The sequence below is a fragment of the Streptomyces sp. BE303 genome (assembly GCF_036290945.1).
In the GTDB taxonomy this organism is placed as follows: Bacteria; Actinomycetota; Actinomycetes; order Streptomycetales; family Streptomycetaceae; genus Kitasatospora.
This window is the reverse complement of sequence record NZ_JAQYWZ010000790.1, coordinates 1-48,757: the sequence shown is the minus strand read 5'-3', so window position 1 is coordinate 48,757 and position 48,757 is coordinate 1. Positions and strand designations below refer to the sequence as shown.

Annotated in this window: 41 protein-coding genes and 3 pseudogenes; 22 read left to right on the top strand and 22 right to left on the bottom strand. The window is 72.5% G+C overall.

What is annotated here, in order from left to right; translation table 11 throughout:
• Positions 1 to 67 precede the first annotated feature (67 nt).
• From PUR56_RS25920 to PUR56_RS25895, 6 genes and pseudogenes are all read left to right on the top strand, one after another.
• Entirely contained in the window at positions 68 to 457 is a 390-nt protein-coding gene (locus PUR56_RS25920; RefSeq protein WP_329950676.1) for a hypothetical protein, read from the top strand.
• Between the two features lie 449 nt (positions 458 to 906).
• Complete coding sequence (locus PUR56_RS25915) at positions 907 to 1,557, top strand: hypothetical protein (protein ID WP_329950678.1); 651 nt, start codon at positions 907 to 909, stop codon at positions 1,555 to 1,557.
• 1 nt (position 1,558) lies between these two features.
• Positions 1,559 to 2,223, top strand: a pseudogene (locus PUR56_RS25910) (IS256 family transposase); the annotation flags it as partial.
• 184 nt (positions 2,224 to 2,407) lie between these two features.
• The gene (locus PUR56_RS25905) at positions 2,408 to 2,887 is read left to right on the top strand and encodes a hypothetical protein (protein ID WP_329950675.1); all 480 of its coding nucleotides are present in this window, start codon (positions 2,408 to 2,410) and stop codon (positions 2,885 to 2,887) included.
• A 1,297-nt stretch (positions 2,888 to 4,184) separates the two neighbouring features.
• A complete protein-coding gene (locus tag PUR56_RS25900) occupies positions 4,185 to 4,571 on the top strand; it encodes a type II toxin-antitoxin system RelE/ParE family toxin (protein ID WP_329950674.1) in 387 nt (128 codons plus the stop codon).
• Positions 4,571 to 5,131 carry a hypothetical protein gene (locus PUR56_RS25895; RefSeq protein ID WP_329950673.1) on the top strand — a complete coding sequence of 187 codons (561 nt, stop codon included), beginning with the start codon at positions 4,571 to 4,573 and terminating at the stop codon, positions 5,129 to 5,131. Before PUR56_RS25900 ends, PUR56_RS25895 begins: the two co-directional genes overlap by 1 nt.
• 113 nt (positions 5,132 to 5,244) lie before the next feature.
• Here the strand turns inward: PUR56_RS25895 and PUR56_RS25890 are convergent, their stop codons facing one another.
• From PUR56_RS25890 to PUR56_RS25875, 4 genes are all read right to left on the bottom strand, one after another.
• The gene (locus tag PUR56_RS25890; RefSeq protein ID WP_329950672.1) at positions 5,245 to 5,763 is read right to left on the bottom strand and encodes a dihydrofolate reductase; all 519 of its coding nucleotides are present in this window, start codon (positions 5,761 to 5,763) and stop codon (positions 5,245 to 5,247) included.
• Positions 5,760 to 6,557: a thymidylate synthase gene (locus PUR56_RS25885; RefSeq protein WP_329950671.1), complete on the bottom strand. Its 798-nt coding sequence runs from the start codon at positions 6,555 to 6,557 to the stop codon at positions 5,760 to 5,762. The genes PUR56_RS25890 and PUR56_RS25885 overlap by 4 nt, the downstream gene beginning before the upstream one ends.
• A gap of 321 nt (positions 6,558 to 6,878) precedes the next feature.
• Positions 6,879 to 7,976, bottom strand: a complete 1,098-nt coding sequence (locus PUR56_RS25880; RefSeq protein WP_329950670.1) for a hypothetical protein — start codon at positions 7,974 to 7,976, stop codon at positions 6,879 to 6,881.
• A gap of 145 nt (positions 7,977 to 8,121) precedes the next feature.
• Positions 8,122 to 9,081, bottom strand: coding sequence for an AsnC family transcriptional regulator (locus PUR56_RS25875; protein ID WP_329950669.1), 960 nt, complete (start codon positions 9,079 to 9,081; stop codon positions 8,122 to 8,124).
• Positions 9,082 to 9,310: 229 nt separating this feature from the next.
• Here PUR56_RS25875 and PUR56_RS25870 point away from each other — a divergent pair, with 229 nt between their 5' ends.
• Both PUR56_RS25870 and PUR56_RS25865 read left to right on the top strand, forming a co-directional pair.
• A complete protein-coding gene (locus PUR56_RS25870) occupies positions 9,311 to 10,258 on the top strand; it encodes an isopenicillin N synthase family dioxygenase (protein WP_329950668.1) in 948 nt (315 codons plus the stop codon).
• A gap of 1,027 nt (positions 10,259 to 11,285) precedes the next feature.
• A complete protein-coding gene (locus PUR56_RS25865) occupies positions 11,286 to 11,633 on the top strand; it encodes a helix-turn-helix domain-containing protein (RefSeq protein ID WP_443034569.1) in 348 nt (115 codons plus the stop codon).
• 235 nt (positions 11,634 to 11,868) lie between these two features.
• Here the strand turns inward: PUR56_RS25865 and PUR56_RS25860 are convergent, their stop codons facing one another.
• The gene (locus tag PUR56_RS25860) at positions 11,869 to 12,747 is read right to left on the bottom strand and encodes an SDR family oxidoreductase (RefSeq protein ID WP_329950667.1); all 879 of its coding nucleotides are present in this window, start codon (positions 12,745 to 12,747) and stop codon (positions 11,869 to 11,871) included.
• Positions 12,748 to 12,810: 63 nt separating this feature from the next.
• Between PUR56_RS25860 and PUR56_RS25855 the strand changes: the two genes are divergently transcribed.
• A complete protein-coding gene (locus tag PUR56_RS25855) occupies positions 12,811 to 13,407 on the top strand; it encodes a TetR/AcrR family transcriptional regulator (protein WP_329950666.1) in 597 nt (198 codons plus the stop codon).
• A gap of 411 nt (positions 13,408 to 13,818) precedes the next feature.
• Here PUR56_RS25855 and PUR56_RS25850 read toward each other — a convergent pair whose 3' ends face one another.
• Positions 13,819 to 15,099, bottom strand: a complete 1,281-nt coding sequence (locus PUR56_RS25850) for a DUF6357 family protein (protein WP_329950665.1) — start codon at positions 15,097 to 15,099, stop codon at positions 13,819 to 13,821.
• 247 nt (positions 15,100 to 15,346) lie between these two features.
• Between PUR56_RS25850 and PUR56_RS25845 the strand changes: the two genes are divergently transcribed.
• Positions 15,347 to 15,724: a VOC family protein gene (locus PUR56_RS25845; RefSeq protein WP_329950664.1), complete on the top strand. Its 378-nt coding sequence runs from the start codon at positions 15,347 to 15,349 to the stop codon at positions 15,722 to 15,724.
• Between the two features lie 172 nt (positions 15,725 to 15,896).
• Here PUR56_RS25845 and PUR56_RS25840 read toward each other — a convergent pair whose 3' ends face one another.
• The 3 genes from PUR56_RS25840 to PUR56_RS25830 all read right to left on the bottom strand — a co-directional run bounded on the left by PUR56_RS25840 (position 15,897) and on the right by PUR56_RS25830 (position 18,949).
• Positions 15,897 to 16,478, bottom strand: coding sequence for a hypothetical protein (locus PUR56_RS25840; RefSeq protein WP_329950663.1), 582 nt, complete (start codon positions 16,476 to 16,478; stop codon positions 15,897 to 15,899).
• Positions 16,479 to 16,820: 342 nt separating this feature from the next.
• Positions 16,821 to 17,021, bottom strand: coding sequence for a hypothetical protein (locus PUR56_RS25835; protein ID WP_329950662.1), 201 nt, complete (start codon positions 17,019 to 17,021; stop codon positions 16,821 to 16,823).
• 497 nt (positions 17,022 to 17,518) lie between these two features.
• A complete protein-coding gene (locus tag PUR56_RS25830; protein ID WP_329950661.1) occupies positions 17,519 to 18,949 on the bottom strand; it encodes a hypothetical protein in 1,431 nt (476 codons plus the stop codon).
• 389 nt (positions 18,950 to 19,338) lie between these two features.
• Between PUR56_RS25830 and PUR56_RS25825 the strand changes: the two genes are divergently transcribed.
• A complete protein-coding gene (locus tag PUR56_RS25825; protein WP_329950660.1) occupies positions 19,339 to 20,883 on the top strand; it encodes an AMP-binding protein in 1,545 nt (514 codons plus the stop codon).
• A gap of 60 nt (positions 20,884 to 20,943) precedes the next feature.
• On the opposite strand, the gene PUR56_RS25820 is transcribed toward PUR56_RS25825, so the two are convergent.
• Complete coding sequence (locus tag PUR56_RS25820; RefSeq protein ID WP_329879554.1) at positions 20,944 to 21,282, bottom strand: nuclear transport factor 2 family protein; 339 nt, start codon at positions 21,280 to 21,282, stop codon at positions 20,944 to 20,946.
• Between the two features lie 428 nt (positions 21,283 to 21,710).
• On the opposite strand from PUR56_RS25820, the gene PUR56_RS25815 reads away from it, so the two are divergent.
• Complete coding sequence (locus PUR56_RS25815) at positions 21,711 to 22,187, top strand: hypothetical protein (protein WP_329879555.1); 477 nt, start codon at positions 21,711 to 21,713, stop codon at positions 22,185 to 22,187.
• A gap of 430 nt (positions 22,188 to 22,617) precedes the next feature.
• The gene (locus tag PUR56_RS25810) at positions 22,618 to 24,024 is read left to right on the top strand and encodes a pyridoxal phosphate-dependent decarboxylase family protein (protein WP_329950659.1); all 1,407 of its coding nucleotides are present in this window, start codon (positions 22,618 to 22,620) and stop codon (positions 24,022 to 24,024) included.
• A 626-nt stretch (positions 24,025 to 24,650) separates the two neighbouring features.
• Here the strand turns inward: PUR56_RS25810 and PUR56_RS25805 are convergent.
• The 6 genes from PUR56_RS25805 to PUR56_RS25780 all read right to left on the bottom strand — a co-directional run bounded on the left by PUR56_RS25805 (position 24,651) and on the right by PUR56_RS25780 (position 30,295).
• Entirely contained in the window at positions 24,651 to 24,938 is a 288-nt protein-coding gene (locus PUR56_RS25805; protein WP_329881578.1) for a winged helix-turn-helix transcriptional regulator, read from the bottom strand.
• Positions 24,939 to 25,495: 557 nt separating this feature from the next.
• Positions 25,496 to 26,176 carry a class I SAM-dependent methyltransferase gene (locus PUR56_RS25800; protein WP_329950658.1) on the bottom strand — a complete coding sequence of 227 codons (681 nt, stop codon included), beginning with the start codon at positions 26,174 to 26,176 and terminating at the stop codon, positions 25,496 to 25,498.
• Position 26,177: 1 nt separating this feature from the next.
• Positions 26,178 to 27,377, bottom strand: a complete 1,200-nt coding sequence (locus tag PUR56_RS25795) for a nitroreductase/quinone reductase family protein (RefSeq protein WP_329950657.1) — start codon at positions 27,375 to 27,377, stop codon at positions 26,178 to 26,180.
• A gap of 95 nt (positions 27,378 to 27,472) precedes the next feature.
• Entirely contained in the window at positions 27,473 to 28,330 is an 858-nt protein-coding gene (locus PUR56_RS25790; RefSeq protein ID WP_329881581.1) for an SDR family oxidoreductase, read from the bottom strand.
• Positions 28,331 to 28,383: 53 nt separating this feature from the next.
• Complete coding sequence (locus PUR56_RS25785; RefSeq protein WP_329950656.1) at positions 28,384 to 29,427, bottom strand: type III polyketide synthase; 1,044 nt, start codon at positions 29,425 to 29,427, stop codon at positions 28,384 to 28,386.
• A gap of 43 nt (positions 29,428 to 29,470) precedes the next feature.
• Positions 29,471 to 30,295 carry a prenyltransferase gene (locus tag PUR56_RS25780; RefSeq protein ID WP_329950655.1) on the bottom strand — a complete coding sequence of 275 codons (825 nt, stop codon included), beginning with the start codon at positions 30,293 to 30,295 and terminating at the stop codon, positions 29,471 to 29,473.
• A gap of 383 nt (positions 30,296 to 30,678) precedes the next feature.
• On the opposite strand from PUR56_RS25780, the gene PUR56_RS25775 reads away from it, so the two are divergent.
• The 5 genes from PUR56_RS25775 (at position 30,679) to PUR56_RS25755 (ending at position 37,676) form a co-directional block, all read left to right on the top strand.
• Entirely contained in the window at positions 30,679 to 31,917 is a 1,239-nt protein-coding gene (locus PUR56_RS25775; protein ID WP_329950654.1) for a cytochrome P450, read from the top strand.
• A 184-nt stretch (positions 31,918 to 32,101) separates the two neighbouring features.
• Positions 32,102 to 34,660 (top strand): methyltransferase domain-containing protein, encoded by a 2,559-nt coding sequence (locus PUR56_RS25770; protein ID WP_329950653.1) that lies wholly within the window; start codon positions 32,102 to 32,104, stop codon positions 34,658 to 34,660.
• A 670-nt stretch (positions 34,661 to 35,330) separates the two neighbouring features.
• A complete protein-coding gene (locus PUR56_RS25765) occupies positions 35,331 to 35,789 on the top strand; it encodes a MarR family winged helix-turn-helix transcriptional regulator (RefSeq protein ID WP_329881587.1) in 459 nt (152 codons plus the stop codon).
• 26 nt (positions 35,790 to 35,815) lie between these two features.
• Positions 35,816 to 37,270, top strand: coding sequence for an MFS transporter (locus PUR56_RS25760; RefSeq protein WP_329950652.1), 1,455 nt, complete (start codon positions 35,816 to 35,818; stop codon positions 37,268 to 37,270).
• A gap of 112 nt (positions 37,271 to 37,382) precedes the next feature.
• The gene (locus tag PUR56_RS25755; protein ID WP_329950651.1) at positions 37,383 to 37,676 is read left to right on the top strand and encodes a DUF1330 domain-containing protein; all 294 of its coding nucleotides are present in this window, start codon (positions 37,383 to 37,385) and stop codon (positions 37,674 to 37,676) included.
• A 267-nt stretch (positions 37,677 to 37,943) separates the two neighbouring features.
• Here PUR56_RS25755 and PUR56_RS25750 read toward each other — a convergent pair.
• Positions 37,944 to 38,105: pseudogene (locus tag PUR56_RS25750) on the bottom strand (metallophosphoesterase family protein); the annotation flags it as partial.
• Between the two features lie 117 nt (positions 38,106 to 38,222).
• On the bottom strand, positions 38,223 to 41,888 hold the full coding sequence (locus tag PUR56_RS25745) for an nSTAND1 domain-containing NTPase (RefSeq protein ID WP_329950650.1): 3,666 nt from the start codon (positions 41,886 to 41,888) through the stop codon (positions 38,223 to 38,225).
• A 490-nt stretch (positions 41,889 to 42,378) separates the two neighbouring features.
• Here PUR56_RS25745 and PUR56_RS25740 point away from each other — a divergent pair, with 490 nt between their 5' ends.
• The 3 genes from PUR56_RS25740 to PUR56_RS25730 are packed head-to-tail and all read left to right on the top strand — an operon-like array spanning position 42,379 to position 44,710.
• Positions 42,379 to 43,497 carry a hypothetical protein gene (locus PUR56_RS25740; protein ID WP_329950649.1) on the top strand — a complete coding sequence of 373 codons (1,119 nt, stop codon included), beginning with the start codon at positions 42,379 to 42,381 and terminating at the stop codon, positions 43,495 to 43,497.
• A 3-nt stretch (positions 43,498 to 43,500) separates the two neighbouring features.
• A complete protein-coding gene (locus tag PUR56_RS25735) occupies positions 43,501 to 44,364 on the top strand; it encodes a DUF3592 domain-containing protein (protein WP_329950648.1) in 864 nt (287 codons plus the stop codon).
• A 25-nt stretch (positions 44,365 to 44,389) separates the two neighbouring features.
• Positions 44,390 to 44,710: a hypothetical protein gene (locus tag PUR56_RS25730; RefSeq protein WP_329950647.1), complete on the top strand. Its 321-nt coding sequence runs from the start codon at positions 44,390 to 44,392 to the stop codon at positions 44,708 to 44,710.
• Positions 44,711 to 44,972: 262 nt separating this feature from the next.
• Here the strand turns inward: PUR56_RS25730 and PUR56_RS25725 are convergent, their stop codons facing one another.
• Positions 44,973 to 46,085 (bottom strand): EcsC family protein, encoded by a 1,113-nt coding sequence (locus PUR56_RS25725; protein ID WP_329877695.1) that lies wholly within the window; start codon positions 46,083 to 46,085, stop codon positions 44,973 to 44,975.
• Between the two features lie 588 nt (positions 46,086 to 46,673).
• Here PUR56_RS25725 and PUR56_RS25720 point away from each other — a divergent pair.
• Positions 46,674 to 47,114, top strand: a complete 441-nt coding sequence (locus tag PUR56_RS25720) for an alpha/beta fold hydrolase (protein WP_329950646.1) — start codon at positions 46,674 to 46,676, stop codon at positions 47,112 to 47,114.
• A gap of 51 nt (positions 47,115 to 47,165) precedes the next feature.
• On the opposite strand, the gene PUR56_RS25715 is transcribed toward PUR56_RS25720, so the two are convergent.
• The 3 genes and pseudogenes from PUR56_RS25715 to PUR56_RS25705 form a co-directional block, all read right to left on the bottom strand.
• Complete coding sequence (locus tag PUR56_RS25715) at positions 47,166 to 47,309, bottom strand: hypothetical protein (RefSeq protein ID WP_329950645.1); 144 nt, start codon at positions 47,307 to 47,309, stop codon at positions 47,166 to 47,168.
• A gap of 66 nt (positions 47,310 to 47,375) precedes the next feature.
• Positions 47,376 to 48,296, bottom strand: coding sequence for a cyclase family protein (locus tag PUR56_RS25710; RefSeq protein ID WP_329950644.1), 921 nt, complete (start codon positions 48,294 to 48,296; stop codon positions 47,376 to 47,378).
• A gap of 56 nt (positions 48,297 to 48,352) precedes the next feature.
• A pseudogene (locus PUR56_RS25705) lies at positions 48,353 to 48,757 on the bottom strand (hypothetical protein); the annotation flags it as partial.

Here is a 48,757-nt window from a genome sequence, read left to right as displayed (position 1 = left end):
GGATACCGTGTTCCTCTACGGGGTGCCATAACGGATGTGACGCCCCCCACCGGAGGTAAGTCAGCGTATGAGTTCAAAGCGCAGCAAGAATCCAGCCCTGCCCGTACTCGACGACGCATTCCGACTCGCGTCGGTCAAGGACGCCGAAGAGTCCACCCGTGACTTGGCCGCGCGGCTGGCCACCACAGAGCTGCGCCGCGTTTCCCACCCGGGCCGGGTCACCTGGGAGCCCATCGATCAGGCCGAGCCCGTACCGGTCCCGCCGACTGTGGTAGACGGTGACGGGGACCTGTGGCTGCGGGACCGGGGCACCGGCACCTGGACCATGCCCGAGTTCAACCCGAAGGATTTCCCGGCCCGCTGCGGCGAGGTTCTGACGTGGAACGAGCTTGCCTGCGAGTACGGCCCGCTGACCGCGTTGGCCGACGACCGCCGCATCGGCGGCGGCCGGCGCTGACCGCGCAGCCCTCCGGGACGACCGCACCCCTGAAGCGCCCGTTGCGGGTAGCCGGGAGCTCCAGCTCACCGCCGAGCCCGACGATGGCGGCCAGCAGGTGAGCGTGGTGGTTCGCGTGCGACGGCCTTGAGCAGCGCGGTGCGAGCCAGGAGCCACCCGACGTCCTCGAGCCACTGCGCGCCCGACCGCTGGCGCCCGCCCGCCGCTCTGGAGACTTCGACAAGCAGAGCCGCGCAGAACGATGGTTGGCACGCTCGCGGGTCTGAGACCCGCCGGAGCGTTCAGTAAGCAACAGGGAGGGGTGTCGGCGTACATCTGTACCTGCCCAGGGCGGTACAGCCGGAGGTGCTCAGTCCCATACCGGTTCAGGGTCGGCGGAGGCGAGGTGCCCTGCGTAATCGGAAGGCGCCGCAGGCGGGCGGTGCGGGACACTTCGCCGGGTGATCGTGATGCAGCCTGTCCTTGAGATCTATGCTCCTGGCGGTTTCGACCTCTGGCCCGTCGCCGAGATCGAGCCGTTTGGCTTCCTGCCCCTGAGCGGTGAGCTCTCGGCCGCCGAGATCGGGACGGCGGTGATGCGCATCGCCAGCTGCAATGACATCGATCCCGATGATGACCTCGGCGGCCCCCGCCGCCCGCCCCGGCCTGCCGACCCACTCGGTTCGTCCCTCCACGGACTGCTGACCTTCGAGACCCTCTTCGCGGCCGGCGGGCTGCGGGTCGCCGACGAGTCCGCCAGCATCACCTTCCTGCCGGGCTGCTGCGACGGGCTGGAGGACTGGCGCGACTGGCACCGGCTCGTCGATGGCGGCGACCTGCTCGGCTTTGGCCACGACCCGGTGTCACCGCTCGCAGAGCGCTTCGGCGACACCGTCCGGCTGACGGTCAACGCCGAGCAGAGCGACAGCCCGATGATCAAACTGTCCGTCACCGAACTCCGCCACCTGCTCGCCGGTGCCGAACGCGACATGGTCGACTTCCTCTCGCTGACCGCCGACTGGGCCCGCCGGAACCTGCCGCCCGGCTACCGCGATCCCGTCACCGCAGCCCTCGCCCGAGTTCTCGACCTTCCTGCTCCAGTTGTACCGCCGGAGCAGTAACGGCGTCCGCCCGGACGGCACGAAGAAGTTGATCGCCCTGGCCGAGGGCCTGCAGAGTTCACCGAGGCGTGGGCCGACCCGCTGCGCGACTGCCGCCGACGTGGCATGCGCGACCCCGAGCTGATGGTCGGCGACGGCGCCATGGGCCTTCGGCAGGCGCTCGCCGAGGCGTTCCCGGCCGCGCGGCCACAGGGGTGCTGGGTTCACAAGGCCCGGAATGTCTCGAACCGTCTGCCGAAAGTCGGCACAGCCCGGCGCGACGAAGGCCATGCAGGAGATCTACAACGCGGAGTCCCGCACCCATGCCGAAAAGGCGATCGAGGTGTTCGAGAGGACCTACGGAGCCAAGTTCCCGAAGGCCGTCGCGAAGATCACCGACGACCGGGACGGACTCCTCGCGTTCTACGACTTCCCCGCCGAGCACTGGATCCACCTGCGGACCACCAACCCCATCGAGTCGACGTTCTCCACCGTCAACCCCGAACCAAGGTCACCCGCGGTGTCGGCAGCCCCATGGCCGCGCTGCTCGCGATGGTGTTCAAGCTGGTCGAGTCGGCTCAGGCCAGATCGCGCGCGATCACCGGCGCCGACCTGGTGTCCCTGGTCCGCACCGGTGCGCGGTTCGAGAACGGGGTCCTGGTCGAGCGCGAGGAGCAGGCCGCGTGACCCTCCACGACATCCTGCAGAACTCAGACGAGCACGTCCGCTTCGCGCCTCCCCTAGGAGCTGCGACAGGTCGCTGAGGCGGACGAGGTCGACGAACGGTGGAAATGCCTGAGCGGCGCCACGAGTCGGCATGTCACCCTGAGGTCGCCCAAGGCGGTCCGCCGGACCATCGCAGGAGTGAGCAATGAAGTATGTCGATCTCGATGCCCGAGTCGGCGAACTGACCGGGGTCCTCGACCCCGGCCCCTACCTTGAGCTTCTGCCTGCGCCGAGCACCAACCTGCCCCCGGGCGCCAGGGCGTTCGCCACCGACCCGAGCCACTACGACTTCGCCGGGCGGCGCTGCGTCAAGGACATGACGCTCCACCAGGCGACCTTCTTCCAGAAGGGTCAAGCCCTCGACCTCCGCCTCCGTCACAACTGTTGGAGGCGCGAGGAGGACCTGGTCATTCGTCATGCGGGGGTGACAGCCGTCCAGATCAGCACTCCGAACGAGCCCTCGACCTGGGACAACCTCGGCACGCTGATCCTGGACGAGATCCTTCCGCACGACCAGGGCTGCACTCACGAGATGGCCTTCAGGCCCGGGTCGGTCATCGTCACCTGCAACGACATCACCGCTACCTGGGTCGCAGCGCACTGCCCCGCAGCCCATGGAGGCTGAACAGGCTCACTGCCTCACCCGTAGGTCTTGACTATTGCTCGTTCTCCTGTCGCCCGGGCACCCGGCCGAAAGTGCCCGGGCCGCCCCGCCCGGGGCCGAGACGGCACCCGCAGACCGGCCTGACGGGGGAGCCGGTTCGGGTGCCCCGTTGGTGGGCCGATCCGGAGGCGCCTGCCAGGCCGTTGGCGCGGAGGGGGTGGGAGGGTGCAGGGTGTCACCATGTCCGAACGCCGCGATCGCCGCCGTCTGCACGCCCGCGCCCGAGCTCTCGGGGTGCCCATCGGGCAGGCCGACCGCCGGGCTTCCCTTCGCCGGCCCGGGCCGCGGGTTGTGGAGCCCGCGTGGCCGCGCACCGCGCTGCCGGACCGGGACGAGACTCCTGCAGTCGTCCGGGCGATGCCTCCGGTACTGGTGGCGTGCTGCACGGTCACGCGCGATCGGCAGGTCACGGACGGCGGGACCGTGATGGTGCTGACACGCCACACGGCCGACTGTCCGGTCTGGTCCGCCCGCTGACCACGGGCCCGGGCGGACCCAACCGCGGGAGCGGTGTTCTGCCGGGTGCTCTGGTCAGGCTCCTGCGTCTGCCGACAGAAGCGGCGGTGCTCGCGGTCCTACTGGTCGCTACCCACCAACGCGCTCGCAGGGAGGACGGGGTGTTTCAGGCCTCCTGCGCCGCGGCCTCCGACCGACCCCCGCAGGCGCGGGGAGCAGCGGCCCGGCCTGGTGGGCGGGCCGTATCGGGTGGATGCCGTTGTACCGGATAGTCGTCTTTCCTGAGGTTCGGCCTGGGGGTCGGGCGGTTCCGGTCGTCTGACGATTCACGTCGCCTGCCCGGCGGGATTCGTCAGACGCGCCCATGGGACCGTCCGGACCCCTCCGCGGGTTGCGGTGGACGCGGGCAGGGTTGCGGGCGGTCGCTGGGGCACCCGGGTCTGACCGTGCGGCCGTTACCCACCGGTGGGCACTGACGCATGGTCAAGTCTCGGGCCAAGCTGAGCCGGTGGGCCCATATGGATATACGAAATTACGCCAGAGGTGTTGCCCCCTCCAGGGGGCGGGCGCCCGTCGAGGCGTCCCTCTCCGGCGGGTTCCTGGCGGGCTCCCGTGGTGCGTGGAGTGTTTCGGGGTGTCGGCGGGGGCGGCCCGCCCGGGAGTGCCGCGCGGGTCGCGCTCGCCCCGGACCGGATCTGTCTGATCGGGAGGGATTCTGACGTTCCGTCATGCGTGAGGTCCGCGCCCCGGTAGGCTGGCGCCAGGCAATGGGTCGTATGTCGGGAAGGCGAAAGAAGACTTGTTGCCGAATGAGCCGTATACATACCGTCTGGTCCTGGAGCCCGAGGTCAGGGAGTGGCTGCACGGGCTGCGGCGCACCGACCGGGTGTCGCTCGACCAGGTCGCCGCCGCGATCACCGCCCTGCGCCGCGTGGGCCCCGCTCTCGGCCGGCCCCTGGTGGACCGGATCCGGCACTCGGGGATTCCCAACCTCAAGGAGCTGCGGCCCGGGTCGTCGGGCGGCACCGAGGTCAGGCTCCTGTTCGTCCTGGACCCGGGGCGCCGTATCGTGGTCCTGGTCGCCGGTGACAAGCGGGGCCGCTGGCAGTCCTGGTACCGCACGGCGATCCCGCTGGCGGAGGAGCGCTACCGCCGGTACCTCCGGCGGACGGAGGAGCGGACGGACTGATGACGGAGCTCGGGAGCTACGGCGACGACGCCGAGTTCCTCGCGGAGTTCCACCCGCGACCGGGCGACGCGGAGCGGGTCGTCCGGGCGGCGGATCGCCTGGTCGCGGAGAACCGCGGTCGGATCCTCGCCGGACTGCGCCGCCTGACCGGCACCGGCGTCCCGGACCTCGCCCGCGCCATGGGCGTGGACGCGCAGGTGGTGGCGGCGTTGGAGGCGGGCCGGGAGACGTCCGCGGGTGCGGTGCTCACCTTCGTGAGGGCGCTGGGAGGGCACTTGGTTCTGGAGGTCGTACTCGCGGGCGGGCGCCGCGCGGGGTTCGACCTGCCCGCCACCGCCTCGCCGGCCACGGCGGAGGACTTCGGGGAGTGGACCGTCCGGCGTCGGGAAGCGGCCGCGGCGGCCGTTGCGCGGGTGGGCGCCGCGCTCCTCTTCCCGGAGGCGCCGGCCGCCGAGGTCCGCAGGTCGCTGGACCAGCCGGGCACGGCGGAGTGCGGGGGAGCGGTCGTCGACGTGCTGCTGGTCGCCGTCGTCGACGGCTGGCGGGCCGAGATCGGCTGACAGGCGCGGGCGGGCACGGGCAGACGCCGGCAGGCATGAGCAGGCATGAACGGGCACGAGCAGGCACGGACGGCGAACCGCCGGGGCGCGCCGCGCGGCCGGCCGCCGGGCGGTCAGCCCGCGGTGCCGCGGCGCGCGTAGGTGCGGATGCGGTAGCGCAGGCCGGACGTCGAGGTCCGCGGGCCGAGGTCCTCGCTGACGGCCCACGCGGGACCGACGGCCGGGGCGTGGGTGTCGCCCTCGACCGACAGGTCGATCTCGGTCACCGAAAGGGTGTCGGCCCGGTCGATGGCCGAGCGGTAGAGCTGCCCGCCGCCGATCACCCAGGCCTCGGCGGCCAGGGCCGCCCCGGCCGTCTCGGCGGCCAGTCGCAGGGCCTCGTCGAGGGAGCCGGCGCGGTCGGCGCCGTCCGAGGTCCACTGCGGGTCGCGGGTGACCACGATGTTGCGCCGGCCGGGGAGCGGGCGGAACCGCGGCGGGAGCGACTCCCAGGTGCGGCGGCCCATCACCACGGGGTGCCCCAGAGTGGTCGCCTTGAAGTGTTCGAGGTCCTCGGGCAGGTGCCAAGGCATCGTGTTGTCCGCGCCGATCACGCCGTCCGGGGTCTGGGCCCAGATCAGTCCGATCCTCATACCGCGACCGGTGCCTTGATGGCCGGGTGGTGCCGGTAGTCGACCACGTCCACGTCGGAGTAGGCGTAGTCGAAGAGCGACTCGGCCTGCCGAAGGCGCAGCGCGGGGAAGTCGAACGGCGTGCGGGTGAGCTGTTCGGTCACCTGCTCCACGTGGTTGTCGTAGATGTGGCAGTCACCGCCGGTCCAGATGAACTCCCCCGGCGCGAGGCCCGCCTGCTGGGCGACCATGTGGGTCAGCAGGGCGTAGCTCGCGATGTTGAACGGAACCCCGAGGAACAGGTCGGCACTGCGCTGGTAGAGCTGGCAGGAGAGCCTGCCGTCGGCCACGTAGAACTGGAACAGCGCGTGGCACGGGGCGAGCGCCATCGCGTCCAGCTCGCCGACGTTCCAGGCCGAGACGATCATCCGGCGGGAGTCCGGGTCGCTGCGCAGGGTGTCGAGGACCCGGCCGATCTGGTCGATGTGCCGACCGTCGGGGCTCGGCCAGCTGCGCCACTGCACGCCGTAGACGGGACCGAGATCACCGTCGCGGTCGGCCCACTCGTCCCAGATGGTCACGCCGTGCTCGCGCAGCCAGCCGACGTTGGAGTCGCCGCGCAGGAACCACAGGAGCTCGTACACCACGGACTTCAGGTGCACCTTCTTGGTGGTGACCAGCGGGAACCCCTGGGTGAGGTCGTAGCGCAGTTGGTGCCCGAAGACGCTCCGGGTACCGGTGCCCGTCCGGTCGGTCTTGGCCGTCCCGGCGGTGAGCACGTGCTTCAACAGGTCTTCGTACTGGGTATCCACCACGAGCGGCAAGTCTACGTGCCCGTCCGATGCCCCGATTGTCCCGGTCCGGTACCCCGCGCGCGGCCGCGCAGCGCCGGCGGGGTCGGGGTTCGTCGCTCCTGCGTCGGGCCCCCGCCGTCGCGTGTCCGGTCGGTGTCGGAGGCTCGCCGCGAACGGGCGCGGAAGGAAGGGGTTCCTCCGGGGACCGGTGCTGATCCTCTCCCCGGACGCGGAGCGGCTGTACGTCCGCTCCGCGAGTTGCTCACCGGCGTCGGGAACGGCAGCGGCCGGGTGGCGGCCGTTCCCGCCGACGTCGACAAGCCCTGACCGCCGGGCCGGGCCTCAGCCGGCCGTCCCCCGGGCGGAGGTGTCGGGGGTGAGGCCGTCCTGCGCCTGCCGGGCGCGTTCGGCGAACAGCTGGGTGAGGAGAGTGAGTCCGGGCGCGGTGAGGCCGGCGCCGGGCCCTTGGCCGCGCACGAGGAGCAGCGTGCTGCCGACCCGGACCAGCGCGACCGCCGTGCCGCTGCCCTGGATGCGGAGGGCGCTCTGGTCGCCGCTCCGGGGGACGGCCGCCGTCGGCTGCTCGCCGGGGGTGCTTTCGAGCATGGCGTCGAAGGCGCGGGCGGCGGTCTCGGGGGAGGTGAAGGCGGTCGCTGTGAACTCGACGGTCTGCGCCGAGACCGAGGCGAACGTTACTGTGGCGTAGGCGAGTTGGAGGTCGCAGGCGTCCGGAGGCAGGCAGGGGAGCGGGCCGGCGGTGCCCACACCCGTCCCGCTCCCGGCACCCGTCCCCGACTCCGGCGCTCGCTGCACCCGCCAGCCGATCGGCATCGCGCCCTCGCCGGGCAGCACCGCTCGGAGCAGCGACGGGTCCCGAAGCGGCTGCGCGGCGTGTGCCAGGCCGGGCCCACCGGGCTTCAGCAGCGGGCGCGAGCTCAGGTGGATGCCGAGCGCCACCAGAGACGTGATCAGGACCAGGGCGAGCGCCACCACGATGCCGGCGCTGCTCCGCCGCCCGGCGAGCAGTCGGGCACGGGCGGCGTCCGGGCCCATCCGCAGCTGAACGGTGGCGGGGCCCTCTGGCCGTGGGCCGGTCCGCAGTTGCACGGTGCGGGGGTTCTTCGCCGGTGGTGCGCCGGCCTTACCCGTCCGCAGCTGGACGGTCTGCGGGCCGGAGGGTGACTCGGAGGGTTTCCCGAGTTCCGTGGTGGCCAGGTACTGCGCGAACGCCACGTCGGAGGCCAGCAGTCGGGCGACGGCCGCGGTCAGCAGCCTTCGCGCCTTCGGGTCCTGCGGGTCCGACGCGGCGGCGGCGAGCGCCTGCGACCCCTCCGGCATCATCCGCAGCCGGGCCCGCACCACGTCCGCCACCGCCTGATGCGCTCCGTCGCCGAGCAGCGCCGCCACCACGGCCGCTTCCGGCCCCAGACCGTCTTCCATGGCAACTTCCCCCGTCGCGCGAGTAGTTGCCTCCACCATCCCGGACCACTGCTCAATTCGTACCCACGCCGAAACGGAACGGAGACGCAACTGCAACCCCACCCGGACGAACCGGGTGGCGGCGCGGACGGCGCGGACGGCGCGCTCAAGTCGGCACGGGAGCGAGGCGCTTGACTTCCCACAAGGTCACGGCGGTCTCGATGTGCCGGACCCCGGGGAGTGGGCTGATGCGCCGGTCGATGTAGTCGTACAGGTCGGCCGGGTCGCGGAAGATGCCGCTGGCAACCAGGTTGGACGTGCCGGTGGTGGCCGCGGCGAAAGCGATCTGCGCATGGGTGGCGAGGGTTTCCCCCACGATGCGTAGGTGCGCCGGCGCGACGTTCAGCCAGATCCGGGTGGCGGTCCGGTAGCCGAGGAGCCGCGGGTCGAAGTCGACCGAGAGGTTCAGGGCGCCCGCGCCGCGGAGGCGGTCGAGGTGGCGTTGGATGCTGGAGGGGGAGCGGCGGGCGGCCGCGGCGAGTTCGGGCAGCGACGCGCGGCCGTCGCGGGCCAGCTCCCTGAACAGGATGTGATCGGTTGTGTCCAGGTCGAGCGGGGTGGCGCAGGGCGCAGGGGAGGGCACCGCGGCCGCGGTGCCCTGTGACCCGAACCGCGTGGCGTGCCAGGTGCTCGTCGCCCCGAGGAAGACGCGCATCATGCAGTGCGCGCTGACGGAGAGCACCCGCGGGGTGCGGGGGAGCTTCTCCACGAGGAGTGCGTTGAGTTCGTCAGCCGAACGGGCGTCGAGCGCGCAGTAGAGCTCGGTGCCGTCCGAGGCGATGGTGACCCAGCTGGTGTCGGAACGGCGGGCGAGGGCTTCGGCGACGGTTCCGGCGGCGTCCGGGGCGCAGTGCAGGCGCAACAGCCAGCGGCTCAGCCCCAGACGGGAGGAGACGGGCCGGCCGATGATGCGCAGGCCGAGGCCGCGTAGTCGCCGGTAGCGGCGGGCAACGGTGCGTTCGGACACCTCGCGGTCTCGCGCGATGCGGCTGAAAGGCGCGCGGCCGTCGAGTTGGAGAGCCCGGAGCAGGTGCTGGTCGAGCTCGTCGACGGTGTCGCGATCCACCGGTACACCTCGGTTCCTCGCCGGATGGTCCCGTTTTCAAGCGTACGGCTTGAGCCGTAGCGGGAGGGACCTGGATGGTGACCGGGTCGCCGTCCGTCCGGTGGGTGGCGGCCTTGGTCGGCGCGTGCGCCGAGGCCCCGGGCCGCACCGGGAACGCCCGCTCCCACCGACCGCCCCCGGCCCCACTGACACCCCTGCCCCGTCCATCGACCTCACGGAGGATCCACCCGTGGCCACCACCCCGATTCCCCTCATCGACCTCAGCCGCTGGACGTCCGACCACAGTGCGGACCGGGAGCGACTCGCCGCCCTGGTCGACCGCTCCCTGCGGTCCAGCGGCTTCCTCCTGGTGACCGGGCACGGCATCGAACCGGAACTCCCGGGCCGCGTACGCGCCGCGGCGAACGACTTCTTCCACTTGCCCCAGCCCGTCAAGAGGCCCTACGACCAGAACCGGCGCGGCTGGATCGGCCGGGAACGGGTGACCACCGCCAGGTCCGAGGGCACCCTCACCCCGCCGGACCTGCTGGAGGTCTGGTCGTGCGCCGTCGACTCCTCCGCACGCCCCGGCGTCCCGCAGCAGACACCCGGCCACTGGCCCGACGAAGTCCCCACCCTGCACCCGCTCGTCACGGCATACACCGCCCGGATGCGTACCCTGGCCGACACGCTCCTCGCCGTCATGGCGACGGCGCTGCGCCGGCCGGCCGACTTCTTCACCCGTCACACCGCCCGCCCGCACTGGGACTTCACCATCAACTGGTACCCGGCGGCCCACGAAACCGGCACCGCCGCACCCGGCCAGTTCCGCGTCGGACCGCACACCGACTTCGGTCTCGTCACCCTTCTGAACCGGCAGCCCGGCAAGGGCGGCCTCCAGGTCCACGACGAGGAGGCGGGCTGGCAGGATGCCCCCTACGAGCCGGGCGCCTACACCGTCAACATCGGTGACCTCATGGCCCGCTGGAGCGGAGACCGCTGGCGCTCCGGCCGCCACCGCGTCCTGCCCCCGCCCCCCGAGGCGCCGCAGGAGGAACTCACCTCACTGGTGTACTTCCACGCCTGCGCGCCCGACACCGGGATCACCTCACTGCCGGCACCACTCGGCCGCAGGCCCCACAGCCGGGTACGCGCCGGAGACTACCTCCAGGACAAGATGCGCGCGATTCTCGACTGACGGCGTCCCTCCCTCCGCCTGATCCCCGAACCGCCGCTGCGATCCGCCTCCCCGCCGTACGGACGGGTCACCGCCTCGGGCGCCCGCCCGTCGGTGCACCGGTCCCACGCCGCCCACACGGCTTCGGCGAGGGCCGCCGGCAGGGACTCCCTCGTGCGCGGGGTGTGAGGGGCGGTCCCGGGGACGGGCACCGCCGGCGGTGTCCCTTCCGTCATCGGGCGTCTTCCCTCCCGCTTCCTGGATCCCCTGCGGCGCCGGGGCGGGGCGTCTGTCCGTCCCTGTTCGGGTCGGAGACTACCTTCCCCTCGGACACGGAAAAATCTGCTCTGGCGGGAGTAGACATTGATGTCGGCTGTGGTTAGTGTTTCTCTCGTAGCAAGCAGTCGAGAGGTACCCGCCAGACACGAACTGGCGGGAAGTGTGACGGAAGTTCGCAGGTCGGCACGGTTGCGGGGCCCTGAAGCCAAGGAAGTGCAGTGCGGCGACAGGACCGGTGGCCGGGCCCGGTGGCCCGCAGTGATCAGGGGCCACCACCGGGCGGTACCGCCGCCGACAGACGCAGTACCCCAGCAAAGGCGCCGGACTGCGGGCGCGCGTGCCGGGGAGGTCCGGACAGCGGGGTTCCACGCCGAGCTCGTGAGCAGGACGGGCGATGGAGCCGGCAGCCGGACCGGGTGGCAGTCCAGGGCTGCCGAAGCAGTGCGCCGTACCAGCAGTACCCGTGTGAAACCGCAGTTCGCAGGAATGTCAGTGACGCAGAGGAAGAACGGAGGGCGCAAGCGCCATCAGGATCGCCCGGCCCGTGAGGCAGCAGTTCAGTCCGGGCGGACACCGCAGACCCCTCAGCTACGAAGGACGGTGGTTTCCGGTCACGCATTCGCGATCCCCGCACGCCCCATCCCCCGGGGCAGTGCGGAAACAGAGGGCCGGCCCAGGCCGGTAGATGGTGTTGTTCCCCTTCGGGGCCCCGGAGCCGCAATGGCGCCGGGGCCCCTCGACGCGTTCCCCAGGAACCAAGAGAGGTGTAGTGACGACGACGACCGACACGCCCCCCACCCCCAGCAGCTTCGACGACGACGACTACCCCGCCTACACCATGGGCCGCGCCGCCGCCATGACCGGAACCACGGCCGGCTTCCTGCGCACGCTCGGCGACCAGGGCCTCATCACCCCGCTACGCTCCGACGGCGGCCACCGCCGCTACTCCCGCTACCAGCTACGCATCGCCATGCGTGCCCGCGACCTCGTCGACCAGGGCACCGCCATCGAGGCCGCCTGCCGCATCATCGTCCTCGAAGACCAACTCGAAGAAGCCCTGCGCATCAACGAACAGCTTCGCCACGACGCCGGACAGCCGCCCACCGCCGACACCTGACCCCGGCGTCACCGCCTGGCCCGGACGGGCCGCCTGCGGCCCGGTGACTTCCACCCCGGTCCGACAGTGCGACAGAACGCGGGAAAGCCGTCACCCACGGGGTGACGGCTTCCGGTGCGTTCAGGCCTTCGCTTTTCCCCAGGTACGGCCAGGTATCGGTTCCCACCTGGCGGCCCCGGAGGCGAGGCCGGTGCGAGGCCGGTCCGAGAACCGCGGTCGGGCGCGGTCGACGAGGCTACGAACCCTGTGTGAAAGCGGTGGCGTGGTCGGCGGCCCACTGGCGAAACGTTCGCGGTGGCGTCCCCAGGATGTCGGCCACCGCGGTGGTGACGTACGCGGGCTGTCCGACTGCCGCGCTCCACGCGGCGAGCAGCATGTCGACGACCGGGCCGGGCGCCGTACCCTTCCACAGGCTTCGGAACTCGTCCGGCGTGATCTCCTCGAAGTCGATCTTTCGCCCGAGGGCGTCGCCGATGAGGCCCACCTGTGCGGCCTGGGTCAGCGATTCGGGGCCCGTCAGGACGTAGTCGCCTCCGACGTGTCCGTCCCGGTGGAGCGTGCGCGCCGCGACGGCTGCGACGTCGCGGTCGTCGACCGGTGCCGACTCGGCGGCGCCGTAAGGCCACCGGACGACGCCGCCGGCCCGGATCGCGGGCGCCCACCAGGCCGGTGCGTTCGATGCGAGCATGCCCGGCCGGATGACCGTCGATTCGAGTCCGGTGGCCGCGATGAGCCGCTCGATGTCGGCGTGCATCGCTGCGATGGGATTGGGCTGCTGGAAGAAGGGGTGCGGTGTCCGGTGCGGGGAGGAGAGGAAGACGACCCGCCGCACGTGGGCCGCCAGCCGCTCGACGACGGCCTCGGTGGTCCGGGGCGGGGCGGTCCAGACGAGGAAGACCGCGCCGGCACCGTTCAACGCCGGGTCGAGTGTCTCGGGCACGGTGAGGTCGCCGGTGAAGACCTCGACCTTCGCCGGTAGCGTCGCCGCGGCCTCGGGGCGGCGGGTGAGGGCGCGGACCGGTACGCCCGCGTCGAGGAGTTGGTCGATGACGACGCGGCCGATCCGGCCCGTCGCCCCGGTGACGAGCACGGGAGGAGTGTCTGTCTGACTCATGCCGCCCATAAAAACGTTACTCGGTTAAAAAAGCAACTTGGTTATGAATGTTACGGTGGTCGGATGAACGAGCCGACGGGACTGCGGGCCCGCAAGAAGGCGCGGACGCGCGATGCCATCGCCGACGCGTCCATCTCGCTGTTCCTGGAGCGCGGCTTCGACCGCGTCTCGGTCAGCGACATCGCCGCGGCAGTCGAGATCTCCAAGCCGACCCTCTTCCGGTACTTCCCCACCAAGGAGGACCTGGTGCTGCACCGGTTCGCGGACCACCAGGGCGAGGCGGCGCGCGTCGTCCGTGACCGCGGGTCCGGCATCGAGCCGGTGCCTGCGCTGCACCGCCACTTCCGGGCCGGCCTCGATCGGTTCGACCCCGTCACCGGCCTCAACGACCACCCCGAGGTGGTGGCGTTCCATCGGCTGGTGTTCACCACACCGAGCCTGGCGGCACGGCTCACGCGCTACCAGCTAGAAGACGAGGAAGCGCTGGCGGACGCACTCGGCGAAGGCATCCGGGCACGCCTGTGCGCTGCCCAGGTACTCGCAGTCCAACGGGTGCTCGCCCGGACCAACTGGCAGAAGATCGCCGACGGTCGAACCGCGCGCGACGTCCACACCGAGGCCCTGGCCGACGCCGACCAGGCATTCGAACACCTGCGGTGACGGGCGGCACGCCCGCCCGACGAAGAGTCCACAGCCCAGTGCACGCATGACCGCGGGCCCGGCCGAGACGCCGACCGCCGCCGCATCGCCGGGCGCGATCCCCGGCATCGTTGACACGTCCTTCGGTCGGGCCGCTATTCGCAGCTACTCCGGCGTCAACCCCCGAAGGACCTCCGGAGCCGACCGTCGTGTCTGCGCCTGCGCCGCCGGGAACGTCCCACTCCCACGCTGCTCGCCGTCCGGGCCGGCCGCCGCACTGCCGCGCCGCAGCCGCGGTCGCCGGGTTCCGGCCACCCCGCGCCTGCCTCCTGCCGCAGACCGGCCCTGCGGCTCCGACCGCCCGGTCGCGGCGCGGTCATCCTCTGCTCCTGAAGGTACTTCCGGCGGCGCGTTCGCGGGCTGCGGCCGGGACTACCGGGCGTCGCGTCGCCGACGCGCGCGCTCGAACTCGGCGACGTCCGACATCCAGGGACCGTGCTGTTCGAGTGCGGCGCAGCCGCCGCGGACGAAGGTGCTCACCAGCTTTCGGTACCCGCCGATCCCGTCGACCAGGCCGTACTCGACCCGGTACTCCGGATCCGACCCGCCTTCCCCCTCGCGCAGCGTCGTGACCCGGGCGACGGAGTCCGCGTAGAAGTGGAGCTGGATCCCTTCGCCCATCTCCTCGTCCTCGATGGTGAACACCTCGTTGTCCGTGGCCGAGCGGTCGCCGACGAACTCCCAGAACTCCGCGGTGGCAGTGCGGGGGCTGTCCTGCCGCCACTTCTTCTCGGCGCCCTTGTCGTCGGTGAACGACAGGACCGTCTTCCTCGCACCCCCGTCCGTCCTCGCACCCCCGTCGAGGTCGGTGCGGTGGTCGGCGCCCTCGTCGTCATCCTCCATGGGGGTGTTCCTGGAGCGGTTCGCGGCCTCCGAGCACATCAGGAAGCTCACGGTGCGCACCGCGTCATCGACCAGTTCAGGATGTGCACGGCGTACGGCCGCTTCGACCGCGGTCTCCATCCGATGCCAGTCGTGCCTGTCCGTGGCGCGGTTTCCCCGTCGCGGATCGCGGCCGATCCGCAGCGCGGCGCACGCCTGCTCCGCGGTGGCGATCACCCGCAGGACCTCGGGCAGCAGCGCGGGTTCGACGGCATCGGGCATCCGTCGGGGAACGGTTCCGCCGTGCAGGTACTGGCCCGTGAACCTCAGGATCGCGGCGTCGAGTGGACCGAGTACCGCTCCGCGCTCGGCGCGACGGCGGTCCGCGTGGTACTCCTGGGCCCGCTTGCCGTTCGACGTCTCTGTCGCCGCGCGCATCGCCGCGCATACCTGACCGCGCTCGAGCAGACCGATGTCGGCCCCGTGGGCGATGAGCCGGCTCCTGTCCCACCGGATGCGCCGGAAGAGTGCGTCGACGTCCGCGGGTGCGCCGAGGAGGATCGGGTCCAGGAGCGCGACGGCGGCGTTCTCGTCGAGCCGGCCCCGGGTTCCGGCGTCGTCGCACAGCGGGAGGATCGCACTCCACAGCAGCAGGTGTCTGGCCAGGTCCTCCCGGATCACGGCAAGATGGGCTTCGCCGATCGAGAACGTGAACGTGCGAGGTTCGTGGTTGGCGTCGGCCCCGGCGCCGAGCGTCAGCTTCAGCTCGCCGTCCTCGCGGACGACGTTCGGGATCCAGCCGCTCCTGCGAGTGAAAACGATGTCTCTCATGGACTCAGTCTTTCCCGGAACGGCACCGGCCGGTACCACGGTGGTGTTGCAGCCCCACCCGCACCATCCCTCGACGTCGACGGCCCGGCCAACTTCCGTGTCCGGCCGCCCGGCAGGCCCTCGGCGTGGAAAAGATCTTTTCCACGCTCGCCTCGTCCGGTACGGTCGCGGAGTTGTTTTCGCTGCTGGGAGGCCATGAGCTGCGCACGTGGCCCCGGGTGCCCGCCGACTGAGAGCAGGTTTCTTCATGGCATGTCGTATCGGTGAGCTGGTGCTCGGTTGCCGCGATCCCGAACTGTTGGCGCAGTTCTGGTGCGAGGTCCTGGGCTACGTCGTGGTCGGCCGCGAGGAGGGCTGCGTGGAGATCGGGACGCCGGAAGGGTTCGGCGGTCCGCAGCCCACGATCTTCTTCAGCGTCCGGGACGAGCCGGAGCCGGGGAAGTCCCGGCTGCACATTGACCTCAACCCCACCGACCGCGACCAGGACGCCGAGCTCGAACGCCTTCTGGAGCTCGGTGCCCGCCGGGCCGACATCGGCCAGACCGGGGACGAGCAGTGGCATGTCCTGACCGACCCTGAAGGCAATGAGTTCTGCCTGCTCAAGGCCCGCATCAAGCCGCTCTGACGCTCGTCCGGGGCTCATCGGTCACGCCGCGGTCGGCGGTGCCCCCGCAGCCGCGGCGTGACCCGGGGTTGTCCGGAACCGGCACGCACCGCCTTGGTGCAGAGAAGCTGTCGCACGACGGCACGAGGCGGTTGACGGAACGACGGGGACGCCCGTGCGGCGGATCCCGCGCTCAGCTGCCGCGAAGCCCGGCGATCTGCTGCGCGAGCTGGGCTGCCTGCGCGTCACGCTCGGCCTTGAGCGCCGCGAACGCCTGTGGCTGCTGGGCGATCGCGGCCGTCTGGTAGTCGGCTTCGACGGCGAACCAGATCCCGACCAGGTTGGTGCGCGCCTTGCACTCCACATCGGTCTGCGCCATGCGGATCTCCGCGGCGTCCGGCTCGGGTTGCTTCACGGACGGCAGATCCCCTCCGGCCTCGACCGGGTTCGGCGCTCTGAACCCGTCGGCGCGCATGCACTCCGACCAGCGCCCGAAGACCTCCTTCACCCGCGGATCGGTCATCGAGCGGGAGAAGCTCTCGGCCTTGGTCTGTGCCGCGAGCTGGGACGCGCCGCTGCCCGAGCCCTGTCCACCGGGCTGGAGCGACTGGAGATCGGTGTTCACCTTGCCCTGACAGCCTCCGGCCGGCACCGCCTGGCCGTTCGAGCTGGTCAGCGGCTTGCCGGTGGCGTCCCGGCCGAGCAGCAGCGCTTTTTCCGCCGGCTCCCACACCCCCGCCACGCGCCCGGCCCCGCGGCGGAAGCGCGGATTCACCGGCCGTTTCCCGGCACCCGCCGGAGCCGGTGACTCCCGGAGGCACGGGTCGGGGCCGGACCGTTCCCTGGGCATGACCGCGGACGGGGCGCTCGGCCCCGGGCCGGGAGATCGGGCCGGCTGGAGTGGTCGCCATGGACCACCGCTCCGGCCCTGGGCCCGTGGTGACGGCCACGTGTCACCCGAGGACCTGCGGGGCTGCCGGGACCGCATCACCGGAGCGGTCCGCCGACCGCGCGAAGTCCCCGCGCGGAGGTACCCGTTCAGCCGGAGCCCGGACGCCATGGTCGTCCGGGTTGCAGGTGCTGCGCGCGAAGCACCCACGACGCCTACTGCCCGTGTCTACGGGAACGGCCGCTGTTCGGCCTGGTCGGCCCGGTCGGCTGCGGCGCGAAGCTCGGCCCGGACACGTTCGGCGTCCCGGTCGCGGACACCTGCGGTGCCGTTCCGCGAGGGGGGCGGGCCGGCCAGGCGTCGGTGGTTGCGCTCCAGCGCCCAGACAACGAGGACGATCCACAGGACGAGTACGGCGAGTCCGGTCATGAGGGCTCCTTGTCGGGTCTTGGCTCAGCGGGATGCTTCACGCGCGCCGTGGGAACGCTGTGGGGGCAACGGATCATGGGCCCACCCTGCTGCCGTCACGGCCCGGCGAACAGGTCCAATACGGAGCAGGTGGACCCTTTGAGCGTGCTGGTCGCGCCGCGCCGCCGACGCCGCGGATCCTTCACCGGGTGCGGCCCGCCGGCGCACCGAGGCCCAGATCGGGGCCTGCGTGACCGGTCGGCCCGACACTCCCTCGACCTGCTCGTCGTCGACGCCGCCACCACCCGGGGCGACCTCACGATCAGCGAGGTCCCGACGGACAGGCACGATCACCCGGCCCGGTTGTCCGGTCGAACCCGGGTCCACCAAGATCGATACGGCAACGGCTCCGTGGCGTGTATCCACCGCGTCTCACCCTGAGGCGGCGGGCTTCTCCGTTCATACGCCGTCCGTTCTGCCCGGAGGTGCCCCAGGACAGTGAGCGGAGGTCGGGCCGCTCACCCCTCCTCGGGCTCCAGGACGACGTCGATCGTCAGAGCGAACCGGGGTCGGGTGGTCCTTCCGGTGCCCTGCGCCGCCTGGAGCGTCCGGTCACTGCTGCTGCCGAGCCACAGGCCCACGACCAGATCGGGAAGGTACTGCTCCATCGGTACCGCTGTGTGCCGGACGGCCGTGTGGCCGACGGTGAACTGCTTGGAGGAGGGGAGTGCTGCGGCGCCCTCGACGGCGGCGAGGAACTTCGCCGGAACCACGAGAACATCACCGGTGCCCCGGATCAGCCAGTAGACGGCGCTGGCGCTGTGCTCCAACAGGTCATGGAGCTGACGGCGTTTGACGGTCCAGGTGTCCTCGCGCCCGGTGCGGCCGCGGCCTGGTGTCAGCGCGGTGGACTTCTTCACCTGGATGAGGTCTCCCGTCCGCAGCTGGAGTCGGCCGGGTACGCGTATGTCGACGACGACGCCGATGTCGGCACCGTTGGTCCGTTCCTCCTTCTTGGTCACGGTGCGGTGCCCGACCCGCAGATGCGGGCCGGGCACCGCGGCGAGCCGTGTGAGGGAGGGCAGGGCCGTGAACTCGCGGACGAGGCCGGCGAGCAGTGTGGCGGTCAGATGCTCCTCCTCGGCGGCACCGAGATCACCGATGGAACCGGCGAAGTCGGCAACCGCGCGGCGGGCGGCACCCCGCACGAGTCCCTCCAGGCCGAGGTCGGCGAGCCAGGTGGACGACGGAGCGCCCAGCGGTCGCGGGAAGTCGCTCCGGCGGTCGTCGACCGAGGCGGAGACGATGTCGAGCAGCCGATCCTCCAGCGGCCGTGCGGACTCCATCGCGGCCTGCAGCCCGCCGGCACGTAGCTGGACGCCGAGGACCGGACTGCGGGAACAGCGGCTGACCGCCTGTCGGACGGTGGGGTGCTCGCCGGCGAGCGCGAGGGTGAATGCCACGTCAAGACTCCTCAACTGCCTCCCCCAGAGCAGGAGCCACTCCAGCGAGCGCGCCCACACCGTCGGGCGAGCCCGCCTGTCCACGCGCGTGCGCAGTCCGGACTCCGCCACCGGGTCCTGTTCGCCGGCCAGGAGTGCCAGATCGCACCACAGCCCGGCGAGCCGCTGGTCCACGTCGGAATCGATGCGCAGCGGCAGACGGGAGATCCACAGCGCATGACCGCGATCGCCCTCGCGCTGCCGATACGCCCGGGTGAGCCCGACGGCGACCGCCGAAGGAACCGGCAGCGCGGCGGCGACCGCCGGGGTGGCCCATACCGCCCAGTGCACGACAAGCGGAGGGCTGTCAGACCGGGACCACGCCGCCATCGGCCGGTGGGCGCACTCGGCCAGCAGGAGATTCTCCACCCAGGCCCGGTGTGAGCCGGCGAATGCGGCGAAGGCGTCCGGGTCGAGCCGAGTGAGCTCTTCGACGTCGGACGGCATGGCACTCAACGCCGCTCGGCAGCAGTCGAAACACGTCGGCACGACAGAGTGATGATCGGGGCAGGACTCCACCCCGCGACTCTACGGCTCCCGCCCCGGGCACCGTGCGGATCCACGTACGGCTCGTCGAACGGTCGGTGAGGAATTCGCTCGACGTCTCGCACGCCCTCGACCCCGGACTCTCCGGAGCTTCAGCAGAGGCAGACGGCTGCCGGTTCTCCCGGCCGGGGGCTACGAGGCGCGACGCCCGCTCCGCGGCAAGGGCCGGGCCGCCACCGCCGCAGATGTGTTTCGGCCCGCTGCCCGGTTCGGGCCCCCGACCCGGTGCTTCGTGCCCAGAATGGAGGGGCCCTGTCGATGCGGTTTCCGACGCATAGGAAGAAGTGCTCATGAGCGACACGGAGTTCATCAGCGCCCCCGCCCTGATTCTGCGGTCCCTGTCCCGGGATCCCGACCGGACGGCCGTCATCACCGCCGACGGCGCCGGGATCACCGCAGGCGAGTTCGCCGCCGCGACCTACCGCCTTGCCCACGAGCTGATCGCCCGCGGCGTCACCCCCGGCTCGACCGTCTCCCTGCTCACCGCCAACACCCCCGAGGCGCTCAGCGCCCGCTACGCCGCCGGGATCGCGGGCGCCCGGGTGGTCGGCCTGTACGACGGCATGAGCGCCCCCGTCCTCGCCCGGATCGTCGCCGGCGTCGACACCGCCGTCCTCCTCGTGGACGGTGAACGGCACGCGGACGCGGCGGAACTGCTCGCCGTGGCGGACGTGCCGACCGTCCTCACCCTGGGCCCGGGCCCGGGCCCGGATCCGAAGACGATCGGCGAGGACGTGATCGCTTCCTGCGCCCACCGCCCCGCGCGGCCCCCGGCCGTGCGGATCGGCCCGGACGACCACCTGGGTGTCCGCCATACCGGCGGCACCACCGGTATCCCGAAGGGCATCCTCAGCCTGCACGGTCCCTACCGCAGGATCTTCGACGTTCCGTTCGGCACGGCCGGTACGGCGCCGCGCTTCCTCGCGGCCACCGCCCTCGCCCACCTCGCCGGCGTGCTGAGCGACCTGACGCTCCACCACGGCGGCACGGTCGTCCTCCAGCGCTCCTTCGACGCGGGCGAGGTGCTGGCCGCCGTCGAGCGCGAGCGCATCACCGACCTGTGGGTCCTGCCGCCGCTGCTCCACCGGCTGCTGGACCACCCGGCGATCACCACGACCGACCTTTCCAGCCTGGAACGACTGATGTACGGGGGATGCGTCGCCTCCCCGACGCGCATCCGCGAGGCGTTCGGGGTGTTCGGGCCGATCCTGACGAGCGGATACGGGATGTCCGAGGCGCAGAACATCGCCGTCCTCACCCCGGAGGACCACGACCGGCCCGGGCACGCCGGCCGGCTTCCCGTCGGCCGCCCGCTGCCGGGCGTCGAGGTGGTGATCCGCTCCGCGGGCGGTACCGAGGTGCCGACCGGAGAGCAGGGCGAGATCCACGTCCGCTCGCACTCCCTCATGGCGGGGTACTGGAAGCGGCCCGACCTCACCGCCGAGGTGATGCGCGACGGCTGGCTGAGGACCGGCGACATCGGCTGCCTCGACCAGGACGGGTTCCTCTACCTGACCGACCGCCTCACGGACAAGATCATCGTGACCGGCGGGCACGTCTACCCCTCCGAGGTCGAGGACCTGCTCCTCACCCACCCGGCCGTCGCCCGGTGCGCCGTCCTCGGCGTGCGCGACGCCCAGCAGACGGAGCACGTCCACGCCGTCGTCGTCCCCGTCCCGGGACGGCTCCCGGAACTCGACGACGTCCGCGCGTTCGTCACCGCCCACAAGGGGCGCATCTTCGCCCCCGAGGCCCTGCACCTGGTGCCGGAGATCCCGCTCACCTCGGCGGGCAAGCCGGACCGCAGGCGCCTGCGCGAGGCCCTCGTGCACTGACCCCGGCCGGTCCGCGCCCCCGGCCCCCGGCCCCGCCCCCGGTCCCGGTCCCGGCCTCGTCTACGCCCTGCCCCCGAAGAAGACCTGCACCTCACGGATCAGGCCACCGCGCACCGTGATCGCCTCCATGTTGCGGTACCGGCCGCCGGCGCTGAGCTCGTACTCGTAGTGGACCAGGACCAGTTCCTCGTCGGCGGGCGTGACGTGCAGCAGTCGCTGCTCCCGGAAGCGGTCGGCGGTGGGGAAACACCGCTCGAAGAAGGCGGCCTTGTCGATGTGGTCGTCCTGCGGGCTGGTGAAGGTGAAGTCGTCGGCGTACAGGGGCAGCGCCGCGTCCCGGTCCTGCGACCGGTAGCAGCGGAAGGCCGCCTCGACGACACGTGCGGGGACGGTGCTCACAAGGACCTCCATGGTCGGTTGTGCCGGTTGTGCCGGTTGTGCCGGGTGCGGCGGGTGCGGCGGTTGTGCAGGGTGCAGCGGGCGCGGCGGGTGTGGCCTTCGAGCCGGGTGGGGCCGGGGGAAGGCCCGGGAAGACCCAGCAGACATACCCCGCCCGCCGCCCGGCACGACCGGAGGCCCGGAATGCGTGGGCGTCACGCGAAATTCACAGACCGGGGTCTACCGCATAGACGGCGGTGGGTCATCCTGATGCCGCACCGTTTCGCACCCAGCTCCCCGTACGCCGAACTTCGCGCGTCCCGCTGCCCGGGCGGTCCCGCCGCCTGCCTGCCGGACCGCTCGCGCGCCGGACCCCGGCCCGGTGCGGGTCCGGTCGGCGGCAGCCGGGGCCCGAATTCGGCGTCCACCACCCTCACCGGGAGACGCAGATGAAACCACGCACCGCAGCCACCGTCGTAGCCCTGGCCCTCGCGGGCCTCGCCGTGTCGGCGCCCACGGCCGGCGCCAGCGGTACCAAGCTGTCGCAGTCGACGGCCGCCGGCCAGTTCAGGAACGCCGGCATCACCTGGAGCTCCAGCGGCGGATGTACCACCCGGTCCAACTCCACCTGCACCTCGTTCGAACAGATCAACTCGGGCACGGTGAGCACGATCATCACCCTCAAGCAGTCCAGCGGCTGCGCCATCAACATCACGGGCGGGACCGAGGTGGGCCACGCCTCCGGAACCTACAGCCATTACAACGGCTACAAGGTCGACATCTCCCGCAGCTCCTGCATCGACGGCTACATCCAGAACAGCTTCACCTACATCGGCCTCCGGGGCGACGGCTACCCGCAGTGGAAGGCCGCCTCGGGCAACCTGTACTGCAACGAGGGCAACCACTGGGACATCCTGGTCTACTGACCCCGGCACCCGCACCCGCACCGGCCCCACGGCGAGTCGGCGCCGACTCGCCGTGGGGCCCGACCCCCGGGGGAGCCGTTCCGGGCCCGAAGTGCGCCACATCGGTCTCGGCGACCTCGTCAGGCTCCTGGTGGGTGCGGTCGATCCGCGGGTGTGCCCCGGGGACGTGCACGGACTCGCCCACCGAGTCGAGCCGGCGCCTGGCGTCCATGTCGACCGGGTTGGCGTTGGACCGGGCGAGGTCACGCTCGGGGCGGTGGGCAACGACCGCGAGGGGGCCTGCAGGACTCACGGGCTTCTACCCGCCTGTGGTTCCTGCGGCCACGGTCCGGCGAGGGTCCTGAGGGGTCCTCGCCTGGTGGGTCGTCAGGGTCCTTCGTGCGGGACGTAGTGCTGGTTGGGGGAGCGGGCCCGGCTCTAGGCTGTGGGTATGCATCCTCGACTCGGTGAAGACCTCGACCGCCTGCGCGAACTCCTCGACGCGGTGAGTGATCGTGCCGCGCACGTGCTCGCCGGCATCGGGGACCGTCCCGTGGTGCGGGCCGGTGACGGGGCGACCGGTGCCCCCGGTGCCGGCTTGCCGCTCCCGGTGGAGGGCAGCGGCGCCGACGGCGCGTTGAAGCTGTTCGCCGAGCGGTGGGAGCCGGGGTTCAGCGGCAGTGCCGGCCCGCGCTACCTCGGCTTCGTCACGGGCGGCGTGACCCCGGCGGCCCTCGCCGGCGACTGGCTGACGTCCGCCTTCGACCAGAACGTCAGCAACCGCATCGGCTCGGCCGCAGCGGACCTGGAGCAGGAGACGCTCGGCTGGCTGCGCAGTCTCTTCGGACTGAGCGAGGCCCACACGGGCGTCTTCGTCAGCGGCGCGACCATGTCGAACCTCGTCGGCCTCGCCGTCGCCCGCGAGTGGGTGGGGGAGCAGCGTGGCGTCAGCGTCACCCGGGACGGCCTTGCCGCTCTCGGGCCGGTCGAGGTCCTGTCGGGCGCCGCGCATTCGAGCATCGGCAAGGCACTGTCCGTGCTCGGGCTCGGCCGGGGCGCACTGCGGCGGGTGCGGACGCTGGAGGGCCGGGAGGCGGTCGACGTGGGGGCCCTCGCCGATGAACTCGCGTCGCTGGAGGGGCGCCCGGCCGTGGTCGTCGCCAACGCGGGCACGGTCAACACCGTCGACTTCGACGACCTGCAGGCCATCGCCGCACTGCGCGAGCAGTACCCGTTCTGGCTGCACGTCGACGCCGCGTTCGGCGCCTTCGCCGCGCTCTCACCGGCCCACGAGCACCTCGTGGCCGCCCTGGACGCGGCCGACTCGGTCTGCGTCGACCTCCACAAGTGGCTGAACGTCCCGTACGACGCCGCCGTGCAGTTCACCCGCCGCCAGGACCTGCAAATCGCCGCCTTCCACAACACCTCGCCCTACCTCGGCGCCCCGACCGCCGACCCCGACCCCGTCCACCTGGCCCCCGAGAACTCCAGACGGCTGCGCGCCCTGCCCACCTGGTTCGCCCTCACCGCCTACGGCCGCACGGGACACCGCGAGATCGTCGAACGCACCTGCACCGAAGCAGCCCGACTCGGCGCGGCCCTCGCCGCGGAACCGGCATTCCGACTGCTGGCACCGGTGCGCCTCAACGTCGTCTGCTTCACCCTCGCCGGCCGACCCGCTCAGGACGACATCGACGCACTGCTGCGCCGCGTCGCGGCCTCCGGGGAGGCGTTCCTGACGCCGACGGTGTTGGACGGGGTGCCGGCCGTGCGCGCGGCCTTCAGCAACTGGCGCACCACCGGCGCGGACACCGACCGCGTCCTCGCGGCGCTGCGCGCGGCGGCCGCCGCGCACTGACCGGCGGCGCCGCAGTACTTCGTGCCGCACGCGCCACCTCCGCCGGCCGGGCAACAGCCACGACCCCTTCCGGGCAGATACGAAAAGCGGACCGCTCGGCATTCAATCAGCGGGCCGCCGGCTCGGTGGGGTGCCGACATGCGAGTCTCCCTTGCGAGGAGCAGCGGCGCGACCGGCGTACCTGTCCGACGGAAAGCGACGCTCTGCGAGACGAGATCCCTGTGATCGTCCGACAATCTCCCGACAGTATTTCTGGTCACCGGGGAGCGCCGACGGGGCCGAGCGGCATACGGGCGGCCGCCGGCGTCTCAATCAGGGCCTGTCCGTGGTGGCGGTCCAGCAAATCGGGGAGAAGCGGACCGGCCGCGTCGTCACGCTCGGCCTGCCGTCGAATCCCGATGGCGGGGCTGTGACGGACCGGATTCGCCCGGAACGGCTGCCGCCCGCCTTGAGCGAGGGTGGCCGATGCGCGGAGAGGTGCTGCGCGGCAGGGCGGGTCCGTTCGGTGCATGCTCTCGTGTCCTCGCCGGGACCACGGCCTCACCGCCGTCGGCGGTGAGGCCGTGGTCCGTCCGGCTGCTGTCGGCCGCCGTGCCGTGCCGGGGCCTGGCGCAGGAGCACGGGCCTCAGCCCTCGGGACGTTCCGTCGCCTGCCACCACCCCGCCAGTTCGTCGATGATCGGCAGTACGGAATGGCCGCGTGGTGTGAGCTGGTAGGACACCCGGGGTGCGGAGCCGCCGGCGTTGTGTACCGTGCGGGCGACCAGGCGCATGTGGAGGAGGCGGCGCAGGGCGCGGTCCAGGGGCTTGTTCTCGGCCATGCCCGTCGAACGCGCCAGGTCGTTGTGGTAGTGCGGCCCTCCGGCGAGCTGGATCAGCACGGCGAAGACCCACTTGCCGGAGAGGATCCGCACGGCCTCGTACGCGTCGTGGAAGTGTCCGTGTTCCTGGGGCGGTGTGGCCGGATCTGCTGCTGCGCCGGGTCTTCTTCCGGCCGGCTCGCCACGCTCCGCCGGCTCCCGTCCGCCGGGAGCCGGAACCCGGTCGGACCGGGGGGCTCCACCGGGTGGTACGGAGGCCCCGGCCGGAGCGCGGTCGGAAATCGGCAAACCCCTCTCGGAGGCGAGGGCTTGTCCCGGCCGTTTCCCGGGGCGCTGCGGTGGGGGGTATCGGCCGCCGTTGCGCCTGTCGTCCTTCGATGTTTGGAGCGTGCGTGCCACGTTCGTCCGATTTGGACCGAACACCGAGTTTCCCCCTCACGGTGGTCCACTTCGGGCCACTCAGGAACGAGTGTGCCCGCACCAGCTCACGTGCGAATACAATGCCGTCTCGACAAGTCCTTACTGACAATTACACGACAAGCATGTCTGCGGCATTGCAGTGGGTCAACGGTTCGGCGGGGCCGGGGGATTGTCCCGCCATGGCGAATGCCGGGCAGCCCTTCCCCGTCGATCACAGGGCTGCGTCCTCTTTATCCCGTTCGCGCCCAGAAGAGCGCCACCGAGCCTGTCACCACGACTTCGTGCTCGGGGAAGACGGCGTCGAGGGCCGCGTCGAGGTCCTCCGGTCGGTCCAGCCGGTTGGACATGATCCCGTGCCGGTTGGCCAGGCCCAGCTGGAGCCGAGCCGATCGGTTGTGGTCGACCCCCGAGCCCGGGATGGTCGCGCCGAACAGCGTGCCGCCCGGCTTCAGCACCCGCCTGGCGTGTTCGAGGACCACGGCCTTGTCCGCGAGCGTCCCCGGCAGGCAGTGCAGCAGGTGGCACATGCCGACGGAGTCCACTGACCCGTGTGGCAGTCCCCACGGCCGCAGCACGTCGGCCCGGTGGAGCCGCGGACGGTAGCGGCGCAGGCGCCGGTCCGCCGCGGCCAGCGACGACGGGTTGAGGTCCATCAGCGTGAGGTCCGGCGCCGGGACGGGGAAGCGGCACTCGTCGAGCAGCACCCCGGAGGCGACGCCGACGTCCAGGTGGTTGCCCGAGACGTGCCGGTCGTAGAGCGCGACGAGGCGCTCCTTCGGACAGCGCCAGGTGAGCGGGGAGTTGACGCGGTAGACGAGGGTGTCGTAGATCCGCAGGAAGGACCGGGTGTACAGCGCCTGGCCCGCGTGAACGGCGAGGGGGGAGGGGGAGGCTTCCTCGGGGGCCGGCACCTCAGCTGTGCTCCGGTCGCGGGGACAGCCGGACCAGGGGGATCTCCCGCGTCGTGCGGCGCTGGTAGTCCGCGTACCCCGCGAAGCCGCGCACGACGCGCGGCCACGCGGCGGCCCGCTCCTCCGCCTCCAGCACCCGCGCCCGCACCGCCTGCACGCGGCCGCCGACGCGCAGGACCGCGTCCGGATCGGCCAGCAGGTTGCGGAACCACCGGGGATCGCCGGACGACCCCCGGTACGACGCGACGACGATGACATCCGCCCCGTCGCGGAAGGTGAACAGGGGGACGGAGTACGGCCCGCCGTCGCGGGGCCGCACGGTGGTCAGGATGCCGACCTGGTTGCCGAGCATCCGCCCGCCCAGCCGCCCGCCGGTCCGCTCGTACAGGGCGATGTGCACCGCGTTGTTCACGCGCTGGGCGAACCGCCCCCACAGGGTCACGGTCCGGCCGGTCCGTCGGCCGGCTGGGGCTGTCGTCATGGCGGGACCCTTCTCGTCGGCGGCGCCGCGGTGGTGCGTGCCGTGGTGGTGCGTGCCGCGGTCCTGCGTGCCGTGGTCGAGCGCGGGCCTGGGTGCGGCGGGACCCCGGGGGGTGCCGTCGGCGCCGCGGGCGCGCTCGGCCAGGAGCGTCGGCACCACCCAGAACGCGTGGACCAGCGCGAGGCGTTCGAGGCTCGCGCCCCGGGCGCGCATCAGCGACAGGCTGCCGCCCAGGCCGGCGGCGGCGCCGGTCACGGCCGCGTTGCCGGTCGGTACGTGGGCCAGGCCGTACAGCAGGGTGGTGGCGGCGGCGGCCCGGCCGGCGCCGAGCCGGCGTGTGAGGCGGCCCTGCACCAGGCCCCGCCAGAAGAGCTCCTCGGCGGGGGCGATCACCAGCAGCAGGTGCGCGCACATCCGCAGCGGGTCCGCGGTGGCGGTGAGCGCCCGCAGGGACTCCGCGTCGGCCGCGATCCTGGGCACGGCGCGTCGCACCACCGCGTCGAGCAGCACGCTCCCCGCGACCATGCCCGCGCCGATGCGCAGGGCCGTCACGACGTCCTCCCGCCCCGCGGACCGGTGCCGGGCGGACGGTTCCACGACCGACGCGGCCAGCCCCAGTGCGCCGTGCGTCAGCGCGAGCGTGCTCCAGTGCGCCCGCCGCGGCCCCCTGAACGCCGCGGCCAGCCCGGCCGCACCGACCAGCACCCCGGCCGCTGCCACGCGGGACCCCGTGTCCGACGGCCGGACGGCGGAACCGGTCCGTGCCAACCCGGCCCCCGGCGCACGGATCCCGCGCCCGGGGTGCGGCGCCGCGGTCATCGGCGGGTCCGGTCGACCGTCGGCGGGTTCACGGGCCGTGGCGCGGGGTGCCGGATCGAGGGGAAGTGGCTGCGCACCCACGCCGACCACAGTCGCGCGGGCACCATCCGGCTGAGGGGCAGCAGGACGCGTGCGTCGGCTCCCACCGGGTAGCGCAGACGCGGACGGCTCTCCGTGAGCGCGCGCATCACCACCGACGACGCGTACTCGACGGAGGCGCCGCGCGGCAGCCGCTCGGCCATCTGCCGCGCCAACTCGGACACCAGGTCGCCGTACGCACCGGAGGCGTACTCGTTCTGCTCCGGGACATTGTCCGCCCAGCGGGAGTTCACGGCGCCCGGCAGTACCAGGCTCACCTCGATGCCGAACCGGTGCACCTCCAGCCAGAGCGCCTCCATCGCGGCCTCCAGGGCGAACTTGCTCGCGTGGTACGCGGCGCCCACGGGCAGCACGATCTTTCCGGCCAGGGAGCTGACGTTCACGATGCGTCCGTACCCGCGCTCCCGCATCCCCGGAAGGACGAGCTGGGTGAGGGCCACCGGACCGAAGACGTTGGTCTGGAACTGCCGGTCCCAGCGATCCAGCGGGACCTCCTCGAAGGGGCCCAACTCGCCGTAGCCGGCGTTGTTGACGAGCGCGTCGACCCCGCCGTGCTTCTCGTCGAGCTCCTCCACCACCCGGTGGCGGGCCTCGGCGTCGGTCACGTCCAGTGCGCGCACCAGGCAGCCCGCGGCTTCGAGTTCGGCCAGCGACTCGGGCTTCCGGGCGGTCGCCACGGTGGTGAATCCCGCGCGCACGGCCCGAAGGGCGACCGCCCGGCCGATGCCGGAGGAGCAGCCGGTGATCAGCACCACCGGCGGCGCGCCCGGCCTCCCGCGTACGGACCCGGCAGGACCTCGACCGCCTTTCACAGGACCACCCCCAGGGAGAAGTCGGCGCTGACCCCGGGGCCGAAGCCCGCGATGACGCCGCGCGCACCCGGCCGGGCAGCCCCGTCGTCCCAGAACCGCGCCAACGAGTCGAAGATCAGGACACTCGCGGTGTTGCCGTGTTCCGAGAGCGCCGCCCGGCTGAACCGGTGGAGCGCCGGATCGATGCCCAGGAACCGGGTGAGGTCGTCCAGGATGCGCGGGCCACCGGCGTGGGCCAGGACGAAGTCCAGCTCTCCGGTGCTCCAGCCCGCCTCCTCCACCACCTTGCCGATGGCCGGAGTGACCGCGCGCATGGTGTGCCGGACCCGGCTGTCCAGACGGAAGTGGAATCCGGTCTCCCGGACGTCGTAGGAGATCCAGTCCGCGGTGCTCGCGATGGTCTCGGACGCCGACCGCTCGATCCTGAGGCCCGAGCGGGCCGTGCCGCGCATCACCGCCGCGGCGAAGCCGTCGCCGAAGAGGCCGGCCGAGAGGAGCGCGCCCACGTCGGTATCGGTCGGCTGGTAGCACAGCGAGCACAGTTCGAAGGCCACGATCAGGACGTTGCGGTCCGGATGGGCCCGGCAGTAGCGGGCGGAGGCGCTGATCGCGCCGCTGCCCGCGGCGCAACCGAGCTGCGCGAGCGGAATCTGGTCGACGTCGGTGGAGAACCCCAACTCGTTGATCATCCAGACGATCGGGGACGGCATGGTGAAGGCCGTGCACGACACGAAGACCACGGCGTGGATCTGGTCGCGGGACATCGCAGCCCGCTCCAGCGCCTCCGTGACCAGGGCCGGCAGGTGGGTGCGCACCGCCTCCCAGTACAGGCCGGTGCGTGCGGCGACGCCGGGGTGGGCGAGGGTGAGGTCCAGGGGCTGGAGGAGACGACGGGTGCGCACCCCGGTGTTCTCGATCAGACGCAGGACGGTGTCCAGGCGTGGATGCCGCGGATGCAGCCGGCGTGCCGTCGCGAGCGTGTCCGCGAGGGTGACCTCGTGCTCGGGGAAGTGCACCGCTGGAGGGCACAGGACAGACATTCGGTGACCACCTCGACCACGGTCGGAGTTATGTGATGATTCGTCATATCCATACGGCCAGGGAGAGCAGGGCGAAGACCGACGCCAGCAGCCGCGGCAGGTGCATCCACGACGGCATCGTTCCTCCCAGTCGGGACCGCGTCACCCCGACGACCAGCCAGACCGCGTAGGGAAGGGTGGCCAGGGGAGCGGCGAATCGCCAGGAGTCGAGCGCATGCGCGACGAGGACGAGGCACGGGTACGGTGCGAGCACGAACACCGCGTAGCAGATCTTGGAGGCGCGCGGTGACAGTGCATGGGCGAGGGTGCGCTTTCCCGCCCTGAGGTCCTCGACACTGTCCCGCAGATCGTTGTGGAACATCGTCGCGGCGAAGAGGAATCCCGCGGCGACCGCCGCCATCACGGCCGCGAAAGGCAGTTGCTGGACATTGACCCAGATCACGACGGCCACGACGTAGAAACCGCAGACGACGAAGTCCATGAGTTCGCCGAGCCCGTGGTGTCCGAGCGGGACCGGCCCGCCGGAATACACCAGCACGGCGAACGAGAGCGGGAGCAGGGCCAACGACCACGGATTCGCCGTGTACAGCAGCCAGCCCAGCGCCAGGATTCCGGCCGTGAAGCAGGCCAGGCCGACCGCCCGTACGCGCTGCATGGAAAGGCCGGTGGCCAGGGCGCTGCCCCGTCGGGCCGTTTCCGGTACGTCCACCCCGCGCTTGAAATCGTCGTAGTCGTTGAGCAGTCGCCGGGAGACGGACTCCGGCACGAACAGGGCCAGCGTGAGCAGGGCCCTGCTCGTGGAGAGGGGGCCGAGGTGGCGGGCCACGGAGAGTGCGAACAGCACCTGGAGCAGCACCACCGCGGTCATTTGCAGCCCCATCGCCGAAACCCACGCCCGCACCCGTGGGAGCGGGCGTGCGGAAGTCGGGGGAGCGGCGGTCGAGGGCTCGGACCTTTCCAACCGGGATTCCGGCATTCTTGATTATTCCCCCTTGGCGGACGGCCCTGGAAAACGGGTCCGAGTGCGACGTCGTCGGGTTCGCAGTGCGCTGGAACGAGCGGTGGCCGCGGTCCCCGGCCGACTTCCGGACACCCGGCAGATTGAAGTCGCGCAATGCGCCTCCGTCCAGAGACACCGATGTCCGGTGGGGACACCGGTGACCCCTGCGAACCCGGCACCGGCCTGTTAGTGTCCGCCGTCATCGGCCCGGTGGAGCCGGGAAACGGACTTCCGGACAATGGGGGTGGGGCATGAGTACCGAGAGCCGCGACGGGGGGCGTGCGGAGAAAGAGGGAACCGGGCAGGAACGGCCCTATCCGTTCACGCCGGTCCATGCGCTCGACCTGCACGAGCTCTACCAGCGGGCGCGGACGAGCGAACCGCTGTGCCCGGTCCGCATGCCGTACGGCGATCCGGGCCTGCTGGTCACCCGCTACGAGGACGTCAGGACGGTGTTCACGGACCCGCGCTTCCGCCGGTCCGTGCCGGAGGGCACCGACCAGCCCCGGGTCACCCCCGACCTGGTGCCGCTGGGCCTGATGGACATGGACCCGCCCGACCACCCCCGCATCCGCCGCCTCATCGCGGCCTCGTTCACCGCCCAGCGCGCGGAACTGATGCGCCCGTCGGCCGAACGGCTGGCCGCCTCACTCGTCGACACGATGGTCCGGACCGGGCCGCCGGCCGACCTCGTCCGGGACTTCGCCGTCCCGTTCCCCATCGGTGTCATCTGCGACCTGCTCGGGGTCCCGTACCGGGACCGCCACCGGTTCCACGGGTGGGTCACGGAGGTCAACCAGCTCGTCGGCGGCGACAACGGACAGGCCCGGATCGAGAGCATGGGCGAACTCCTGGCGTACATGGGCGGGTTGGTCCAGGCTCGGCGTTCAGAGCCGGCCGACGACCTGATCAGCGAGTTGGTCGCGGCCCGTGACCAGGACGACCGGTTGTCCGAGGACGAACTGGTCTTCCTGTGCATGCTGCTGCTCATCGCCGGCTACGAGACCACGGCGAACGAGATCGCCAACTTCGCCTACGTCCTGTTCACCCACCCCGACCAGCTGGCGCTCCTCAAGGCCCGCCCGGAACTGCTCCCCGACGCCGTCGAGGAACTGCTCAGGTTCACCCCGCTCACGGTCTGCGCCGCCTACCCGCGCTACGCCACGACCGACGTCGACCTCGGCGGCGGCACGGTGCCGGCCGGCCGGCCGGTGCTGACCTCGACCAACGCCGCCAACCGGGACCCGGGGATCTTCGACGGGCCCGACCTCCTCGACCTCACCCGTTCCACCGCCCGCCAGCACCTGGCATTCGGTCACGGCCCGCACCGCTGCGTGGGCGCGGCCCTGGCGCGGATGGAGCTCCAGGTCGCGCTGGGCGCACTGCTGGCGCGGATGCCCGACATCGGGCTCGCCGGCGAGCCGGACTCCGTGAAGTGGAAGACCGGTCTGCTCTTCCGGGGACCCGAGACCCTGCCCGTCACATGGTGAACCGCCACCGTCCGCCCGGACGAACAGGAGGCCCGCTGACCTTGGACACCGCACCCGAACTCTCTGCCTTCATGGCGACCGCGCCCCACCTCCCCGCGCCCCAACTCCCGGCGCCCGCAGCCGCCGTGTCCCTCCGCCGCCCCGCCGGCCCGTCGTACGGCGCCCTCGAGGGGAGCGAGGCCCGGTGACCGGGCAGCGCAGCGACCCGCGAGCCGACGGGGCCGGGCGTACGGCGGAAGAGGTCCTCGCGGCCGCACGCGCGGCCCTGGCCGACCGGCAGGACGAGGAGGCCGACGCGAGCGTCGACGGCGCGGCCGGAGACGTCCACGGGGAAGCCGTCGGCCTTCTCGTGCACCGCCTCCTGGACGCCGTCGACCCGGTCCGGGAAGCGAAGCAGCACGAGTGGATCACCGCTCGGCAGAACGCCGACGGAGGTTTCCCCCGACAGGTCGGCGGGCCCTCCGACCTGTCCACGACCGTGCTCACCCACCTCGCCCTCCAGGCCCTCGGCCGTACCGCGGACCACGAGGTCCTCGACCGCGCCGCGCGGTTCACCGGGCGGCACGGCGGCATCCGGGCGCTGGAGCCCGAACCCGCCCACCTCCTGCTGGCGATCACCGGAGCGGTCGGCTGGAACGCTCTCGGGCTCCTGCCCCCGGAACTGCTCGTCCCTTCCCGGGCCCCCGCCGCCGGCGGCTCGAACGGCCCTGCTCGCGCGCTCGCCGCTGCGGTCGGCGTGCTGGGATCCGTCCGCCCGGTACGCGAACTCCCCATCGAAACAGAGCCGTTGCGGGTCGGTCGGCGCGAGCGCGCCGGCCTGCGCCGCGCCGCGGTCACCGCCGTGCTGCGCACCGCCCAGGCCCTCGGTCGGACCGCTCCGCCGCCCCTGCGTCGCGACGCGCTGGGCGAGGCGGAGCGCCTCCTGCTCGACGGGCAGGAGAGCGCCGGGAACTGGGGCGGCGACCGGCCGCACACGGCCGTCTGCGCGCTCGCCCTGTGGGCCCTGGGCCACGGCACCCGGCACCCCGCCGTACGCGCCGCGCTCGACGCCCTGGCCCGGCAGGACGTCCTCGCTCGCCCGGCGGCCGCCGTGGACGCCGCCGTCGTCCTGCGGGCCCTGGCCGCTGCGGGGGAGCGGGCCGGCTCGGACCCGGCGGTGGACCGCGCGCTCGACCGGCTGCTGTCCGGCCGGGACGGCGGCACGGCCGACCGGCCCGTCCTCGCCCCCATGAGCGTGTCCGACGTGGCCGGCACCGCGCTCGTCCTCACCGCCCTGCATGCCGTCGACGCGCCGCGCGCCCGCGAGGTGGACACCGCCGTCGCCGAAGGCGTCCTGTGGCTCCTCGGACGGCAGTCCGCGAACGGTGGCTGGTCGCGCGACGGCATCCACCGCTCCGCTCGGCCCGGCCGGTGGGCCGCGGCCGGCCCGGGCGTCGTCGCACCCCCGGAGCCGGGCGTCACCGCCCACGTCGTCGAGGCGCTGTGCGCCGAGGGATACGGCTGGCATCCGGCCGTGGGCCGCGCCGTCCGCCGCCTGCTGGCGCAGCAGGCCGTCGAAGGGTTCTGGAACGACGGCCGCGGCGGCCGACTCCGCGAAACCTCCGAGGTCCTGCTCGGGCTCGAAGCCGCCGGAATCGGAGCCGGGCACCTCGCGGTGGAGGGCGCGATGGAGTGGATCTACCAGCAGCAGAACCCGGACGGCGGGTGGAGCGAGGACACCGCGGGAGCCCCCGGCACCCCCGGCACCCCCGGACGGCCGAGCGACCCGGGTACGGCGACCCCGGCCACGGCTACGCCGAGCACGGTGGCGCAGACCGCCCGGTGCGTCATCGCCGCCCACACCACCGGGGTCCTCGACGGGCCGCGCACCGACGCCGCCGTCGCCTTCCTGCTGCGTCACCAGCGGCGGAGCGGCGACGGACCTCCCGCGAACGTCCGCGCCGACGCGCTCGCGCTCTGGGCGGTCGCCCTGCACACGCGCCGCTCCCGGAAGTCCTCCGGGACCCCCACGATCACCGGCGGTCCCGCCACGGCGGAGCCGGCCGAGTACGACTCCTGGTCGACGCTGTGGTGGCAGCGCCGGGGCCCGCTCGCCATCCTCCACTGGTGCGCGCGCACCCGGGCCGAGCACATCCCCCCGGCCCGCAGCCCCGGCGCCGTGCTGGTCGACGTGGCCTGCGGCGGAGGTCTGCTGCACCCGCACATCGCGGACAAGGGCTACCGCCACATCGGCGTCGACGTGTCCGTCAGGAGCGCGGAGGTGGCGCTGCGGCACGGCGTCGACGAGGTCCTGATCCACGACATCCACGACATCCCGCTTCCCGACGGCTGCGCGGACGTCGTCGTGGCCGGGTACTGCCTCGAACACGTGGCGCGCCCCTTCGACGTGATCGCCGAGTGCTGCCGGCTGCTCAAGCCCGGCGGCACCCTCGTCATGGACACCATCGCCGAGACCTTCCTGGCCCGGCTCTCGGTCATCACGCTGGGGGAAGGCCTGCCGCTGACCTGGGCCGCGCCCAAGGGCTCCCACGACCACCGGGCGTTCATCGCCCCCCGGCGGATCGTCGAGGCGTGCGCGGCGCACGGCGTTCCCGTCGACGTCTTCGGTGTCGTCCCGGTCGTCCGGGACCTCGTCTCGTGGTCCGTGGGACGCGGCTACGGCGTGCGGATGCGCAGCGGCAAGTCCGAGAGGATCCTCTACGGCGTGGCCGGTGTGAAGCCGCTGCAGGACGCGACTCCGTGAGCGGCACGCCCGGCGTACGGACGCGGACGGAGCTGTGCCTGACCCGGCCTGGCCGGGCCGGTACCGCAGGGCGCCGAACGGCTCCCGATCGCACGGTGCGGAGGTATCCGGTGGCCGTCGCACCGCACGGGCACTGACGACGGTGCACGGCCTGTGTGGGGCAGACCGTGCACCGCCACTCCCGTCTGCCCCACGAGCCACAGGGCATGCCTCCCGCCTGCGGGAAGGGCCGGCGAAACGTGTTCGGGGAGCCCGTCGTACCGCAGGTGCGCGGGCCGTCGACCGTGAGGTCGTGGACGGCCTCGGGCGCGCTGGCGCCGCGTTCGTGGAGCCTTCACCGCGTGCCGTGCGCCGTCCCGGCCGACGATCATCGACGGATCCATCAAGCTGCCGGACGGGATCGAAGAGGCAACACCCGGCGAGAGCACCGACCTGACTGCCACTCTGGACCGTGAGGTTGTCCTGGTGAAGGGCCTGCGCTTCTCAATCCAGCACGGCCCAGGAATCGTGCCTGGTCCTGGCGTGCCGCGAGGCGCGGTGAGGTGGACCTGTCCCTGATCGGTGTGGACTCCACGACTGTCCGGGCCCACCAGGATGCCGCCGGGATGTGTCGCCGAACCCCGGCCGGGAGATGCATAAAGGATTCATATAAACCTGTTATGCTTCAGGCATGAGTCGCCGAGACGCCGCGCACGGCGCTTCCGATGCCATCGGGTCAGCCCTCTACGGTCTGGCCACCAGGGCCGTGAGACGCCTTCCCCGCGACATGAGCCTGACGTCCGCCGCTACCTTGGCCACCCTGGACAGGACCGGCCCGCGACGGATCACCGATCTGGCGGTGGCCGAGGGCGTCACCCAGCCCGCGATGACCGTCCTGGTGCGGGTGATGGAGGAATCCGGGCTGGTCGAGCGGAAGGGCGATCCGTCCGACAAGCGGGTCACGCTGGTGTGCCTGACCGAGGCCGGCGCGTCGTACGTCCGGACGCGACGCCGGGCGGGCGTCGCCGCGTACGCGCGGTTGATCGAGGAACTCACCGGTGACGAGGTCGAGGCCCTGGCAGCAGCCCTTCCGGCGCTGCTGCATCTGGCGGAGCTCGAAAGCCGCACCCGAGAGGACTCGGACCGGTGACCGGGGCCCAGGCTCATGACCGGCCCATGAGCACGGCCCCGATGCGTTCCGAGGCACGTCCGCTGGTCCCCGCCCTGATGTTCATCGCCCTGGTCGTGGCGGCGGTCGCCAGCCTCGGGACGCCGCTCATCACCAGCGTGGCGACCACGTTCCACGTCTCCCTCGACAGCGCGCAGTGGACGCTGACCATCGCCCTGCTCGGCGGCGCCGTCGCCACACCCGTCCTCGGCCGGCTCGGAGCCGGCCCGCACCGGCGGGCCACGATTCTCGCCACGCTGGCGATCGTCGTCGTCGGCAGCGCGCTCACCGTGCTGCCGCTGCCGTTCGCCTGGCTGCTCGTGGGCAGAGCGGCCCAAGGCGCCGGACTCGGTCTCACGGCGCTGATGATGGGCGTGGCCCGCGACCATCTTCCCGAGGATCGCAGCGCGGCCACGATCGCCCTGATCTCCGTGGTCTCCGTCATCGGAGCCGGCGTCGGCTATCCGCTGGCCGCGCTGCTCGCCGAGGTCGGCGGACTGCGGGCCGCCTACGGCCTCGGCGTGCTCGTCACCGCCATCGCCTTCGTGACCGCGTGGCGCTCCGTGCCCGCAGCTCCCGAAGGCCGCTCCGCTCACCTGAACGTGGCCGGTGCGCTCGTTCTGGCGGGTGGACTGTTCCTCGTCCTGTTCCTGGCCGGCGAGAGGAGCCTGTGGAGCCGACACCTCGCCGTGGCGGTGACCCTCGCCGTCGCCGCCGTACTCCTGCTCGGCGGCTGGACCGTTTCCGAACTGCGAACCAAGACACCCCTGGTCGACGTCCGGGCGGTGCGGCACCCGGCGGTCGCCGGGGCGAACATCGCCATGTTCGTCGGCGGGAGCGGCATGTACCTCCTGCTCACGCTCATCACCCGCTACGCGCAGACGCCGCACAGCGCCGGGTACGGCTTCGGACTGACCACCCTCGTGGCGGGGCTGGTCCTCATCCCGTTCTCCGTGCTGGGGTTCGTCGCCGGCAAGCTCACGCCGCGGGTCCGGACGCGGATCGACGGCCCCCTGCTCCTGGCCGGGAGCGCCGCCGTCGTCGGCGGCGGGTTCGTCCTGTTCGCCACCGCCCGGTCCACCCTGGCCGAACTGCTCGCGGCCATGGGCGTGCTGGGCTTCGGCGTGGGCAGCTTCTCGGCCGCCGTGCCCGGCGTCATCCTGGCCGTCACCCCCAAGAGCGAGACGTCGAGCGCCATGAGCTTCAACTACGTCGTCCGCAGCGTCGGGTACTCCCTGGGCAGCGCCGTCGGCGGTCTGGTCCTGGCCGCAGGCACCGCCACGGGTCGCCTCTTCCCGAACGACGACGCCTACACGACCGCGGCGCTGGTCGGCGTCGCCGCGATGGTGATCACGACGACGGTCGGCCTCGCCCTCGCCCGCCGACGCTCACCCGGGACCAATCCGATCACGGCCCCGGTCGATGTGTCGGGCCCGGGCCGGTCGCGTCGAACGGGAAGCTGAGGATCGAAGCCGTCCGACGTCGACGCCGTCTCCGCCGGCTCGCTCGCCCACAGCGCGCCGGCCGTGGACCCGAGCATGTTTCTCAGAATCGATTCCGAACACAGGAGGTACCGTGGTCAAGGGCTATTGGGTCAGTGCCTACCGCACCATTGCGGACCCCGAGAAGCTGGCTGCCTACAACAAGCTGGCTGGTCCAGCCGTCAAGGCCGCGGGCGGGCGGGTGCTCGTCCGCGGTGGCCGGGTCGTTGCACACGACGCCGGAATCGCCGGGCGCACCGTCCTGATCGAGTTCGACAGCTTCGAACAGGCGGTCGCCGCACACGCGAGCGCGGCCTACCAGGAGGCGCTGGCCGCACTTGCCGACGGCGTCGAGCGCGACTTCCGCATCGTCGAAGGCGTCGACTGACGACGGGGCTGCGTCGGCGGCGAACAGGAAGCCGGCTGCGGGGATCACCCCGGCTCGTCGGCGCGCCGGTCCGGCCGGACAGCACGGCGCAGCACCGATCCGGGTCGCCGTGTGAGCCTTTCCCGGATGTCGTGGAGGGGGGCGAGTGTCACGGGTTGTGGTCGCGTTCGTCCCGTGGGGCGAAGGCTGCGAGGGCGTCGGCGTCGGTCGCGCGAGCGTGCAGGAAGTAGTCGGCCCATTCGGTGATGCCGGGATAGGACGAGTCCTGGCCGTCAGGAGGTCGAGAACCTGGGCGGGTTGCGGGCCGGCGGTGATGTCGCCGGTGAGCACGATGTGATCGGCGGTGCTGACGTCCGGTTCGGCGAGTACAGCTTCCAGGGCCGGCAGGACTCCGTGGATGTCGGACAGGACGGCCACTCGGTTCGGCATGGTCACCACTGTGGGACGGAGGCAGCCGAGTGATGTGATCTTTCGCCCAGCGCGTAGCGACGGTGCTGCCCGCCTCGCCCCGGCCGGCGCCGGGGCAGTGGTGCGGACGGCTTTCGCTCAGCGGCAGACGTCGCCCAGGGCCGCTTCAGGGAAGAGCCCGAACCACCGGTTGGTCCGGCTCAGTTCGCAGACGCGGTCGGCGATCCGGTCCGCGTCCGTGGGCCACAGCCGTAACCCGTCCGATCCTACGGTGAGGAGCGAGCTCCGGTCGGGACTGAAGGCGGCCCCGTGCACGCCTCTGGTGTGGCCGTCGAGCCGTGCGGTGATCCGCTGCCCGGCCACGTCCCACAGGCAGACCCTGCCGCTGGCGTCCGTGGTGGCCAGGGTGCGACCGTCGGCGCTGAAGGCGGCGGAGAAGACGGTGTTGATGTGGCCGGTGAGGGTCGCGACGATGCGGCGCTGCGCCAGGTTCCACAGGCGTACGGTGGCGTCGGCGCTGCCGGTGGCGAGGGTGCGGCCGTCGGGGGAGTACGCCAGGGCCGTGAGGGCGGCGGTGTCCTCGGGCAGGACGGCGAACTCCGCCCGCGAGGCCAGGTCCCACAGCCGTACCGTGCGGTCGTAGCTGCTGGTGGCGAGGGTGCGGCCGTCGGGGGAGAAGACGGCCCGGGCAACCATGTTGGTGTGCCCCTGGAGGACAGCCGTCGGCCGGTGGGTGGCCAGGTCCCACAGGCGTACCGTGCGGTCGTAGCTGCTGGTGGCGAGGGTGCGGCCGTCGGGGGAGAACGCGACGCTCGACACGCTGCCGGTGTGGCCTTCGAGTGAGGCGACCGGGCGGCCCGACGCGGCGTCCCACAGCCGCACCGTGTTCCCGGAGCTCACGGTCGCCAGCAGCTGTCCGTCCGGGGAGAACGCCAGGTGCATGATGTCCTGGTCGTGTGCCGTGAAGGTCGCGAGGGGACGGGGCGGGTCGGTGGCCCACAGGGTGACGGAGCCTTCGACGTGGCCGACGGCGAGCGTCCGGCCGTCGGGAGCGTAGGCGGCGACGGTCGTGGTGCCGTCCGCGGTGCCGATGGTGGCGGTGGTTCGGCGGGTCCTGACGTCCCAGGTGTGGACGATGTGGTCGGCGGCGGTGGTGGCCAGCTCGGTGCCGTCGGGGGAGAGGGCCAGCGCGGGGGCGGTGGAGTTGGTCTCGTGGAACCTGTCGGTCATCCGCCGCTCGGCCACGTCCCACCAGGCGAAGGTGCCGTCCTGGCCGATCGTCGCCAGGGTACGGCCGTCGGCGGTGAACGCGACCTGGCTCACCTCCTGCGCATGCCCGTCGAGGACGGCCGTGCCGGTGTACGAGGTCAGACTCCACAGCCGGACGGTGCGGTCGGCGCTGCCCGTGGCCAGGGTGCTGCCGTCGGGGCTGACGGCGACCGTGGTGACGGCGCCCGTGTGGCCGAGAAAGGTGCTCGACATCCGGGGGGTGACGGTGTCCCACAGGTTGACGGTGCGGTCGGCACCGCCGGTGACCAGGGTGTGGCCGTCGGGCAGGTACGCCACCGACCGGACGGAGTCGGTGTGGCCGGTGAGGACGCCCTTCGTACGCCCGGAGGAGACGTCCCACAGCCGGACGGTGCGGTCGGCGCCTGCGCTGGCCAGGGTGCGGCCGTCCGGGCTGAAGGCGACCGTCATGACGGTACTGCCGTGGCCGGTCAGGGTGGCGAGCATGCGGTGGGTGGCGGTGTCCCACAGCTTCACGGTGTGGTCGGCACTGCCGGTGGCCAGGGTGCGGCCGTCAGGTGAGTACGCCACGGCCAGGACGGCGCTACCGTGACCGGCGAACTGCCTGGACGTGTAGGCGCCGTAGGCGCTCAGCAGACTGCCGCGAGCCTCGGTGGTGCGGGCCGCCCGGTAGCCCTCCAGTGCGACCAGGGCAGCGGTTTCGGGCTCCTTCTCCAGGTACTGCCGGGACTGGGCGGCCCGTTCGTGGGAGACCGCGATCCGGCGCTGCGCGTCGGACTGCGTCTTCTGGACGTACGCGGTCGCGGCCAGCACCAGTGAGAGGACCGTCAGCACGGCCAGCGCGACGACCGTCCAGCGCCTGCGGCGGCTGAGCCGGTCGTCCGCAGTGGTGCTGGCCGCCACGAAGGCGGCCTCCAGACGGTTGAGCGTCGAGCCGCCCGACCGCGAGCAGCCCCGGGCACCGGCGAGCTGCGCGCCGCGGTACAACGCCCCCGGGTCGCGGTGGAGCTCGTGCCAGGTCCGGGCGGCCTGGGTGAGCCGGCGGTGCGCGCGCAGGGCCTCGCGGTCGACGTCCAGCCAGTGGCGCAACCGCGGCCAGGAGCGGATGACCGCCTCGTGGGCGACGTCGACGGTCCCGTCGGACAGGACGATCAGCCGCGCGGCGGCGAGCCGGTGCAGCAGGTCGTCGATGGTCCCGGCGTCGGCGAGGCCGTCGAGTTCCGCGCGGGCCAGGCGGCGGCGGGTGTCCTCGGTGCCCTCGCCCGGGGCGGTGAGCCGCAGGAACAGCATCCGCATGGCCTCCTGGTGTCCGGGCGGAAGGCCGGCGTACACCGCCTCGGCGGTCTGGGTGATGGCTCCCCGCATGCCGCCGGTGGCCTGGTAGTCGGCCAGCCGCAGGACATCCCCGCTGCGCCTGGTCCAGGCCTCGCGCATCGCGTGGGCCACCAGCGGCAGGGCGCCGGGCTGGTCGGTGGCCTCGGAGAGGACGGCCTCCAGCAGTTCGGGTTCCACCACGACGCCCGCTCCGGCGGCGGGTTCGGTGACGATGTCCCGCAGCTCGCCCCGGGTGGGGGTGCCGACCGGCAGTTGGGCGCCGCGGCGCAGGGCGCCCGCGAGTTCGGGGTGGGCGAGGCAGCGGTCGTAGAAGTCGGCGCGCACGCTGATGACGAACCGCACCCGGCCCGCGGCGGCCCGGTGGCCTGCCACGGGGTCGCAGGCCGTGCGGTCGTCGGCCGTCAGGGCCAGGCAGGCCAGGACCGCTTCCCGTTCCCCGGCGTCCGGACAGGTGGTGAAGAGTTCCTCGAACTGATCGATGACGAGGACCGCGCGCCGGTCGGCGGGCTGGGTGACCAGCCAGGTGTCCAGCGCGATCCCCAGCGCCTCGGGCTCGCCGGCCAGGACGCGGGCGAGCGCCTCCGTGTCACCGCCCGTCAGCGCGCAGACCGCCGAGGCAAGTGCGCGCAGCGGGCGGTCGCCAGGGGCCAGCAGGGCGGTGTGCCAGGACTCGTCGAGCCGCGGGAGCAGCCCCGCCCGCAGCAGTGAGGACTTGCCGCTGCCTGAGGCGCCGACCACCGCCGTCAGCCGGTGGCGGTCCACGAGCCGCACCAGATCGCCCACCAGCTCCGACCGCCCGAAGTACAGGCCGGCGTCTGCGGTACCGAACGGGGCCAGCCCGAGGTACGGGTCGCGAGCCGGAGCGCTTCCGTCCGCACGGTCCTCGCCGCCCGCCCCCGCTCCCGCCGACGGGCCCCGGAGTGCCCGGGAGGCCGCCTCCCAGCGGGCCTGCCACTCCGCCTGCCCGCCGCCGCACACCCGCGCGTAGGCGAGCACCACGGCCAGCGACGGCAGGCGTTCGCCCTTCGCGGCCTCCGCGAGCGTGCTGGCCGAGTAGTGCGAGGCCTTCGCCAGCGCACGGTAGCTCGGGGCACCGGCCCGGTCGCGCAACTGCCGCAGCTCCCAGGCGAGCCGCTCCACCGGGCCGGCCTGCGGGTCCACGAACCGCTCCGGCCTGCCCAGTCGGGCCTGGCGCCTCGTTCCGTCCGGCCGCGCGTCCATGCCACCACCCCCGGGCGGGCCCGTCCCGCCGCACCCGCATCATTGTCCGAATTGAATGTCCTGCCCAGAGAGCCCTTTCGGACAATGCGAATCCACCGCACGGTTGTTGACACGGGGGACGCCTCGGACGGCCCTGCGGTGCGGAGGCCGGGTCCGAGGCGTGTGCGGAGCGGGACCGGTGGCCGACCGAACGGTCGGCCACCGGTCCCGCTCGTTACGGAAGGTCGGGGCCACGCACCAAGGCCCCGCCCCTCCGGCGAGACACCCTGACCCCCGGTCAGGAGAGAAGCCCCACCGCGACGGACTGCGGCGCACTCGGCGCACTCGGCGTGCCCGGCGTCCTCAAGGCCGCCACCGCCGACCGCTCGCAGCGCCTGCTGCGCCCCGGCGGTCTCGGGGTTGCCGGCACGCGTTGACGTCGTGCCTCGTCGGAGAGCTGGCGAGGGCTGACACCTACCGGAGGTCACCTGCGCCCAGCACAATCGCCCGTATGACGACTACCACGGGCGCCGCGCCGCCGCCCACGCAGAACAGGCGTGTCATGCTCGCTCGGGGGTTCCTCACGGGCGGTGTGACGGGGGTGTCCCTGGCGGCCGTCGTTGTCGGGATCGTCCTGGGGAGTGTGCCGCTGATCGTCGGGGGAGCGTGCCTGCTCGCGGTCTACGTCCTGATCCGCTACCTCGCCGGCATGCCGAGGCGGGCCAGGGAAGCGGCGGTCCCGCCGTGCCTGGCCCTCGCGATGATCGAGAGCCGGGAGGCCGTCGTAGGCGAGGCGAGCGATGTACCGGTGAGGTTCGACCTCACCGTCGCACCGGACGACGCACCCGCGTACCGCGTCGAGTTCACCCAGGACATCAACGTCGCCTACCTGCCCGACTACCGGCCGGGCGGCATCCTGGTCGTCCAGTACCCGCCGGACCGGCCGCTGAAGGTGAGGATCGTCAAGCGCCCGACCCCGGAGTGGGAGGAGCGGGTGGCCGTGGCCCGTCTCGATTCCGCGTCCGGACCGGCCCGGGCGAGCGACCCCGCAGAAGGCGTCGGCGCCACCGCGGTCGGATTCCTCGGTCTGCTGCTCGGCGCGGCCCTGGTCGTCCTGCTGTTCCGCGCGGACCTGTTCCGCGCGGACCTGTTCGGCGAGGACGGCACCAGCACCGCGCGGCCGCCGGTCTCCGCCTCCGGCACCTCCTCGGCGTTCATGGTCACCGTGTCGTCGGTGACCGGCACGGTGGCCCTCGGCTCCGGTCAGTCCTTCCTCGACGAGGGCAGGTTGGGCGGTTCCGTCGCCACGCTCGCCCGAGGCGAGGACCGGCAGCGGGCGCTCACCGTCACCGTCCAGGAGCGCCTGCTGACGGTCGTCTTCGCCCCGAGCAGCACCCCGGCGGCCTCCCGAATCGACCTGGAGTCCCTGCCGTACGATCGTGTCCCCGCCCTGGTGCAGGAGGCCATGACCACGCTGGGCGTCGGCACCCTGAGCACCTGGCAGCTCACCGCCGACCGTCTGACCGGCACGGTCGTCCTCAGGGTCTCCGTGACCGGCTCCGAGGGCGCCGCCTACCTGGAGGCGGACGGGCAGGGCAAGGTTGTTCGGCGCGTTTCGGCGGGAGGCTGACCCATGGGCTGGCATGCGTATGCGGCGCTGTGGTGCGGGGTGTTCGGCGCGTTGGCGCTGGTCGGATACGGGAGGTCGCTGGCCGGGATGACCCGGGCGCAGCGGACGGTCCGGGCGAAGGGGCGGATCGAGCGGGTGGGGGAGCCGCGGCACGGGAGTTCCCCGAAGGACGGGATATCCGTGGTCGTCTCGTTCCAGGACCCTTCCACCGGGCAGGAGTTCACCGTCACCAACGACGGTGAGCGGGGCGAGAGGATCGGTGTGGCGTGGACGGGCCGGGAGATCGGCGTGTCCTACCCGCGCGGCAGACCCCATGCCGTCCGGTTCGCCAGTCAGGTCCCCGAGGGCGGGCGCGGCCTCGGCCGGCCGAACTTCTTGCTCTTCCTCGTCTACGCCGGCCTGGTCGCCGTCGCCGTTGTCGACCGGGGATGGCCGTGGGCTCTGGTCGGCTTCTGCGGGCCCTGGGCCCTCTCCGGCCTCTTCCACCTGCCCGGGAACGTCCGTGACCGGAACCGTCGTATCGACGAACTCGCCGCGATGGCCGTCGTCCCCGGCCGGGTCGTTGCCGTCCTCAGGAGCGTCACCGTCGACTCCGACGACGGCCACGCCTCGACCACCCTGATGCCGGTCGTCACCTTCACCACCCTGGACGGCAGGGAGGTCACGGCCTACTGCGGGTCCGGCATCCCCGACCCCGCCGGATCGCGGGGATCGGACCTCACGGTCCACTACGCCCCCGCAGACCCGGCCGAATTCGTCCTGGACGTCGAGGCCGAACGCCGTTCCTGGAAGCGGGACATGGCCGTCAATGTGGTGGGTGTGCTGGTCGTGGTGGCGGCGGCCGTGGTGGGGGTGGTCGCGCTGTGACCCGGGAGCCGGTTATCGTCCCGCCATGGAGCCGCTGACGTTCGACTACGAGAGCCTGCATCTGCGCGTGGACCGGGGCGTGTTCGAACTGTTCAGCAGGGGCCGATCCGAGTTTCGGGTGCCGCTGCGGTGGCTCGGGGCGCTGGTGTACTACAAGAAGCCCGACCGGCCCGGCCAGTTGTTCATCGGCACTGTACGCGACTCGAGCGCCGCACTCTACGGCACCGACCAGGCCGCCTTCTGGTACAGCACCTCGCCCGAGTTCCGGGTACCGCCCGGCGATGAGCCGTTGTTCCGTGGGTACTTCACCGAGGTGGCCGCGCTCGTCGACCGGAGAGTGGTCTGACGTGGAAGCGGCGGAGCCGCGGGTTTCCGGCACGGGCGTCTGCCCATCCAGGTCGACCGGGGGATCGTCGAGGTGTTCCGGCGCGGCAACGTCATCGGGCCGCACCGCTACCCGCCGGCCCGGGTGACGGTGTACGCCGAGGAGCCCCGAGGCGCGCTGCGCGGCGATCAGCCATGCCCGGGGTATCACCAACAGCGTTGCGCTCGCGTGGTGGGTGGGACGTCGAGACCTGCCGAACAGCACGGCGAGACCGCCTGGTAGATCAGGGAAGGTGGGGTCCGCCTGCCTCGGAGAGTTCGGCGAGGACGCTGATCGGCCTGTCATCGGAGTCCACGCCGTCCTCGTCGGTGTCGAGGAACGAACCGGTCGCCTCCTCGTCGCCGAGGTGCGGGTACTTCTCGATGAGGAAGCGGCGCCGGTAGGCCATGTCAGCGGTGTCGACGATCCGCTCCAGCATGGACCAGTTGAGGGTGCTGCCCACGAGAATCCCGACTCCGGGAACGACCTTGCCGAGGCCCTTCTTGGTGAGGCGTATGCCGAATGCTCTGGCGAACTGCACAGAGACCTTCGTGACCACAGACTCGCTCAGGACATCCCACGCCTTGCCTCGCACGAGTGCCTGGGTGAGCCGGGATATGTCGCCCATCGCGGCGACTTTGGCGGAGGACGACGCCGCCGTGCCGGCGTTGACCACGGACATCACGAACAGCTTCTCGGCGGGCGATTCGGGGTCGTAGCCGTAGAACAGCGACACATGGCCGACCACCCGGGACGCCAGTCCGAGGACGATCGCGGCGTCGCCGGCGAGGGCGCCCACGATCATGCCTCCCGAAGGAGCTGCCGCGGCCCCTGCGGAGGCGGCGACGACCAGCTCCCCGCCCGAGATCACCAACCCCGCGGTCGCTCCCGACAGCGCCGCGGCGGCCGGGTAGTACCAACTGGCCGCGCGCCCCCGCACCGCGTCGATCTGCTCCAGGTCGAGCCGGCGAAGGTCGGCCAGCGACGACACGTCGTGACCGCGCTTCTGATGGCGCTTCACCACCCGAGCGGGGGTCAGTCCCGCTCGCGACAGCCGCCCCACCGTCTGCCGGGTGGACTGGACGACCACGCCGCTCCAGTCGGGCATCGCGTCGGCGGCACTGCGCGCGGCGGTACCCGCCTTCCGGGCTCCCCCGGCGACGATCTCCTGCCCACGCGTCACTGCGGAGAGGGCCCGTGGGTGGCTCTCCAACCGCTTGGCCGCGCGCCTGCCGAGCTTCGCTGCACCGACGGCCAGCTGTTCGCCGGCCTCGCCCATTCTCCGGGACAGCGGGCGGCCTGTGAAACGCTGGATGTCGCGCCATGCTTCAAACTCGTAGTCCGAGGGTTCAGTCACACCGGGATCGTAGGCTCTGGCGCAGGAACCGCGCGGGGGGTTGGGAAGTTGTCCCGGGAATCCGTGGCAGCCGCGGATACCGCGCACGCCGCCCGGCTCGATCAGAGAGAACCGACGGGCCGGGGCATCCTGCGCTTGATGGGATTCCGACGGGAGAGCCCTCACTCGTTCGGGCCGATGCGCTCCGGGACAGCAGACGGGGACACGGCCAGGGCCGCCCGGCTCAGACCTCGACGCCGCCGGCGCCCACTGCACCGAGGTCACCGTCCCCCTCGACTACCGCCTCCCCGACGGACGCACGCTCAGCATCGCCCTTGCCCGGCTGCCCGCCACCGACCCCGCCCACCGGCTGGGCACCCCGTTCTACAACCCCGGCGGCCCCGGCGTCCCCGCCCGCTCTCTCGCCCTCGCCCTGCGGCAGGCCGCCCCCGTCCTCGGCGCCCGTTACGACATCGTCGGCATGGACCCGCGTTTCGTCGGCGCCAGCACCCTCGACTGCGGCTGGCCGACGGCCGGCCCCGGCGCGGCCAGCCCTGACCGGCTGGGCTTCGAGCGGGCCGCCGAGCTCGCCAAGGACCTCGCGGCCCGATGCGCCGCGTCCCCTACCGCGCCGTGCTGCCGCACACCTCCACCCGCAACACCGCCCGGGACCTGGACCTGGTGCGCGCCGTCCTCGGCGAGCCGACGATCGCCTACCTCGGCTTGTCCTACGGGAGCTACCTCGGCGAGGTCTACCTCCACCTGTTCCCCGACCGGGTGGGATGGGCGGTGTTCGACGCCGCCATGGACCCGGACCGCTTCGGGCCCGACCTGACCGCCACCCAGGGCCCCGCGATGGGGGCCGCACTCACCGCCTGGGCCGCCTGGGCGGCCGGCCACGACGACCGCCACCACCTGGGCGCGACCACCGCCGATGTGCTGGCCTCGGTCGAGCGGGTGCGCCTGGCCGCCGAACGCGCCCCGCTGGCGGTCGGCGCCCGCCGGGTCGACGCCCGGGCGCTGCCGCAGGTGCGGTGGACGGTGTCGTGACCAGCGGCTCTGGCAGCGGACCGCCCCGGACCCGGCGGGCCGACCGTGCCGTCAGCAGAGCGCCGCCGGACGGCGGCGGAGTCGGGCCGGAGACGCCAGGCCGATCGCGGTCCAGGCGGTGAGCGCCGCCGCGCCGCCCAGCTTCGTCAGCTGGAAGGCTTCCCCGCTCGCCGCGATCCGCCCGGCGGAGGCCATCGCGTTCGCGGCGAGCAGCAGGGCGCCGCCAGCCCAGCCGCCGCCGCGCCGGGGCTGAGAGCACCCTCACCGCTCCCCGTCCACCAGCGCGTGCGCGCGGACCGGGAAGGTGCCCATGCCCTCGACGGCCGGCGGCGCGGCGAAGAACCGGAAGCCGGACGGCGGCAGCTGCTCCAGGCCGCGCAGGTGCTCCACCACCGGGATGCCGGCCGCCAGCAGCGCGGTGTGCGCGGGGCGGGTGCCGTCGGCGGTGTCGTCGATGTTCACCGAGTCGATGCCGACCAGCGCCGGGCCCTGCTCGGCGAGCCAGGCGGCGGCGTCCGCCGTCACGAAGGGGTGCCCGCTGCCGTAGGCGTCCGTCCCCCAGCGCCGGTCCCAGCCGGTGTGGATCAGGACGGCCCGGCCGGTGACCTCGTGCGGGAGCAGCAGGCTGCGGTCGATCGCGCGCCCCGGCGCGCCGTCGAGCCGGACGACCAGGCCGGGCAGGTCGGTCAGCCGCTCCAGCGGCAGGGCGGCGAGGTCCGGGCCCTCGCTGAAGCGGTGGAACGGGGTGTCCACGTAGGTGCCGGTGTTGGCCACCATCGAGATCCTGGCGATGTTGAACTCGGTACCGGGGGCGTACAGTTCGCGCGAGGCGTGCCGGGAGAGGTGGTCGCTGATCTCCGGGCCGGGCAGGCCGGGGTAGGTCACCATGCCTGGGCGGATCGGGTGGCTGAGGTCCACGATTCGGCGTTCGGTGGCGGTCCCGCCAGCGGCCGTGCCGCGCGAGCCCTTGTGCGGCTCGCGCAGGACCTCCCGGTTCGTGATCCGTACCCCCTCGACCATCAGCAGGCCGAGGTGGCGCACCAGCAGTTCACCGAGCTCGCCGTCCTCGATCTCCGGCCCGGGGACGTCCAGCCGGAACCCCTGGGTCTGCAGGCCGCCGCCGTTGGCGAAGCCCACCTCGGCGTCGAACCGCACCCGCCACTGCTCACTCGTATCGGTCATGCCTCGATGGTCAGTGAAGGACAGCTTGCGGGCAAGCAAGAATTTCTGAAGTACCGCTACAGCTCTGCACCATGATATTCGGCCCCCGGCGTCTGCGCGCCCTGCGCGCCGTGGCCCTGCGCGGCGGCGTCGTGGACGCCACCCGGCTGCTGCACCTCACCACTTCCGCTGTCTCCCAGTAACTCGCCCGACTGGAGGAGGAGATCGACCAGCTGGTCCCGGCGTTGGGCGAGACTGACGTGCAGGTACTCGCGGGCCGGGCCGTCCGGCGGGGCCGGACGGTCGGCCAGGAACGTCCGCGTCCCGCTCGGGACGAGGCTCGCCGCGGCCAGCATGGCCGGCCAGTCCTCCACCGTGGCGACCGAGCCGGGCAGTTCGGCCCGCATGCCGCTGAAGGTGTCCTCGTGGGCGGCGTCCAGCCGGGCCTGGAGGCCCGGGCGGCCGAGCCCGAGGTCGCGGGG

Bases quoted from the DNA above. Each gene is read 5' to 3' on its own strand.
- PUR56_RS25920 (WP_329950676.1), top strand. From the start codon at position 68: ATGAGTTCAAAGCGCAGCAAGAATCCAGCCCTGCCCGTACTCGACGAC.
- PUR56_RS25915 (WP_329950678.1), top strand. From the start codon at position 907: ATGCAGCCTGTCCTTGAGATCTATGCTCCTGGCGGTTTCGACCTCTGG.
- PUR56_RS25905 (WP_329950675.1), top strand. From the start codon at position 2,408: ATGAAGTATGTCGATCTCGATGCCCGAGTCGGCGAACTGACCGGGGTC.
- PUR56_RS25895 (WP_329950673.1), top strand. From the start codon at position 4,571: ATGACGGAGCTCGGGAGCTACGGCGACGACGCCGAGTTCCTCGCGGAG.
- PUR56_RS25890 (WP_329950672.1), bottom strand. From the start codon at position 5,763: ATGAGGATCGGACTGATCTGGGCCCAGACCCCGGACGGCGTGATCGGC.
- PUR56_RS25880 (WP_329950670.1), bottom strand. From the start codon at position 7,976: ATGGAAGACGGTCTGGGGCCGGAAGCGGCCGTGGTGGCGGCGCTGCTC.
- PUR56_RS25860 (WP_329950667.1), bottom strand. From the start codon at position 12,747: ATGAGTCAGACAGACACTCCTCCCGTGCTCGTCACCGGGGCGACGGGC.
- PUR56_RS25855 (WP_329950666.1), top strand. From the start codon at position 12,811: ATGAACGAGCCGACGGGACTGCGGGCCCGCAAGAAGGCGCGGACGCGC.
- PUR56_RS25850 (WP_329950665.1), bottom strand. From the start codon at position 15,099: ATGAGAGACATCGTTTTCACTCGCAGGAGCGGCTGGATCCCGAACGTC.
- PUR56_RS25845 (WP_329950664.1), top strand. From the start codon at position 15,347: ATGGCATGTCGTATCGGTGAGCTGGTGCTCGGTTGCCGCGATCCCGAA.
- PUR56_RS25835 (WP_329950662.1), bottom strand. From the start codon at position 17,021: ATGACCGGACTCGCCGTACTCGTCCTGTGGATCGTCCTCGTTGTCTGG.
- PUR56_RS25830 (WP_329950661.1), bottom strand. From the start codon at position 18,949: ATGCCGTCCGACGTCGAAGAGCTCACTCGGCTCGACCCGGACGCCTTC.
- PUR56_RS25825 (WP_329950660.1), top strand. From the start codon at position 19,339: ATGAGCGACACGGAGTTCATCAGCGCCCCCGCCCTGATTCTGCGGTCC.
- PUR56_RS25815 (WP_329879555.1), top strand. From the start codon at position 21,711: ATGAAACCACGCACCGCAGCCACCGTCGTAGCCCTGGCCCTCGCGGGC.
- PUR56_RS25810 (WP_329950659.1), top strand. From the start codon at position 22,618: ATGCATCCTCGACTCGGTGAAGACCTCGACCGCCTGCGCGAACTCCTC.
- PUR56_RS25785 (WP_329950656.1), bottom strand. From the start codon at position 29,427: ATGTCTGTCCTGTGCCCTCCAGCGGTGCACTTCCCCGAGCACGAGGTC.
- PUR56_RS25780 (WP_329950655.1), bottom strand. From the start codon at position 30,295: ATGACCGCGGTGGTGCTGCTCCAGGTGCTGTTCGCACTCTCCGTGGCC.
- PUR56_RS25775 (WP_329950654.1), top strand. From the start codon at position 30,679: ATGAGTACCGAGAGCCGCGACGGGGGGCGTGCGGAGAAAGAGGGAACC.
- PUR56_RS25765 (WP_329881587.1), top strand. From the start codon at position 35,331: ATGAGTCGCCGAGACGCCGCGCACGGCGCTTCCGATGCCATCGGGTCA.
- PUR56_RS25760 (WP_329950652.1), top strand. From the start codon at position 35,816: ATGAGCACGGCCCCGATGCGTTCCGAGGCACGTCCGCTGGTCCCCGCC.
- PUR56_RS25745 (WP_329950650.1), bottom strand. From the start codon at position 41,888: ATGGACGCGCGGCCGGACGGAACGAGGCGCCAGGCCCGACTGGGCAGG.
- PUR56_RS25740 (WP_329950649.1), top strand. From the start codon at position 42,379: ATGACGACTACCACGGGCGCCGCGCCGCCGCCCACGCAGAACAGGCGT.
- PUR56_RS25735 (WP_329950648.1), top strand. From the start codon at position 43,501: ATGGGCTGGCATGCGTATGCGGCGCTGTGGTGCGGGGTGTTCGGCGCG.
- PUR56_RS25730 (WP_329950647.1), top strand. From the start codon at position 44,390: ATGGAGCCGCTGACGTTCGACTACGAGAGCCTGCATCTGCGCGTGGAC.
- PUR56_RS25720 (WP_329950646.1), top strand. From the start codon at position 46,674: ATGCGCCGCGTCCCCTACCGCGCCGTGCTGCCGCACACCTCCACCCGC.
- PUR56_RS25715 (WP_329950645.1), bottom strand. From the start codon at position 47,309: ATGGCCTCCGCCGGGCGGATCGCGGCGAGCGGGGAAGCCTTCCAGCTG.
- PUR56_RS25710 (WP_329950644.1), bottom strand. From the start codon at position 48,296: ATGACCGATACGAGTGAGCAGTGGCGGGTGCGGTTCGACGCCGAGGTG.